Raw genomic sequence first — 54,463 nt, 5'->3', positions numbered from 1 at the left:
TCCACACCCCATCTACTTTTCTCTTCTTTGTCTCCCCCCCCCCCCCCCCCCCCCCCCCCCCCCCCCCCCCCCCCCCCCCCCCCCCCCCCCCCCCCCCCCCCCCCCCCCCCTCGCCCCTTGCCTGTGGTCATGCACGCCCCGGTGGGGGAGGCGCCGGCCAGTCCGCAGACGTCGCTCCCCGCCCCGCTGACCAGCACCAACACCCACCGGTCGGTTCACGAATCTGCAACGGCTGTGACCGACTCGCACACCTGACACCCGTTCGGACCTTGGACAATGTGAGTTCCTCACCTTCGAATTAGCGTGGAAGTAAGGCACCGCCGGCCTGACCACGAAAGAGGAACCGTCATGAAGGTGTCATCTGCTACGCCGCTTTGTGCTCTGACCCTGCTCACGCTCATGGCCGGCGTGCCAGTTGCCCACGGGGACACGGCGGCGGCGCGCGACCAGGACCGAGACAACCGGCCGAAGGCGGAGACTATTACGGTGAGCTCCCGGCCGGCCGGCACATCAATTCCCCCTGGTCACAGTGCAGACCTGTTCGATGAGAAGGGTAATCGGGTGGGGTTCTCCGCGACCATCTGCAGTCCCGTCTCATCGAACCCCACTACGATCCTGTGCCACGGGTCCTATGTGCTGGAAGGCAAAGGCGAGATCACATGGGAGAATGCCAACCGCGGCCAAGCGACTCCGTACTTCACCGCAATCACCGGGGGGACCGGAAGGTTCTGCGAGGCTCGCGGGCAGATCCGAGTGATTCGTACCCAATCGGAGCCTGGAGGCGGCCTCTCCCAACTGCAGGTGATCACCGGACGCAGGTGCCCTGTTTCTGCTTGATTGCAGACACCATGTCGGGGCCGGTGAGAGCGGCCCACGAACAAGAGACCGCGTCCTGCGCCGGGTCGACTCCGGCGGACGCGAGTGGGAGATCCCGGTGAGCAGGTTGCACGGGATGGCGGAGGAAGAGCGATGACGACAAGCACCCAAGAGGAGAGCGCGGAGCGCATGGCCCCTCACCTGGAGGCGATGCGGGCCGGAGACGCCGCTGCCGCAGGACTGTGCGCCAGGTAGAGCTGCTGCCCACGTAGCCCTCCATCCACGACTTCTCCGGCCTGGTCGCCGCGATCGGCCGGCACCGCGTCAACCCCCCCGCAGATCGGCGCAGTCGTCGACAACGCCTGGCGGGTGGCCGGCCTGATGCGTACCGTCGTCCGCCTGCGGCCGCTGCCCGCCCGCAGCGCCCTGTTCGGCGCGGGCCTGGCCGTCGCCTACAGGGCGGCGGCAGGCGAAGGCATCGACGCCCCCTACGGGGCGCTGGTAGACCTCGCCCGCGATTTCGACACCGGCCGGTGCGACGCGTATGGCGCAGTCGGCCGCATCAGCTCCTGGCGCATCTGAGCTCACCGCAAGACATGTCTCTCGCCGTGCGCCGCCGTACGCTGGCCGTCTCGGGGCTGTATCGGAGGTTTCGTCATGCCCCATCCCACGTGGTCCCGCGCTATCAGCTTCGGCCTGGTCACGATCCCGGTCAAGGTCGTCGACGCCACCGAGAACCACGACATCTTGTTCCGGCAAGTACACCCCGAGGACAAAGGCCGGATCCGCTACCGCAAGATCTGTGAGCTGAACGGGAAGCAGTTGTCCGACGAGGAGATCGTCAAGGGCTACGAAGTCGCGAAGGACACGCTGGTGGCGGTCAGGGACGAGGACCTGGGGACATGCCGCTGCCGACGGCGAAGGCGATCGAGATCGCCGTGTTCGTCCGCGTCGAGTCGATCGACCCCGTCCGGATCGGGGACTCCTGCTACCTCGAGGCAGGCGGCCAGGTCGCTGCCAAGCCCGACAAACTCCTGTGCCAGGGGTAGTTGATGGACAGCGCGCTGGCCGATGTGGTGCGGGAGAGCGACGCCTTCGGGGCGCTGTTCTACGTGCTGTCCCCAGGGGGAGATGCGTTGTGGCTGACCGTGATGACGGGGGCCCCGCACGAGATTGCCGCCCCGTGGACGCGGGTGGGCCTGAATGATCCGATGCCGGTGGCCGACGCCGTGCGCGAGCGGTGCCTGGTGTGGATCGGCGGTCAGGAGGAGATGGCGCGCCGGTACCCGCGTCCGGCGCTCGTGCTGCCGTACGATTTCGCGCTGGCAGCCGCCCCGCTCGTCTCAGGTACCACGGTGTGGGGCGGTCTGGTGCTTCTGTGGCCGGGCACTCGTTCGCCGCGGCTCAGTCCTCATGAGCGCGATGTCATCGAGGCGGGCTGCCGCCGTTTGGGCCGTCTCATGCAGCAGGCGGCGGATGGTGGTGATCCGGTGCTGCCGGCTGAGAGGGTGCGGACGTTGCCTCCGCCGGCCGCCCCTGCCCTGTCACCCGGGGAGGCAGCGGCGGTCGCGGCATTCCTCGAGCGCCTGCCCGGAGGGGTGTGTGCGCTGGACCTGAACGGCCGCATCACCTTCATCAGCCCGGCGGCGGCCGACCTGGTCGGTGCCGACCGAGCCGACCTGCTGGGTGCTCTGCCTTGGGAGGCGTTGCCGTGGATGGACGTTCCCCAGGTCGAGGACCGCTACCGGGCCGCACTGGTCAGCCGCCGGCCCCAGGCCTTCACCGTCCTGCGCCCTCCGGACGTGTGGTTGTCCTTCGAGCTGTACCCGGACTCCTCCGGCATCAGCGTCCGCATCACGCCCAGCGACCCGTCCGAGGGTGCTCAGGCATCGATGCCGGTGACTGCCGCGGGCCCCGGCCGCGCCACCGTGCTCTATCACCTGATGCATCTGGCGGCCACGCTCACCGAGGCTGTCGGCGTCAAGGACGTGGTCGAGCAGACCGCCGACCAGCTCCTGCCGGCCCTCGGCGCCAAGGCCATGGCGCTGATGGTCGCCGAGGACGGCCGTCTGAAGATCCGCGGCTACCGCGGCTACAGCGCCGACCTCATGGATCGCTTCGACGCCATCCCCCTGGACACGGACACCCCCGACGGCAAGGTATTCGCCACTGGTACCCCGAGCTTCTACGCCACCTTCGCCGACCTCCAGCGCGACTACCCTCACGCCGTTCACCAGGACCAGATGGCCGCATGGGCCTTTCTGCCGCTGATCGCCTCCGGCCGCCCCATCGGCACTCTCGTCCTCGCCTACAACCGGCCCCGCACCTTCCCCCCAAGCGAACGCGCAGTCCTCACCTCACTGGCCGGCCTGGTCGGCCAAGCCCTCGAACGCGCTCGTCTCTACGACACAAAGCACGACCTCGCCCACCGTCTGCAGGCCAGTCTGCTGCCCCACACTCTCCCCGACTTCCCCGGCCTGCAGATTGCTGCCCGCTATCTGCCGGCCGCCCAGGGCCTGGGCATCGGCGGCGACTTCTACGACCTCATCCGCCTCGACGAGCACACCGCAGCCGCAACCATCGGCGACGTGCAAGGCCACAACGTGGACGCCGCCGCCCTCATGGGACAGGTCCGCGCCGCCGTCCACGCCCACGCCACTGTGGGCGCACCCCCGGACCACGTCCTGGCCGCCACCAACCGCCTCCTCACCGACCTCGACCCGGGCCTGTTCACCAGCTGCGTCTACACCCACCTTGACCTCGCCCGCAGGCGCGCCTGCCTCGCCACCGCCGGCCACCCCCCACCACTGCTACGCCACGCGGACGGACACATCGAAGTCCTGCACGTGTCACCCGGCCTCCTGCTCGGCATCGACCCGGACGCCCGCTACCCGACGCTCGAATTCGCGCTTCCGCCCGGCTGCGTGCTCGCCCTCTACACCGACGGGCTCGTCGAAGCCCCCGGAGTCGACCCCGACGATGCCACCGCCGCCCTCGCCGGACTCCTCGAACACGCCGACCCCACCGACCTCGACGCCATGGCCGACACCCTCATCCGACACGCCCCCACCGCCGGCGACGACATCGCCCTTCTCCTCCTCAGCCCCCAGCAGGCAAGCGATTGATGAGCACGCTGGCCGGGACAGTCGTCACGGAACTGACGGATGCTGTCACCGGAGCGGGCCGCATTCCTCGTACGGTCGCGACAGGTGGGGGGACGACAGCGACATCGCCATGTCGAGGTAGTGCACCCCGGCCGCATCGGGGGATGATGGCCCCATGACGAATGCGGCACCGGCCATCATCCTCGTCCGCGGCGACATCACCGAGCAGCAGGTCGACGCCATCGTCAACGCGGCGAACTCCTCGCTGCTGGGTGGCGGGGGCGTCGACGGCGCCATCCACCGCAAGGGCGGCCCCGAGATCCTCGCCGAGTGCCGGGCGCTGCGCGCTTCCCAATACGGGAAGGGCCTGCCCACCGGGCAGGCCGTCGCCACGACGGCCGGCCGCCTGGACGCCGCCCACGTCGTTCACACCGTCGGCCCGGTGCACTCCAGGTCGGAGGACCGCTCGGCGCTCCTCGCCTCCTGCTACCGCGAGTCGCTGCGCACGGCCGCCGAGTTGGGGGCGCGCACCGTGGCGTTCCCCGCCATCTCGACCGGCGTCTACGGCTGGCCGATCGACGACGGCGCCCGCATCGCGATCCGCACGGTCCGCGAGACGGCCCCCGAGCCGGTCGCCGAGGTGCGCTTCGTACTCTTCGACGAGCCGGCGTACCGGGCCTTCGAGTCCGCCCTTGCGGCGATGCCCTGAGCGGGCCGGTCCGAGGGCAGATACCGCACGGTGCCAACCAGACGGGTCTCGCCCATGGAGCGCCCGGCCACCCGCACGTCGAGGACGGCGTCGCTCATGGTGTGCGCCGGCACGGCCGGCCCGTTACCGGCGCGGGCGTATGCGACCCACACCACGGCATTGGGTTCGGCGTCCAGGTCGCCCGCGATCACGGCGTTCGCTTCGGCCGTCATCACGGCCCGGCCGTGCTCGTAGTCGTAGCGATCCGGAATCGTCCCGGCGGGGCCCACGCCCACGCCCCTACGGCGTCCCGTTGCTCACCTTCGGTGCATGCGCTGCGCATGCTGCCGCAGCAGTGGGGTTCTCGGACGAGTGGGTCGCCGAGCTCACCGCCAAGTACCCGGCTCAAGCTCATCGGCGAATAACTCCGCCGGGTCCGACGCGCCTCGCGACCGTCTGCCGCGCAAAACGGCACCGGAGCCGGTGCGTCGCGAGTTGGGTGGGGCTGGACGGTCGGAGTGCTGTAGGCGCCGCCGCTCCCGAACACCACGATCGACGACAGGTGCCGGCTGGGCCGAGACAGTTGCCTGAGCGCTCGAGCGTTTGTCCGGGCCATGTAACGCACTGCGAGCGCCAGTTGGCGAAGCGGGGTCAGTCGAGCCGCTCAGTCATACGGTGGTGACGGGCACTCGGCGCTCGTTGCCCCTTCCTTCAGTGTGCGGTTCCGCGATGCAGGGCCGGCTCCCTGCGCGTTGTCGTTGCGTACACAACGCAGGGCTCTGACGCGCGCCGCTGCGGCGGCGAGACGCAGGTCACATCCGTCCATGTCACACGGGGGCGGGCTGCTCCGTCTCAGGGGGTGTAGCCACTGTCGAACACGGAGGAGCGCATCATGGACGCGCGACTGAACTACTTCACCGACCCGACTGCCGGCAAGGCCTTCAAGCACATCATGTCGGTGGGTGAGGTGATCAAGGAATCTCCGCTGCCGGCCGCGACGCAGGAGCTGGTGGCGCTGCGCGTGAGCCAGATCAACGGCTGCGCCGTCTGTATCGACATGCACACCAAGGAGGCCGCCGCTGCAGGCGAGACCTCGGTGCGGCTGAACCTCGTGGCGGCGTGGCGGGAGGCCATGGTCTTCACCGATGCCGAGCGTGCCGCCTTGGAGCTGGCGGAGCAGGGCACCCGGATCGCGGATGCTGCCGGTGGGGTCACGGACGAGGTGTGGGTGAATGCCGCCAAGCACTACGACGAGGGGGAGCTCACCGCCCTGGTGCTCCTGGTCTCCGTCATGAACACGGCGAACCGGCTGAACGTCATCGCCCAGCAGCCGGCCGGCAACTACGAAGCCGGGCAGTTCCACTGAATGCCGCCCGGCAGATCACAACAAGCCGCCTGCGCCGACGAGCTCAGCCGGGTGGGAGTACTTCAGGGGAGGGGCGTCGGCGTGAGCAAGGTCGAGGACTTCGAGGAGCTGAGGCCGCTGCTGTTTTCGATTGCCTACCGGATTCTGAGCAGCGTGACTGAGGCCGAGGATGCGGTGCAGGAGACGTGGCTGCGCTTTGACGGCTCGGCGACCCGGCCCACTTCGGCCAAGGCTTTTCTGTCGGCCACGGTGACACGGATCTCGATCGATGTGCTGCGGTCTGCGCGGGTGCGGCGGGAGCAGTATGTCGGGCCGTGGTTTCCCGAACCGCTGCTGAGCGATCCGTATCAGGATCCGGAGCGGTCGGTGGAGCTGGCCGACTCGGTGTCGATGGCGGCGCTGCTGCTGCTGGAGGTGTTCGCCTTCGGGTTCGACGAAGTCGCCGCGGCGGTGGGGCGTTCGGAGGCGGCATGCCGGCAGCTGCTGGTGCGGGCACGGCGGCATATGGAGGCCGGGCGGCCACGGTTCGCAGCGGACCGTCAGGAGCGGCAGGAGCTGGCGGCGCGGTTCTTCGAGGCGCTGAAGAACGGCGATGTGGGCGGGCTGCAGGATCTGCTGGCCGCCGACGTGCAGCTGGTCGGGGACGGCGGAGGCAAGGCGCCGCAGCTGGCCAAGGCCGTCATGGGTGCGGAGAACGTGGGCCGGTTGCTGGGCGCGTTCTTCCCCCGGCTGATCCGGATCGGCGTGACGTGCGAGCCCCTCGAGGTCAACGGCCAGCCCGGCGCGATCTTCCGCGACCGGGACGGCAAGATCCTGAACACGCTGATCCTCGAGGTGCTCGACGGGCAGATTCAGACCGTCCGAGGGGTGAACAACCCCGACAAGCTGGGCCACCTCGGGCCGGTCGCCGACGCCTGGGCCATCGACCGCGAGGTGAAGGAGGCCCGGCGGATGAACGGACCTCGACCGCGATGGAGCGCACACGTGACGAAGGGCCCGCCTCTTGCGGCGACGGGGGACCTGGTCACAGGTGGATGATGACCAGGGCGGTGTCGTCGGTGTTGCCGGCCGGGGGGATCAGCTCGGCCAGCAGGGTGTCGGCGAGGGTGTCGGCGTCGGCTGTCCCATGGCGGGCCAGGCAGTCGGCGAGCCGCTGCAGACCGGTGTCGATGTCTTCGCGGCGGCGTTCGATCAGTCCGTCGGTGTAGAGGACGAGGACGGCGCCGTCGGTGAAGGCGCTCTGTGCTTCGGGCCTTGGGGCGTGCTCGGGGCGGGTGCCCAGCGGGGGGTCGGTGGCCTGGTCGAGGAACTCGACAGTGCCGTCGGCGTGGAGCAGCGCGGGCGGGGGATGGCCGGCGCTGCTGTAGGTGAGGGTTCGGTCGGTGCAGTCGATGACAACCTGTACCGCGGTGGTGGACTCGGCGCCGTCGACGGAGCGGGCGTACAGGCCCAGTGTGTCGAGGGCCGCTGCGGGGCCGTCGGCCACGCGTACGGCGGCACTCAGTGCGCTGCGGAGCTGACCCATGACGCAGGCCGCGGGCAGGCCATGGCCGACGACGTCGCCGACGGCCACCGCGATGCGGTCTTCGGGCAGTTCGGCCAGGTCGTACCAGTCGCCGCACACGTTCAGGGCGCCGACGGCGGGCCGGTAGCGCACGGCTGCCCGGCGGAGGCCGACCGGACCGGGGGCGGGCAGCATCGCCGCCTGCAAGGTCAGTGCGACTTCACGTTCGCGGGCGTGGGCCTGGCGCAGCCGCTCGTTGACCTCCTGCAGTTCGCGGGCGCGGGTGTACAACTCGGCTTCCAGCACCCTGGCCTGGTCCCCGCCGTCCCGGCCGCCGCGGGCGCGGATCAGCTCGGTGACCTCCTCCACCCGGAGCAACAACAGCACCACACGCCCGTCCGGGCCGAAGACGGGGGTGTTGACCGGACTCCAGTACCGTTCCTCCCACTCGCCGGGCCGCTCGGGGTCCTCGATGTCGTAGCGCTGAAGCGCCATGGCATCGCGCTCCCCGGTGGTTGTCACCCTCCGCAGCGACACCTCCAGGTTGCGCATGCCGGTCGCGCCTGGGTCGTTGGGATTGTCGGGGAAGACATCGAATAGGTACCGGCCGACCACCTGGTCGCGTGTTCGGCCCGACATCTGCAGAATCGCATCGTTCGCATCCACGTACACGAGGTCGGTGGTGAGCAGTGCCACCCCTCCCGGCAGAGCCCGGAACACTGCCGCGTAGTCGACCCCGGAATGCGTCACGTCAGGTCCCAGACGCGGCTGACGCCTGCTCGGCGGGCAGAGCGAGCGGCCCCGGCGGCGAGCGCGGCCCCGGTTACCAGAGGGGTCGAGGACATGGTTCTCCGAAACGTCGGCACAGATCATCGGTACGGACAACGATCGATCTTGCAGCTGTGGCTGGTGAGGTGACGGGGCGAAACGCCGCTCATGTCATTCGGATGAAGGAACCACCGCACCGGAGATCCACAGCCGCAGGCCGGCCTCGGCGTCCCGTTCCGTGGCGGCGGTCGCGATCTCCCGCGCCGGCGGTGCTTCGTGGTGCACGGTCACGTAGGTGCGCAGCCGGCGCGTGGATTGCGCAGCTGCCGATCGGCGGAATCAGCCACGATGCCCTGAGCTGCTCGCGTTCTACGATTACCCCGCCGAGCACTGGATCCACCTGCGGACCACGAACCCCATCGAGTCGAGGTTCTCGGCCGTCAAGCTCCGCACCAAGGTCACCCGCGGCGCCGGCAGCCCGGCCGCGGCCCTCGCCATGGTCGTGGACCACGGCGGTCACCTCAGGATCACTCTCAATGCTGCACCGACGTTCTCCCGCTCTTGTCAGGGACGCCGCTGTCGGCCGATCGGGGTTTACCATGTGAAAAGTTCTTCAATTTCGCAGGTGATGGAGCGTGGCGGTGGGCGGTTTCGCTGAGGCGGCGCGGGAGCGGGTTCGTCAGGCTCGGGCTCGGCTGCAGGCTGCTTCCGAGGCGGATGACGTCTACGAGGTGTCGCTTGCGGCTGACGAGCTGGAGGACGCGTTGCGGGTGGCTCGCAAGCACAGGGTGGCACTGGAGGATGGGGTGAGTGAGGGATGACTGCGGCTCCGGTTCCGCTGTATCAGGCGAAGGCCGAGTTCTTCCGGATGCTGGGGCACCCGGTGCGCATTCGGGTTCTCGAGTTGTTGCAGGACGGGCCGCTGCCGGTACGGGACCTGCTGACCGCGATCGACATCGAGCCCTCGAGCCTTTCACAGCAGTTGGCAGTGCTGCGCCGCTCGGGCATCGTCCGGGCGACCCGGGAGAGTTCGACGGTGGTCTACGAACTGGCCGGCGGGGATGTTGCCGAGCTGCTCGCAGCCGCCCGCCGCATCCTGTCCGTGCTGCTGACCGGCCAACAGGAACTTCTGGCCGAGCTGCGTCTGGCGGAGAAGGAAGCCTCCTGATGAAGGCCGGCCGGCATGTGCCGGCGGGAGCAGGGGCACAGGCCGGCGAGGCCATGCGCTGCTGCTCGTGATGCTCTGGCTTCGTGTTCTTCAGAAGCCGCTGACTGGGACGACTGTGAGGGATGACGTGGCGCGCAGAGCAAAGCGCGAAGAGCAGGACCTGGAGAAGTGGAAGGAGCGCGGTGTGATGCTGCGCGTCTTCGTGTACGTCTTCGCCACCCACTTGTTCGCCGGTTTCGTCTGGCTCCTGTTCTACGTGGGAGAGCACGCGCAGAAGTGACACATCGGCCGGCTACTGCCCCGAGGGCCGGGCAGCCGGCCCGGTCCGTCCGTCAGGCACGTCGCCGGTCACGGCAATGCAGCCGTTGTCGCCTTTCGGATGTGACGATCGGCAGCGGTAGTCCGACCCTGCGAGTGCGCCTGGCGTCCGGTCTCGCGAGGGTGCGTGCTGATCAGCAGAATTGACAGGCTACCGGCTTCCCGCGGCGGGAGTGGCGATGAGGGAAGGCGAGCAGGGGAGCGAAGGTGACGCTGCGGGCCCCGTGGGCGGTGAAGCGCGTGCGGCGCAGTTGGCGGCCGAGCGCCGGCTGGTGGAGCGGTTCGGTGACGTGATCCCTGACCGGGTCGAGGACGGTTTTCCGGGCGGGACAGCGGACCTGGTGACCGCCGTCGTCGCGGCAAGTGCCGGAGCGCCGGAGCAGCTGAGCGATCAGGACGTGCTGGATGTCTTGATGCTGCACGGCCGCCTGCTGCAGCGGTTGGACGACGGGGCCGACAGGGTGCTGGGCGGGGCGGCAGAGCGGGGGCTGCCCCTGAAGGAGAACCCCGCGCGCTTGATGCACGAGCGTTTGACGCAGCGCTTGGACGAGCGGACCCGGCAGCTCTTGCAGCTGGCGGGTGGGTGGTGCATCCCACCCGAGCGCAGTGCCGCGGCTCTGGGCCGACGGATGCGCCCGGACCTGCGTCTGCTCGGCGACTGAACGCCGCAGCCGGCCGGCGGGTGCTTCCGCCGCCCGGCGGGAGCACCGGTCGCGAGGTCAGGCCTTCTTGAGGAACTGGGTCTTGAGTACAAGGCCCTTGACCTTCTTAGTGTTGCACTCGACCTCTTCGGCGTTGCTGGTGAGCCGGATGTTCTTCACCAGCGTTCCGCGCTTGAGGGTTTCCGATGTGCCCTTGACCTTGAGGTCCTTGGTCAGGGTGACGGAGTCGCCGTCCTGCAGCGGGGTTCCGTTGCTGTCCTTCACCACGATGTCGCTCATTGCTTGTCCTTGCCTGTCTGTCTGTGTGCGGGTGTTGCTGTTCAGATGCGGCCGGGAACGGCGGTGTTGTGCGGGCCGGGCCAGTCGTCGCTGCACCATTCCCTGACCTGTTCCCCTGCATGCCGGTGGGCGGCGAGGGCGGTGGGCAGGTCGGTGTGGACGTGGATCGGCGGATGGGTGGTGTCGGGGACGAGGGAGCCGTCGGCGGGGATCGCGGCGAGTTCCAGGCTCCGGCCTTCGGCGGTGAGCTCGCGAGATGCCTGGGCGACGGCGAGCTGGCCGCCGGCGGACCATCCGCGCAGTTCGGTGAGGTCGAGGATGACCGGGCCGGTGCCTCGCGCCAGGACCCAGTGGATGGCGCCGGAGAAGCGGTGCACGGCGTCGGCGCCGAGGAACCCGGCGAGGGAGAGGACGCCGAGGTTCTGGTGGGTGGTGTAGCGCCACTCGATGGTCATCGCTGCTCTTTCGCTCGTACCAGAGGGAGATTGATCCACACGCTCTTGCCGCCGCCGTCGGCGTCCTGCCGCAGGACACAGGTGCCGCCGGTGTCGGCCGTGAACTCGGCGATGGTGGCCAGCCCGCCGCTGCCGCCGGTGGCGGTGACGATGCCGGGGTGGTAGGGGTGGCGGTCGTGCACGGCGAAGGCCAGCGTGTCGTCGCCGGCGGCGAACGTGACGGTCAGACTCGGGGAGAGGGCGGCGGCGTGCCGGACGCTGTTGGTGACCAGCTCACTGAGGATCAGCAGCGCGGGCCCCATGGTGGGGTGGGCGGCGTGGATGCCCCATGAGGCGAACGCCATCTCGGCGGTCTGGCGGGCCAGGCGCACGGAGGCCGGCACGGTGGGTGCGGTCAGCACGTGACGGAGCGGCAGGTCGGAAGGCTGCATCACGCCTTGCCCTGCCTCTGCCGAGTGTGCCGGGGAGCCTGGGCGGCGGTGCTGTGGGTGAGACGGAAGCCGGTCACTGTCTGGGGGTGGATGCGTATGAGGCTGTCGTGCGGGCCGTGGACCCAGCCGTTAAGGGTGCGGCGGTAGTGGGCGGCCTCGTCGGGGTCGGTGATGTGCTCGGCCAGGCCGGTGGCCGTCACCATCCAGCCGGTGCCGCTCGGGGTGCGGATCTCGTCCGTCTCGTATGTGAGAGCGATTCGGCCCTCAAGTGCGGTGGCCTGGACGGGCGCGCGGACGATGAGGCGGCCGTACTCGAAGACGTGGACGGCCGGGCGCACCAGGGTGCCGCCGCGCTGGACGTGGATGAGCCGACCTTGTTGCGTGCCTTCCAGCAGCCACAGGGCTTCGGTGCCGGCGACCTCGATCATCTGGCGGTGGGAGGTTGGGGCGGTCATTTCGCAACCTCCTGGACCGCGGAACGATGTGGCTGGGACGGGACAGCGGGGATGACTCCGCTGCCCTGAAGGTGGACGCGGGCTGCGGCGATCGCCTCCGGGGTGGTGGCGTACTCGCGGCCCTGGCGGCGTAGCGGCTCCAGGAGGCCGACGGAGGTGAGGGCCTGGCGCTGGGCGGGCCGTATGCCGGACATCATCACCGCGATCCCGCGCCGGCCGAGCTTGTCGATCGCGTCCTTGAGGACGAGCGCGCCGGTGGCATCCACGGTGGTGATGCGGGACATGCGCAGGATCACCACGCGGACGTCCGCGACGTCGGACAGTTCGAGCAGGAAGCGGTGCGCGGCGGCGAAGAACAGCGGGCCGTCGATGCGGTAGGCGACGATGTGCTCGGCCAGCAGGGCGTGTTCCTCGTCGCTGTGCTCGCCGGGCAGGTCGGCGCGGAAGTCGACCTGGTCCATGCGGGCCTGCTGCGCCACTGCGCGCAGGGCCAGGGCGCCGGCCACCACCAGGCCGATGATGACCGCGTAGACGAGGTCGAGGACGAGTGTGGCCACGGCGGTGAGCACGAGGACGAGCGCATCCGAGCGGGTGGCCCTGGCCATCGCGCGCAGGGCTCCGACCTCGACCATGCGGATCGCGGTGGCCAGCAGGACACCGGCGAGCGCGGCGAGCGGAATCTTCGACACGAGCGGGGCAGCGGCAAAGACGATGACGGCCAGGACCACGGCGTGGGTCAGGGACGCCAGGCGCGAAGAGGCGCCGGTGCGGACGTTGACCGCGGTCCGGGCGATGGCCGCCGTCGCCGGGACACCGCCGAACAGAGGCGCGGCCAGGTTCGCGATCCCCTGCCCCAACAGCTCCTTGTCCGGATCGTGCTGCTGGCCGACCGTCATGCCGTCCGCGACCGTGGCCGACAACAGCGACTCCAGCGCCGCCAGCGCCGCGACCGCGACGGCCGGGGCGAGCAGCGAGGACAGTTCGGACAGATCCAGGAAGGCGAGCGAGGGGGCGGGCAGCCCCGACGGCAGATCCCCGATCGGAGCCGCGTCGTCGAAGGCGAACAGCTGGGCGGCGAGCGTGGCGGCGATCACCGCGACGATCGAGAACGGGACCGTGGGACGCCATCGCGCACCGGCCAGCATGATTGCGGCAACAGCGGCCGCCAACGCGACAGCGGTCCAGTTTGGCGACTTCGCAAATTCCTCGATCGCCCGCCAGGTCACCACCAGCACCCGCTCGCCCTCGGGCTTGGCGACGCCGAGCGCGTTGGGGACCTGCTGCAGGGCGATCACGCAGGCGATGCCCAGGGTGAAGCCCTCCACCACCGGGGCCGGGATGTAGCGCATGTACCGACCGGCCCGCAGCAGCGCGAGGCCGATCAGGACGAGCCCGGCCAGCAGCCCGACCGTCAGCACCCCACCCGGGCCGTACTGGGCGACGATCGGAACCAGCACCACGGTCATGGCGCCGGTGGGGCCGGAGACCTGCAGGTTCGAGCCACCGAACAGAGCGGCCAGTGCCCCGGCGACCACCGCGGTCGCCAACCCCGCCTCCGCGCCGAGCCCGGAGGACACCCCGAAACCGAGCGCGAGCGGCAGCGCCACGATCGCCACAGTCAGGCCGGCCAGCAGGTTGCGGCGCGGCTGATGCCCCATCGCGGCGAGGTCGGCGCGGGCGGGCAGCAGGGAACGCACCCGGCCGATAACCGGGGAAACGATGCTGCTCAACGGGCTGTGACCTCGGCATCCCGCAGCTCGGCCAGCAGCTCGTTCTGCCCGGACAGCATCTCGGTCAGGATCCGCCGCGCGGCCCGCATCAGATCCGCCACGTCCCCGCCCGCCAGGGCGTAGACCACGGTCGAGCCCTCCCGTGTGGAGGTCACGATCCCGGAGCGGCGCAGGACCGCCAGCTGCTGCGACAGCGCCGACGGTTCGATCTCGATCGCCGTCAGCAGGTCGCGTACCGGCATCGGTCCGTTCTGCAGCAGCTCCAGGACGCGTATGCGGACCGGGTGCCCGAGCATCCGGAAGAACTCGGCCTTGGCCTGATACAGCGGAACCGGCACGGACTCACAGACCCCTATTCGCCCCACGGGCGGGGCATCGGCTGGTGCTGTACCCGCGGCTACCTGCGAACACAGCAAGCACAGCATGTATTGAATTGCAGAATTTTGCAATTCATGGATCGATTCGTGGGCTGGCTGTGCGGGGTGTAAGAGCGCCACCGTCTTGCAGCGGCGGCACCGGCAGGCCCGTGGCCAGGAGTGGGTACAGGTGGAGGTGCAGGTGTGGGCGGCCGCGCCACCGGGGGCAGGGGTGCGCAGGACGAGGACGGCCATGTCGTCGTGTCCGTCGCTGGGGAGGTGGTCGGCACGTGCTGCACAGTGCGTCGACCGGTTCGCCGACGTGGCGGTAGGCGGTCACCGCGAGTGAGTCCAGGCCGCGGTCCAGCGGCTCGTCGTGGCGTTCCACGAGTCCGTCGGTGTACATGATCACGGTGCTGTCCGGTGGCAGGGAGTAGGTATGGTCGGGCCGCGGAACCTCCGGGTCGACCCCGAGCGGCAGTCCGGGCTCGGCGTCCCTCCTCGCTGGGACGGGCCTGGCCGGACATCAGCCGATCCTGCGAGGGGCGATACTGAGAGTGTCAGCGAGTTGCAGGCGTCACCGGATCAGGCGGGCGGGCATCGTGAGCGCATGCATCACGTACTCCAACGGCCCACGCCGGTAGAACCGGGTCCAGATGAGCGCGAAGAGCATGGCTGCCACGGCGTAACAGAGGAAGACCGGCAGGGCGGCGGAGTCGGGCAGTTCGTCGGTGCCCAGCACCTTGATGGCGACTATGTGGCCGACGTACGCCGTCAGTGCGATCGACCCGACCGCTGTGACAGGCGTGGCGAGCCACCGCACACGCGCCCAGGTGCCGGTGCCGATGAGGCAGGCGGCCAGCACCGCCAGCGCGACGCCGGTGTGGCCCATGATGGACAGCGTCGTCTGGCTGTGCGGGGAGGCCACCAGGAGCCAGGCCGGAATGCCGGAGGTGGGGTCCTCGCCCACGGCGTCGGACCACCACCCCGACGACGCGGTCCCGGTGTCAGAGGCTTCCCGCACCCCCTCCAGTGCCCCGGGGACAAGGTGCAGGGCCAGCCACGATGTGCCGTATCCGATGAAAGCCAGCGCTCCACCGAGCAGTCCCACCCTGCCCACGACGCCCGGCCGGCGGAGGTCGAGTTTGGCCACCGCCATCCCGGTGATGATCAACGGCAGCCAGGTCAGAACCGGGTAGGCGCCGGTGACGAACAGTTCGACGATCCCGTCGGAGCCGGTGAGGGCGGCCACCGGATCGTGGGCGATGAACACGTCCGACCAGCTTCCGTTGTCGACCCCTTCTCGCAGCAGGTACAGCACGTGGGGCATGACGAGTGCCGACGCGGCGGCGATGGCGCCCAGGGTGATGGCCCGCAGCCGGTACAGCGGAAGAGCGAGGACAAAAAGGACACCGTAGTAGGAGAGGATCACGTCGACGTCGGTGTCGAGGGCGGTGAGGACATATCCCAGGGCGATCAGGAAGAAGGCGCGGATCAGTACCCTGCCCATCGCCTGACGCCCCGCCCGGCCGGTTCTCGGCTGCGGTCGGCCGGTGAGGATGACCAGCGAGAAGCCGGCCAGCACCGCGAAGAGGGTCGCCGAGCGGCCGCGGGCCGCCTCCATCGCCCAGCCCACAGCACCGCCCACCGACGGATCAGGGCCGACGTGCGCGGTGAACATGCCCAGAATCGCCAGCCCCCGGGCCAGATCCAGGCCCACCAGCCGTCCTGTCGACGACGTATCGGAGGGCCCGCCCGGTTCGGCTGATGCCGGCGCTTCCGGGGCTGTTCCCGGCGTTGCATCGCGCCTCATACTTCCACGGTCAGGTTGATTGCGGGATTCAACCACCCAACACGTGTCCGGACCTACCCCGCCGGTCGGCTGGTACGGGCCCGCTGCCCGCCCCCGGAATCGGCGACGGGAACGCGCGGGCGCCCGCGGCAGAGCCGGGGCGCCGCTTTCCGCAATGCGAGCGGGCAGGTCGTGGTGGTGCCCGCCCTGACAGCCGCTCTCCCGGTGGGGCCGTTGCCGGGCGTCAGTAGTCGACGCTCGGGTACCAGTCGTCGCGGCCCTGCGGGATCAGGTCGAGGAGGTGCCACACCGGGGCGAGGAGGTCGATGCCGCGCTCGTCGATGTCGTCGGCCAGGCGTGGGTGGGCGGAGTAGAAATGGCGGACCGTGCCGTCGCCGTCGCGGGTGAAGACGGAGACGGTGGAGTCCTGTTCACCGTCCTTGTCCTCGCTGCCCAGGTCGTACTTGAACGTGCTGTCGCCGCAGCTCAGGAGCCGTAGCCGGTGCCAGCCGCGGTTGCGGGCGTGCTGCCGCAGGGTGGGCGGGTCGGCGGCCGCGGCGATGACGAAGTCGACGTTGCGGGCGATGTGGTGGGCGATGCCGCTGAAGCCGTCGATCCACATGGTGCACATCGGGCAGGGGTTGGTCTGCAGCTTGCCGTACATCAAGTGGTAGACGACAAGCGGGCGGCCCGGCGCGGTGAACAGTCCGCCCAGAGTGACCTCGCGGACCGGTGTGTCGCCGGCGTCGAGGTCGCCGGGGCCCTCGAGGAAGACGTAGTCGTCGACGGGCGTCCCCTGCGGGAGTGCCCGTCGCTGGGCCGCGACCTTCTCGCGGTGGCGCATCAGCTCGATCTCGGCCAGCCGCAGCTCTTCGCGGGCGGCGACATAGGCGTCTGATTCCCCGGCCAGTCTGGTGTGCCGCAACATCGAGTCCTCCTGGGATGGCCATCCCCCGGCCTCCGGTCCGGATCCCGAGCCCCGAGTCCTGCGCCCCCGAACCGGTCCTCCGAGTCTATGGCGGCGCCGAGGTTCGCCGATAGTTGAGCGGAACTCCGGCTGGTGTGCTGATCCGGTGGGTCAGTCCGTGACGAACGGGTCGTAGCCGATCGGGACCTCGCTCACCTGGAGGTCGGAGAGGATCAGCCTGAACCGGTGAGCGTTGGTTGCGATGTGCACTTCGTGGGAGTCGATCCCGATTGCCTGCGACCAGCGGCGGGTCGCGAGACAGACCCTTGGTCCACGCGTCGAGCGGGGCCTGTCCCTGCCCTTCGGGCCGCGAGGAAGGGCCGGTTAGGCCCGAGTGCCGTTGGTTACACATGCGGGTGTCTCGCGGCCGCTGGTGGTCGCAATGCCGGACCAGGAGAGGACCAACGGACATGGCGCACGGCGGCAACGTGATCGAGGAGCTGACAGAGGACCACCGCGAGGTGGAGTCGCTGTTCGAGCAGATCCAGGACACGGCCATGGACGCCGGGCGGCGTCGCGAGCTGGCGGACCGGATGACGATCGAGCTGGTGCGGCACGCGGTGGCCGAGGAGGAGTATCTGTACCCGGCGGTGCGTACGCATGTCGAAGGCGGCGGCCGGCTCGCGGACAAGGAGCTCGAGAACCACGCGCTCGTCGAGGGGCTGCTCAGGGACCTGGAGGACACCGAGCCGGGGCAGCAGGAGTTCGAGCAGACCATGGCACGGCTGGTGGAGTCGGTCACCGAGCACGTCCAGGACGAGGAAGGCCGTCTGTTCCCCCTCCTGCAGGCCGCCTGCTCGACCCAGCAGCTGAACGAGCTGGGGGACGAGGTGCGGGCGGCCAAGGCCAAGGCGCCCACCCGCCCGCACCCGGCCGCCCCCGACAAGCCTCCGGCCGACAAGCTCCTCGGGCCCGGCGCCGGCTTGGTGGACCGCGCCCGGGACATGCTCAGCGGCCGCGGCCGCTGAGCAAACGCAGGTCACGCGGATCGGCGCTGTCCGTGCGGGGGACCGCTCGCTCCGGACTCCGCCGTGATCGGTCGCCGCCGGTGGCCGCCGGTCGCCTCTGCCCAGCCCGGCGGTGGAATCCGGTGAGGTCGGGGGCGGGCGGGGAACACGGCAGTCGTGAGGATGGAGTGCACCATCCGCATATGACCACGGTGCCCTGCCGCGTCAGTGACGCCATGGGTGCGGTGAGGTCAGGAAGGCGCTGGGAACGGGCGAGAAGGCTTGCGGAAGCCCGCGGTGTGTGGCCGGAGGGTGCCGTGCGGCAGGCTGGAGGGTGCGGGGTACGGAGGAGGGCGCGCCATGGGTGGTGTCGTTTCCGCCGGAGTGGACGATTCCGCGGAGAGCAGGGCGGCGGCGGCATGGGCCGCCCGGGAAGCGGTCCTGCGGGAAGCCGGGCTGCGCCTCGTGCACGTCGAGGAGTGGCCGCTGCCGCTGGCCGTAGCGGTGCCGACGATCGACCGGGCGGACCACCGCCGCTGGGCGGACAACCTCCTCGACGGTGTCCGCGACGCGGTGCTGCGGGAGCATCCCGGACTCGCGGTGGACACGCGCCGGCTCTCCGGCAGACCCGCCGCCGCGCTGGCCATGGAAGCGTCGCGGGAGGACGTGGAGCTGTTGGTGCTGGGATCGCGCGGGCTCGGCACGGTATCGGGGGTCCTGTTGGGGTCCGTGGGCATGGCGGCCGTCGGGGCGACCCGGACGCCCGTCGTTCTCGTGCAGGAGCACGGGACCCCGCCCGGCGGTGCTGTCGTGGTCGGCACCGGGGTCGGCGGTTCGCACGGCGCCGTGCTCGGCTTCGCCTTTACGGCGGCCGAGAGGCGGGGCCTCCCGCTGCGTGCCGTGCACGGCTGGACGCTTCCCGTGGCGCTGAAGTCCGAGGTGGCGCGCAACGTCGCCGAGGAACTGCACGCCGAACTGCTGCCGTGGCGCCGCGCCCATCCGTCGGTGATCGTCTTGGAGCGCCCCGTCATGGGCTCGGCGGCCACGGTGCTCGTCGACGAGGCTGCCGGCGCCGAGCTGGTCGTGGTCGGCCGGCGCGAGCGGCGCACCCCGCTGGCCCCGCACATCGGCCATGTTGCCCACGCGGTGATCCACCACTGCGCCTCACCGGTCGCCGTGATCGCCCACCCGTGAAGCCGGAAACCGGCGCCGATCCGCGCCGATCCGCCGATCCGTGCCGGGTCGGCGACCTTCACGATGATGTCCGTGATCTGCTCGTCGCCGTCGCCGCCCCCGGCAAGACCTGCTGAGCGCCGCGCCCGGGCCCGCCGACGCATCAGCCCGCCGCAACGGACTTTTCAGTCCCGTTGCGCCGCGCGTAGCGCCGGGCGATCGGCTCGGCGCTCAGCCCGTGGAGCACGATGCTGACGAGGACGGTCATCACCATCACGCGGGCGATGAAGTCGGCGTTCTGCTCCGGCAGGTCGATGACCGCAAGTGACCCGAACACAATCGATGTCATGCCCCTCGGGCCCATCCAGCCGACAAACAACTTGTCCGCGGGTTTCATCCCCGTTCCCGTCAGCAGAATCAGCACGGGGACGATGCGCACCAGAGTCACGGCGAAGAGCGCGTAAAGGAACGCCGAGGTCTGAAAGTCGTCCGCGAAGACGCTGTTGACGATCTGGCCGAAGAGGAACCACAGCGCGAGCGACATCAGGGTCACCAGATCCTCCGTCATCTCCACCGCGGTCCCCGGGAGACGCTTCATCGCCGGGGCGAAGCAGACGCCGGCGACGAACGAGGCCACGAAGCCGTTGCCGCCCAGGGCCCCGGAGAGGGCGTACGCGGCGATCGGTACGGCAAGGACGCCGAGCCTCACCGCGGTCGGCCGGGTCCACCCGTGTGCCCACGAACGCCTCAGCAGCCAACCGCTCGTCCAGCCGACCGCGATACCGGTGGCGACGGCCCAGGCGGAGGCCACCACCGCCGACAGCAGCGCATCGACGAAGTCGGCGTGCGCGCCGTGCGATTCGACGCCGACGGCGACGCAGAGGAGGAAGACCGGCGAGATGATGCCGTCGTTGAGCCCTCCTTCGACGTTCAGGACCTCCCGCAGCCGGGCCGGGATTCTGCGGTCACGGACGACGGCTGCCGTGGGCGCGAGGTCCAACGGGACGACGACCGTGGCCAGGAGGGCGAGCAGCCACAACGGCTGACTGGGGAACATGAGGTACCCGGCCAGGAAGGCGGCGAACAGCGTGAGCGGCAACCCGCCGGCCAGCAGCCGCGCGACCAGACCCTTCTCCCGCCGGATGACCGAGCCGGGAACTTCGACGGCGTCCACGAAGAGCAGCAGGGCGAGGATGACTTCGACCGCGTGCTCGAAAACATTCGTGTCGAGATCGAAACGCAGAGGGGGATTCGCCCCCGCGGTCAAGGCGACACCCGCCGCAATCATGGCGAGGGGCGCGGTGATACTCCACCGGGAGAGTCTGTGTGCGAGAAGCGACCAGACGAAAAGGATTCCCGCGATGACCGCTACGGCGAGCATGCCGGCCGCCTTCCCACACTGCGCCCTGGTCGGCACAGGGTCCGCCCCGAGCTTATGGCAGGTGATCCACGGGACGGTGGTTCATTCGGCAGTGGAGAAGGAAGTGGCCACCCGCTGCCGCACGACACACCGCCTCAATGATCGTCAGAATCGCACGAATGGGCGACTTCGCAGGGTTCTTGGGGCCGGCCGCTCAAGTGGAGCACTGGTTCGGTGCGATGGTGGAAGAGCCCGGGTTCCACAACGCGGTCCGCGAACATCTGCGCAGCTCGACCGCCCTGGTGGCCGGTCACCTTCGGGCCGACCACGCCGGCGCGCGCGTCCGAGCGGCGCCCGCGCGTTCTACGAGCGGCTGGGCTTCCGGGCCGGCGAGGCCGCCGGGCCCGGGCCCGAGGGGGGCTCGCGTCAGGTGTACCGGCTCGCGATTCCCGCGCCGACAACCCGTCACCGGCAACGGTCCGTCCTGCGGCGAACCACCAGAGGCGGAACACTGCCTTGGCCGGCAGCCGGGTGGAGCGCTTCGCGCGCGGACTTTCGCGGCGCAACCTACGATGAGCCGTGGATCACTCGGGGCCGAGAGACGGGCCGGTCCAGGGCCGGCAGGAAGCAGGCTCACATGGCTGAGCGGCTCAAAAGGTCGGGGTTGGTCGGCGAGCTGTCGGCCGAATTCCTCGGCACGATGGTGCTCATCCTCTTCGGGTGCGGCGTGGTCGCACAGGTGGTCGCGGGTGGAGCCCTCACGGACCCCGCGGGCGGCCTCGGAGACCATGACAGCATCGCCTGGGCTTGGGGCTTCGGCGTCACCCTCGGCGTCTATGTGGCAGCACGGCTGAGCGGAGCTCACATCAATCCCGCGGTGACGCTGGCCCTGGCCGCGTTCAAGGGTTTCCCGTGGAGCAAGGTGGCGCCCTACGCGGTGGCCCAGACCGCGGGTGCCTTCGTGGCGGCCCTTCTGGTGCGGTGGAACTACACCGAGGCACTGGCGAAGGCGGACCCCGGCCATACCGTCAAGACGCAGATCGTCTTCTCGACGCTGCCCGCCAACGGCAACACCAATCTGCCGGTCTACGAGTGGGGTGCGTTCCGGGACCAGGTCATCGGCACCGCGATCCTGCTGCTGCTGATCATGGCGCTCACCGACCTGCTGAACACACCCCCGGGCGCCAATCTCGCGCCGTTCATCATCGGTCTGGTGGTGGTGGCGATCGGTATGGCCTTCGGCACCAACGCCGGCTACGCGATCAACCCCGCGCGTGACTTCGGCCCGAGGCTGGCGAGCTTCATCACCGGCTACGGCGGAGCGTGGCGAGATCAGTACGGGAACCTCTACTTCTGGGTGCCGATCCTCGGACCGCTGATCGGCGGTCTCTGCGGAGCCTTCGTGTACAAGCTCCTCATCGGCCGGTTCCTGCCGACCGCTGAGCCCGAGCCGCCCGGACGCGTTCCCGCGCCCGAGAGCTGACCGGCCTCGATCGAGGCAATCGGCCCAGTCCTTCCCACAGAAGAGGCGGAATGCCATGGCGGACTTCGTCGGCGCGGTGGACCAAGGAACCACCAGCACCCGATTCATGATCTTCGACCACGCCGGCAACGAGGTGGCGAGGCACCAACTGGAGCACGCCCAGATCCTTCCGCGGTCCGGTTGGGTCGAACACGACCCGGTGGAGATCTGGGAGCGCACCAACTCGGTGATCCAGAACGCCCTCCGGCACGGCAATCTGTCGCCGGACGACCTGTCGGCGATCGGCATCACCAACCAGCGTGAGACGACGGTCGTCTGGGACCCGCGCAGCGGCCGTCCCTACTACAACGCCATCGTCTGGCAGGACACCCGCACCGACTCGATCGCGGCCGCGCTGGAGCGTTCCGGCCAGGGCGACGTGATCCGCCGCAAGGCGGGACTGCCCCCGGCGACGTACTTCTCGGGCGGCAAGATCCAGTGGATCCTGGAGAACGTCGACGGCGTCCGCGAGGCGGCCGAGCAGGGCCACGCCCTGTTCGGCAACACCGACGCGTGGGTTCTGTGGAACCTCACGGGCGGGCCCGACGGCGGCATCCACGCCACCGACGTGACCAACGCCAGCCGCACCATGCTGATGAACCTCGAGACCCTCGACTGGGACGACGAGTTGCTCGGGTTTTTCAACATCCCGCGGTCGATGCTGCCCACCATCAACCCGTCCTCCCACCGGGAGGCGTACGGGGTGACCCGCACCTCGCGGCCACTGCGGGCCGCCATCCCCATCACCGGGGTCCTCGGAGACCAGCAGGCGGCAACCGTCGGGCAGGTCTGCTACGCGCCCGGCGAGGCCAAGAACACCTACGGCACCGGCAACTTCCTGGTGCTGAACACCGGCACCGAACTGGTCCGCTCCGAACACGGCCTGCTCACCACCGTGGCCTACCAGTTCGGCGACAACCCCGCGATCTACGCCCTGGAAGGCTCCATCGCGGTCACCGGGTCGGCGGTGCAGTGGCTGCGCGACCAGATGAAGATCATCAAGACCGCGGCGGAGAGCGAGACGCTGGCCCGCACGGTCGAAGACAACGGCGGAATGTACTTCGTCCCGGCTTTCTCGGGCCTGTTCGCCCCCTACTGGCGTTCCGACGCCCGCGGCGCGATCGTCGGCCTCGCCCGGTACAACGACAACGGCCACCTGGCGCGGGCCACTTTGGAAGCCATCTGTTACCAGAGCCGCGACGTGGTGGAGGCCATGGAGCAGGACTCCGGCGTCCACCTGGACGTGCTCAAGGTCGACGGTGGTGTGACGGCCAACGACCTGTGCATGCAGATCCAGGCCGATGTCCTCGGCGTACCGGTCAGCCGGCCCGTCGTCGCCGAGACCACCGCGCTGGGTGCCGCCTACGCGGCCGGTCTGGCCACCGGCTTCTGGCGTGACACCGACGAACTGCGCACCCACTGGCAGGAGTCGAAGCGCTGGGAGCCCCAATGGTCCGAGGACCGTCGGGAGCAGGGCTATGCGGACTGGAAGCGGGCGGTGGAGCGCACGCTCGACTGGGCCAAGGTCGAATAGCCAGGGTCGAATGGGCTGTCGCCGGTCAATCGGTCCGCGGCCTTGAGGTTGCGTGCATTCCCTGAGGTTGCATGCCGTTCAGGCCGGCCGGACGGTGACCGAGCCGTCCGGTCCGGCATGCATACGGACACCCAGGCCGTGGCTGATCCGGCTCAGCACCTCGTGCACGGTGCGGCAGTCGGCGGGGGACGCACGCCCCAGCCGCATCCGCCGCGCCTGCAGGGGCGTGATCCGCACCTCGTGGAGAGCGCCAGTGGCCGTATCGATCGAGGCGACATGGAGAAGGCGCAGGTCGTCCCGGTACCGCTGGTAGCCGCCGATACCCTCGTAGTCGTCGATCAGGTCCCCGCAGCCGTAGAGCACGAGCTTGCCGCGGTACACCTCCACCGGCCGGGGATGGTGCGAGGAGTGTGCGTGCACGATGTCCGCACCGCCGTCGACGAGCGCGTGGGCGAAACGGACCTGATCGCGCGGAATGCCGTAGCCCCAGTTGGAGCCCATGTGCAGGGACACGACCGTCACGTCGCCCGGGCGTTTTGCCTCGCGCAGTGGAGCCGTCACCTCCGCCGCCACTGCGGGCGACGGCTCGGCCGCGAAGTGGACCCCGCTGCGCCGCGGCGCGGCGGCCCAGTCGGGCGGGACACCGCTGGACTCCATGCCGAGGGAGACGACGAGCACCCGCCGACCGCCGGGAAGGGGGATGCCCGTGCATCGCCGGGCGTCGTCCAGGTCTCGTCCTGCACCCGCCGTGCGCAGGCCGGCAGCTGCCAGTGCCGCGAGAGTCTCCTCCAGCCCTCGCCTGCCGTAGTCCAGGACGTGGTTGTTGGCGAGGGCACAGACATCGGGGCGGGCCACCGCCAGGCAGGGCAGATTGGCCGGATGCATCCGGTACAGGACCTCCTTGCCGGGCGCCGCGTCGTCGCTGCGGGTGACCGAGGTCTCGAGGTTCAGCAGTCGCACGTCGGGCGCGGCGGCGTCGAGCACCGGCAGCGCTTCGCCCCACGGCCAGGAGAACGGGACGGGACGGGGGATCGTCCCGTTCAGCGCCTCCGCCATCTCGACGTAGGCGCTCGCGTCCCGGACGTACGGCTCGGACAGCGCCGGATCGCCGGGGTGCGGAAGGATCTGGTCGACACCGCGGCCGAGCATCACGTCACCGCTGAGGAACAGGGTGACGAGGTCACCACCCATACCTCCACCGTAGGGGAACGCGCCGGGGACCAGCGGTGCCGCGGCCGGATCGCGAGGACGTCCGGGCCGGCCGGCCGATGAGCGGCCGGCCGACCCGGACCCGGGCACCGGGCCTCCGGCAGAAACTCAGGCGAGGTCGAACCGGTCGAGGTTCATCACCTTGTCCCACGCGGCCACGAAGTCACGCACGAACTTCCCTCCGGCATCCTCGCAGCCGTAGACCTCCGAGACGGCCCGGAGCTGGGAGTTGGAGCCGAGGACGAGGTCGACGGCTGTGGCGGTCCACTTGGCCTCGCCCGTGGCGCGATTCCGGCCTTCGAATACGTTCTCGACCGAAGTGGACGGCTTCCACTCCGTGCCCATGTCGAGCAGGTTGACGAAGAAGTCGTTCGTCAGTGCCTCGGGCCGGTCGGTGAAGACGCCATGTGCGGACTGCCCGAAGTTGGTGTTCAGGGCCCGCATGCCGCCGATCAGAACCGTCATCTCGGGGGCGGTCAGCGTCAGCAGGTTGGCGCGGTCGAGCAGGAGAGTTTCCGGAGACAACTTCTCTCCCGCGCGGAGGTAGTTGCGGAACCCGTCTGCCTTCGGTTCGAGCACGGCGAACGACTCCACGTCGGTCTGCTCCTGCGTGGCGTCCGTGCGCCCCGGTGCGAACGGGACCGTGACGTCGTGCCCGGCGTTCTTCGCCGCCCGCTCGACGGCCGCGCATCCGCCGAGGACGATCAGGTCGGCGAGCGAGACCTTCTTTCCGCCGGACTGCGAGCGGTCGAAGTCCTGCCGGATCTGCTCGAGGGTCTGCAACGTCTCGGCAACCTCGGGCAGGTTGTTGGCCTCCCAGTCCTTCTGCGGCGCGAGTCGAATCCGTGCCCCGTTCGCCCCGCCGCGCTTGTCGGTGCCGCGGAAACTCGCCGCCGACGCCCAAGCGGTGGTGACCAGCTGGGGGATGGACAGTCCCGAGGCGAGGATCGTGCTCTTGAGGGCGGCGATGTCCTCGTCCGCGATCAGTTCGTGATCGACCGCGGGGACGGGGTCCTGCCACAGCTGCGGTTCGGGAATCCACGGGCCGAGGTAGCGAGAGACGGGTCCCATGTCGCGGTGCAACAGCTTGTACCACGCCCTGGCGAAAGCATCCGCGAGTTTGTCCGGGTTCTCGTGGAAGCTCTTCAGGATCGGCCCGTAGACGGGATCCAGCTTCAGCGCGAGGTCCGTCGTCAGCATCATGGGAGCGTGCCGCTTCGACGGATCATGAGCGTCGGGCACCGTGCCCTGGGCCGCGGCATCCTTGGGTGTCCACTGCTTGGCGCCTGCGGGGCTCGTCGTCAGCTCCCAGTCGTAGGTGAACAGGTTGTCCAGGTATCCGTTGTCCCACTTCGTCGGCTCGTTGGTCCATGCGCCTTCGAGCCCACTGGTGAGCGCGTTGGCGCCCGTGCCGCTGCCGCAGGTGTTCCGCCAGCCGATGCCCTGCTGCTCGACGGGGCCGGCCTCCGGTTCCGGACCGATGCACGAAGGGTCGACCGCACCATGGCACTTGCCGAAGGTGTGGCCGCCGACGATGAGCGCAGCCGTCTCCTCGTCGTTCATCGCCATGCGCCCGAACGTCTCGCGGATGTCCCTGGCTGCAGCCATCGGATCCGGGTTGCCGTTGGGCCCCTCCGGATTGACGTAGATCAGTCCCATCTGCACGGCGCCGAAAGGGCCTGTGAGTTCCCGGTCGCCGCTGTAGCGCTCATCTCCGAGCCAGGTGTCCTCGGGTCCCCAGAAGATTTCCTCCGGCTCCCAGATGTCCTCTCGCCCGAAGCCGAACCCGAACGTCTTGAAACCCATCGATTCCATGGCGCAGTTGCCGGCGAAGACCAGAAGGTCGGCCCAGGAGATCTTCTGGCCGTACTTCTGCTTGACCGGCCAGAGCAACCGGCGCGCCTTGTCGAGGCTCGCGTTGTCCGGCCAGCTGTTGAGGGGAGCGAAGCGCTGAGCGCCGCTGCCGCCGCCACCCCGGCCGTCGGCGATGCGGTACGTCCCTGCGGCGTGCCAACTCATCCGGATGAAGAGCGGCCCGTAGTGGCCGTAGTCGGCAGGCCACCACTCCTGCGACGCCGTCATCACCTCGAAGAGATCCCGCTTCAGCGCTTCGACGTCGAGGGTCGCGAACTCTTCTGCGTAGTTGAAGTCCTCGCCCATCGGGTTGGACCGGGGCGAGTGCTGGTGGAGAACCTGCAGGTCCAGCTGGTTCGGCCACCAGTCCCTGTTCGTCCTGGGCCGAGTGGGCGCAGGCTCCGGGGAGGGGATTACTGGGTTCTCGCTTTCGCTGCCGGACACGTCCGTCCTTCTTCCTGTCTCGGTGTTTCCTTCTGCTGGCTGCTTGCTCTTCGGCGTCCGTATGGTCGCGCACCGCCGACCGCACTGCTACGAGAACACGCAGACAATGCCGTGTAACCAGTACGCAGGGTCCGTAGTCGTTTGCGGGATCCGAAATCCGCCCGATGTCCGACGACTCTGCCGACCTCTGAGGCATCTCAGGCATACAGGCATAAGGGAAAGGGTGACCTGTCTCTGATCATCGCGCCGTGTCTGATCATCGTGATCACTCCGCTGACATGGGAAGCGGAAACGGACAATTATATGTTGGCCCGGCTGGTCGGCGCGTCCGGTGACGGCGACCGTGGCGCCGAGCTCGCGTACGCGGCGGCCACGGAATCGTCGGCGCGGGACTGCTTCCTCGCGCCGGCGTGTCGTCCGGGCGGACTCATCGGTGCTCGGAGTGTCGACGTTGAGGCCCATTTGCACGACGTATGGGGAGATGGTGAATCGCTTCGCACCGATATGATGCTTTTTGTGATCAAGCACGGGCGGCTGCGGCGCCGTCGTCATTTCCATGGCGACCGGTGGGAAGCTGCCCTGCTGTCACCGGTGGTCCTGACCGTCCTTGTGACCGGCCTGGCGTTCTCCACGCCGAGGGAGATCGCCTTCAGCCGTCTCCTGCCTGCCGCACCCGCCCTCGCCGCCGCGATGTGGCCTGTGCTTCCCACGATCCTGCTGGGCGCGTTCTGCCTGGTGGTCATGATCAGCCTCAGCTTCTTCTACGCGGATCTGGGGACGCAGTACACGGCGGCCGCGATCATCGCGGTCACCCTGGCAGCCGCGTATGCGAGCCATGTCCGGCTCCAGCGGGAGGAGACGCTTTTCCACGTACGGCTCGTCGCCGACGCGGCGCAGCAGGTGCTGCTGCGTCCCCTGCCGCGCCGCATCGCGGACGTCGAGATCGAGTCGCTGTATCTGGCGGCCCAGGAGCAGGCCCGTATCGGCGGGGACTTCTACGAGGCGGTCGACACACCTCACGGGGTCCGGCTGCTCATCGGCGACGTACGCGGAAAGGGCCTGCCCGCAGTGGGGTCGGCCGCGGCGGTGATCAGCTGCTTCCGGGAGGCCGCGTACGACGAACCGGACCTGAGGGGCATCATCCATCGGCTGGAGACCAGTATCATCCGCCACAGCGCCGCGTACCCCGCCCAGGACCTGCCGGAGCGCTTCGCCACCGCCGTCGTCGCCGAGATCCCGCCCGGCGGTGGTCACGTCAGACTCCTCAACTGCGGGCACCCCCCGCCACTGCTTGTGCACCGAGGGGAGATCCGTGTCCTGGAGCCGGCCGCCGCGTCGGCACCGCTCCACCTCGCGGCGCTCATCGGAGAGCTCTACTGGGTCGACACCGTCGCCGTCGATCCGGGCGACCAACTGCTCTTCTACACCGACGGTGTGTCCGAGGCCCGGGACCGGAACGGCGAGTTCTTTCCGCTGTCGGACTGGATGCGGAAGCAAGGGCCGACGCCGCCCCGCGAGCTGCTCGACCAGCTGCACCGGGACCTGCTCCACTACAGCGGCGGAAGGCTCGACGACGACGTCGCGGCCCTCGCCGTACGGTGCCAGACCCCCGACGACCGGCCCCCCGGGTAGGAGGCGTGGTCAGTGGCCCCTGCGGATCCGGGCGGCTTTGCGGGCCTCCGCGGTTTTGCGGGCTTCGGCGGCCTTGCGGGATTCCTTCGGGGAGCGGCCCGGTCGCGTGCCCATGCCGCGGAAGGGCGCGTTGCCGCCAGTGGCCTTGTCTCCGGCGGGCGGTCGCTTCGCCCCCGTGATGCTGGTCAGCTTCTCCTCGCCTGAGCGCACCTGTGTGACGGTCGGACGGATCCCGGCACCGGACATCATCCGGTTCACGTCGCGGCGCTGGTTCGGGACGACGAGGGTGACGACGCTGCCCGACTCGCCGGCGCGTGCCGTGCGGCCGCCCCGGTGCAGGTAGTCCTTCGGGTCGGCGGGCGGATCGACGTTCACGACGAGGTCGAGCGCGTCGACGTGGATGCCTCGTGCGGCGACATTGGTGGCCACCAACACGGTGATGTCACCGTTCTTGAACTGCGCGAGCGTGTGCGTGCGCTGTGGCTGCGACTTCCCGCTGTGCAGGGCGGAGGCCCGGATACCGCTGCTGCGCAGATGACGGGTGAACTGGTCGACGCCGAGCTTCGTGTCCAGGAACATCAGCACCCGGCCGTCCCGGGCGGCGATCTCCGTGGCCGTCGCGTACTTGTCCGCCGGGTGGATGTGCAGCACATGGTGCTCCATCGTGGTGACCGCGCCCGCCGCCCGGTCGACCGTGGCGAGCACCGGATCGTGGAGGTGTCGCCGGACCAGTTGGTCGATGTTGCGGTCGAGTGTGGCCGAGAACAGCATCCGCTGGCCCTCGGGGCGCACCTGGTCCAAGAGCTCCGACACCTGCGGCAGGAACCCCATGTCGCACATCTGGTCCGCCTCGTCCAGGACCGTGATCCGCACCTGGTCCATGTGGCAGTCCCGGCGCGCGACCAGGTCGGTCAGCCGCCCCGGAGTCGCGACGACCACGTCGCTGCCGGCCCGCAGCGAGCTCGCCTGCCGCCCGATCGACAGTCCGCCGACCACCGTCGCCAGCCGCAGCCCCAGCGCCGTCGCGTACGGTGCCAGCACGTCGCTCACCTGCTGCGCGAGCTCCCGGGTCGGCACCAGGACCAGCGCGATCGGCCGCTTCGGATCGGCGCGCCGGCCTGCCGTACGGACGAGCAGGGCCAGCCCGAAGGCGAGGGTCTTGCCCGAGCCGGTCCGCGCGCGGCCGAGGATGTCCCGGCCGGCCAGCGCGTCGGGCAGGGTGGCCGCCTGGATCGGGAACGGCTCCGTCACCTCGTTGCGGGTCATCACCTGGACCACTTCCGGCGGCAGGCCCAGTTCGGCGAAGGTCTCGGCGGGCGGCGAACCGGGGGTCAGCGTCTGCGCCGAGAGTTCGCCCTGGGGTGCCGTTGCCGGCCCGATCCGGCCGGCGTCGGAGCGCCCGGTGGCTGTCGGCTGCGCGTTCATGGGGCCCTTCGTCGGTCTGGCGCCCGGAAAGTGCGGGGGCCCGCACCCCTCGGTGCGGGCCCCGGCAACGTCGAAGCGTTCCGCCATTTTACCAGCGCTTCAGCGGCCTGCTTCGGCCGATCCGCACCGGGACATCCGCACGGGGACATCGGCACCGTTCTCCTGCGGCCGCCTCCCGTGCCGACCGGTCGGCGATCAGCCGTGGCGGGCTCCCGCTTGCAGCAGGAGCAGCGCGATGTCGTCCGTGCGCTGCCCGGAGGGGCGGACCTGTTCCAGCACGGTGTCGATGAGCAGGTCCAGGTCCCGGTCGTCGGTCCGGGCCAGACAATGAGCGAGTTGTGCGACACCGTCGTCGAAGTCCGCACCTGGTGACTCCACGAGGCCGTCGGTGTAGAGAGCGAGCGTCAGACCCGTGGTGAGCGGGATCTCGGTGACGGCATAGGTGGCGTCGGGGTCGACGCCGAGAAGCGGGCCGGGGGAGATGTCGAGGGGGGTGGTGTGAGCGTCCGGCCGGCGCAGCAGCGGCGGGGGATGACCGGCGCTGGCGACACACACGCGTCCCCGGGCAAGATCCAGGTGGGCGTAGAGGCAGCTGGTGAACAGGCCGGGATCGAGGTCGATGAGGAGCCGGTTGGTCCGCGAGAGCACCTGGTCGGGAGGAGTGCCGAGGGTGGCGTGGGCATGGACACCGGTGCGAACCTGTCCCATCAGCGCGGCGGCAGCCACGTTGTGGCCCTGGACATCGCCGATCACGGCCGCCGCGGCCGTGTCGCCGAGTCGGATCAGGTCGTAGAAATCGCCGCCGATGTCCATGCCGCGGGTGGCGGGCAGGTAGCGGGCGGCGACTCGCAGACCGTCCACCTCGGGCAGGGTGTGCGGCAGCAGAGCCTGCTGGAGACCGTGGGCGAGCTGCTGCTTGGTGTCGTACAGGCGGGCGCGGTCGAGGGCCTGGGCGACGAGCCCGGCGAGCGAGGTCAGGACGGCCCGCTCCTCGGCCGTGAACGTGTGGGGACGTTCGTAGGACAGGACGCAGCAGCCGACGGGCCGGCCGGAAATGATCAGCGGCAGGAAGGCCCAGGCCTGCTTGCCGCTGACCGTCGGAGCCTCGGGGTAGATCCGCCGCAGCTCCTCCGGGTCGGAGAAGAACGACGGGATGCCGGTGGCGAGGGCGCGTCCTGCGGGAGTGAAGGTGGTGTCCAGGGGAAGGCCGTCGAGGCGTTCGATGACCTGGGACGGATAGCCGCGATGCCCGGTTATCCGCAGGCGCCCGGCATCGGCTGCCGACAGGACCAGGCCGTCGGCGCCGAAGGCGGGCATGATCTGGTCGGCGATGAGGTCGACGACGTCCTGGACGCCGACGACCTCTGTCAGGGCGGCGGCCAGATGCATCAGCTGGTACACCCGCCCGGCAGGGGCCGGTGAGGCGGTGTGCCGGGAGTGCCGCAGCGCCGGGGAGGCCGGGGGCTGCGCCCCGGTGGGCACGATACGGACGCTGATGCCGCTCGCATCGGGATAGAGGTGGAAGTCCAGCCACCCGTCCGGCGGGCGGCACGCGGTGAAGGCAACGGGCTCGCGGGTGATCACTGCGGCGCGGTAGCGGTCCTCGTACGTGGGGTCGTCGAGCCAGGCCAGCGACTGCCACGGCCGCGTACCGAGCAGCTGACCGGCGTCGCGGCCCAACAGTTCGGCGGCCCCCTCGGTCAGGAAGGTGATGCGCCCTTCCAGGTCCAGGGCGCAGGAACCGCCGGGCAGACGCTCGGCGAAGTCTGTGGCGGCCGGCGCCGGGGTTTCGGCGGACCGGCCGGCTGTGACAGGCAGTACGCGGGGTCGGCCGCCGTGGACCTGGGTTCCGGCATCTGCGGCTTCCTCGAGCAGCCGGGCCAGATTCCCACAGCACGAAGCGATATGGCCCTGTTCCCGCCGGGACATCCGCGCCGGGCGGCCGGTCGGCCACATCAGCAGGAGCGAGCCCCACCGCCGGACGCCGGTGATGGGCGCGGCGGCCAGTGCGATCGGGTAGGGGAGCGCGACCGCCGTACGGGGATAGGAGCGGGCCATCTCCTCCTGGCTGCCCACCCAGATCAAGTGGCCCTGGCGGACCGCGTCCGCCACCGGGGCCGGAGCGGCCACCGGCACCCTCGCCCACGGGGAGGCGAGCTCGGCCGGCGCACCGCACAACGCCTGGAGATGCAGCACCTGTTCGTCAGGGGCGAGTACGTAGAGGGCGCCGATGGCGGCACCCGTGCGCCGTACCGTCTCCGCCAGCGCGGCGTCGATCGCGCCGACATCGACGACCGGGCCACCCGTGCTGGTCACGACGCACCTCCAGCATTGCTTGTACGGGAGGTTACGCCGACCTGGAGGGGGCGGCACACGCGCCGGAGTACGGGGCCGGAGCAGGGTGCGGTCGCCGCCTGGGGGGAGGCCGCGGTGTTCACCGAGGCCGAGCGCGCTGCGCTCGAGGTGACCGAGCAGGGTACCCGCATCGCGGATGCGGCCGGTGGGGTCACGGATGAGGCCTGGGCGAATGCCGCCAAGCACTACGACGAGGAGCAGCTCGCCGGCCTGGTGTGCGCCATCGCCCAACACCTTCAACCGGCTGAACGTCATCGTCCAGCAGCCCGCCGGCGAGTACCAGCCCGGCCGGTTCGGATAGCCGGGAAGGGGTGAACCGGGGTGCCGGGGCCGATCCGCAGTGGCGGCGGCCCCGGGACACCGGGCCCCCGGGGAACCGGGCCGGGGGCCATTCGCCGGGCCCGGGCGCCGATCGCCGGGCCCCGGGCACCGTTCGCCCGCCGGCGTTCAAACAGTCTGCGAGGCGAGACGGACGGCAGATGGCAGCGGCAGTTCACCGACATGCCAGAAAGCTCTCGGCGGTGCGGACAGAGCATGGACCAGCAGGGCCCGGATGACGGCCGACGGCGCGATGGCCAGTGCGGGGCCGGTGTCGGGCGGCAGGCTGCGCAGCCAGCGTGCGGCGCGGCGGCAGAGGTGGCCGACGGACTCGCCGTCGTGCGGCGCGGCTTCCGGGTCCGTGAGCCAGGCCGAGAGCCCGTAGGGGTCGTCGGCCGCTATCTCGTCGAGGGTCCGCCCACGCCACGAGCCGTAGTCGACGTCGCGCAGCAAGGGCTCGGTGGTGGTGTCGAGGCCGAGTGTGTCGGCTGCCTGGGCGCAGCGGGCAGAGGGCCCGCGTACCGCCAGCGCGTAGGGGGGCAGTGGTTCTCCGGCGACCGTTGCGTCTCTCTCGGGCTCCAGCGTGAGAGTGACACCTGCCATCGCCCCATTGGTCACCTGGACGGTGGTGGCACACAGAAGGGTCAGATGGATGGTCATCTCGATCTCCTCCCAGCTTCGGCTGTCGCCGACCGTGAAGGACTAGGCTGGACCCGGTAAGGGGCGCGAGCGGCACGGACGACCGGCCACGTGTGACCGCCACCAGCCGACCCTGCCGGGCCGCCCACCGCGGGATGCAGGACCGAGGCAGACCCTGCCGGACATCGCCCGCGCGGGCCAGGTCCATGCCGGTCAACCGTCCTGTTGACGGCTGACGCGCCGGGGAGCCGCCTTCTGCGGTGGCCGGTGTCGCCCGGTGCGGCACGACCGCCGACATACGGCGCCTCATACAGTCAGGGTCGGGGACAGGGTCCCGGTCCGACCATCCGGCAGGTGGCTGAAACCGAACCCGCCGACCGGCTGGGCGGCAGCCGACCTCCGGCCGGATTCGGTGCAGGTCACCCGCACGGCGCTCCTCGACGTGGTACGAATCGGACAGTGGTCCCACGGCGAGTGGAGCACGCGTGATCCGGGTGATGGTGGTCGACGACGAGGCCCTGATTCGAACGGGCTTTCAACGCATCCTCGAGGCGGCCGACGACATCGAGGTCGTCGCAGCGGTACCCGGCGGCCAGGCCGTGGCGGCGGCCGAGGAGTTCAGCCCGGACGTCGTGCTCCTGGACATCCGGATGCCGGACGTCGACGGCCTCACCGTGCTGGCCGCCCTCCGCCGGCTGTCGCCACCGCCGGTCGTGGCCATGCTCACGACGTTCGACATGGACGAATACGTGGAGACGGCGCTGCGCTCCGGTGCCGCGGGCTTCCTGCTCAAGGACACGGACCCGGAGGGGCTGCCGTTCCTCGTCCGGACCCTGGCCGAAGGAGGCACGGTGCTGTCCTCCAAGGTCACCAGGACGGTCGTGGACGGCTATCTGGATGCCGGCACCCGCGCCTCTGACGTCGAACGCCTCGAGCGCCTGACCGAGCGCGAGCGGGCCGTACTCACCCTCGTCGGCGAGGGGCTGTCCAACGCGGACGTCGGCACCCGGATGCATCTGAGCACCGGCACCGTCAAGGACCACGTGAGCTCCATCCTCGCGAAGCTGGAGGTGGGCGGACGGGTGCAGGCCGCCCTGCTCGCCGAGCGGGCCGGCCTGCTGGAGCGGCCGCGGGACCCGGAGGACGGATGATGCGGCACAGCCTGCCGGCCCTGCTGCTGGACGCCGCCGTTGTCGGAGTCTCGCTGGTCGACGTCTGGGTCCATATCGACAGCGACGAGCCGATCCGTCTGGGGCTCGCCCTGGGGGCCGCCTTCGTACTTCTCCTGCGCCGTCGTATGCCGCTGATGACCTTCCTGCTCACCCTGCCGGCGGTTCTGGTTTCCTCCGCAGTCTTCGCCTCGCTGGCCGCGCTGTACACGCTCGCCACGTTCACTCGACGCCGGGTCGTCCTGGTCCTGTGTGTGGCCACATTCACGATCTGTGACATGACGACGTGGCCGACGGGCCTCGATCCGCCGTCGGCGAGCCTCGAACTTTCCTACCCCTCGACCTTGATCACTGTGGGCTACACCGGGGCGGCGGCCGCAGCCGCGGTCTTCCTCGGCCAGCTCGTGCAGACCCGGCGGGCACTGTCGCTGAGGCTCGCCGAGATCTCCGCCGCACGTGAGAACGAGCGCACGCTGACGGCCGAGAAGGTACTGGCCAAGGAACGCGCACAGCTCGCACGGGAGATGCACGACGTGGTCTCCCACCAGGTGAGTCTGATCGCGGTGCGGGCAGGAGCGCTGCAGGTCAGCAGCCAGGACGCCGTGGTGAAGGAAGCAGCCGCCACGATCCGGCGGCTGAGCGTGCAGACACTCGACGAACTGCGGCACATGGTCAGCGTTCTGCGAGCTTCCGGGGGCCGCCCGGCGGAACTGACACCGCAACCGGCGCTCGACGACCTCCAGCGGCTGGTCGACACCAGCGGCATCGACACCCAGCTGCAGACAGACGCGCCCGACGGCCTGCCACCGGCCGTGCAACGCACCGTGTACCGCACGGTCCAGGAGGCGTTGACCAACGTACGCAAGCATGCCCCCGGCGCCACCGCGACCGTGCGCGTCTGCCGTGAGGACGGCGTCATCCTCGCCACGGTGACCAACACCCCGCCCACTCAGCCGGCCCTGGCGCTGCCCGGCGCACACCACGGCCTGGTCGGCCTGCACCAGCGCGCCGCACTGCTGGGTGGCACGGTGACCTCCGGCCCGACGACCGACGGCGGCTACGAACTTCGCCTCGAACTTCCGGCGACGAGCACCCAAGGGGCGGACGACGCGGGACAGTGAGCCCGCAGCCTGCCATGTGTGTGCGTGTACCCGTGTCAGTGGTCGCCGGTGGTGCCGGGGGAGCTCGCGGAATCGCGGGAGGTCCGGTGCGACGACGTGCTGAAGAACGAGACGGGACGCTCGCGGCGTTCTCCGTCGACGAGGATGTCGACGAACTCGTTGTAGAAGGCCACACGGTCCTTGATGATCCCCACGGCGGCCAGCGGATCGGGGTAGCTCCAGGCGATGTCCAGCAGGACGTCGCCGCCGGCCCAGGACCAGTAGTCCGTAGCCACGCCCTTGTACGGGCAGCGGGTTCGCGAGCCGGTCGGGGTGAAGAGATCGAGGCGGACGTCCTGGCGCGGGATGTAGTAGCGGACCGGCAGACCCGTCTCGAACAGCAGTACAGGCGTACGCGTGTCCGCCACGACCGTGCCCTCGATCTCCACCGCGACGTGCCGGGTGCTGGGAAGCACGTCCACCCGACGGTACGGATCACGCGGGTGCACGAAGATCTCCTCGTCCTCTTCGTACCAGTGGTCGAGCACATCCCGTCCGAACCACTCGAAACTGATGTAGTCCGCCAGTGCCTCACCGGGATAGGTCCAGGCCGCTGCCGGGACGGTCCCGTCGGCGAGCACGAGGTCGTAGAAGCGGGTCGCGCCGGCATGACGCCGGGGGTTGGCGGGCCGTTCGGTCACTCGCAGCAGATCCGTACGCACGTCGTCGGCCGGAAAGGCGTACAGGGGGACGGGACGCCCCGGCTCCCACACAAGAACCGGACGGCGGCTGTCCACGACCGTGACGTTCCCTTTTGTGGCACGCACCCATCGTTCACTCGGCTCCCAGACCACGCTGTCGAACGTGGCGCTCCGACGGCGTACGACCGGCACGGATTCCGCGCCCTCAGCCGCTGTAGTCATCCGTCTCTCCCTCCTCGCCCCGGCAGCGGGCTGTCGAGGTCAGCACTCCCGACGCCGTGGCGCCGCGCTGTCACCCAGGTCCACGCTGCTCCGGATCACAGCAGCCCGCAAACCTCCTCTCCAGCCTTGCCGCGTCCGCGCTTTGTCCCAGGTCAGGGCTCTCGGGGTGCCGATTCGGGAGATCGGGGGCTCCATGGAGGGGGTGGGACTCGGCGAGGTCGCGGGCGTGCAGCGCCCTTGGCTCGCCCTGGGCACGAGGACGCGCTGCGGCGGGCGCCCGCCGAGCCTCGGGCCCGTGACGATCCGCCGCGCGAACGCCGTCCACCCGATCACGGCCGTCCAGACCGAGTACTCGCTGTGGACCCGCGACCCGGAGGCCAAAGTGCTTCCCGCCTGCCGTGAGCTGGGGATCGGATTCGTCCCCTACTCGCCGCTGGGCCGCGGTTTTCTGGCGGGCCGGTTCTCCTCGCCGGACGAACTCGACGAGAAGGACTTCAGGCGCACCGGCCCCGCTTCACCGGCGAGAACCTCGAGGCGAACCTCAGGCTGGCCGAGAAGGTGAAGGAGATCGCCGCGGAGAAGGGTGTCACCGCGGCACAGCTCGCGATCGCCTGGGTGCTGGCACAGGGCGACGACCTGGTCCCCATCCCGGGCACCAGGCGCCGCACCTACCTGGAGCAGAACGCCGCCGCGGTCGACGTGGAACTGACCGAGGACGATCTCGCGCGCATCGCCGCCGAGCTCCCTGAGCCGGCGGGGGACCGCTACGACGAGGCCGGGATGGCGGCCGTGGGCATCCAGGTTCGGGCTCCTTGGTCGTCCCGACCTTTGGACGGCGGCCCGCGCGCGTGCGGCGTCAGCGTACGGCGGCCGGACGGGACGGACTTCGAGATCCTCGCACCGCTCTTCGTCACGGCCGGGGCGCTGCACTCTCCGCCGCTGCCGCGGCGCTCCGGCCTCGGCCGCCACCCCCGACTCGGCGGACTGCGGGATGACAGCGCGAATGCCACGCCGGCCGAGGATGCACGTGGATCGCACGGGACGACCACGCGTGACCGCTTGAGCCGGCGACTCGCGGTCGGGCGCCGGGGCGTCGGGTGCTATTCGCGCAGCAGCATGACGACCACGGCCACCACCACGGCAAGCGCCACGGCGGCGAGGCCGTGGACCAGGCGGTGCCGGCACAGGACCGGCAGGAAGTGGTCGGCGGCCAGACGGCCGGGACCGGTCAGGGCGAGGCTCGCCGCGACCGCGGCGATCAACAGTTCGAACTCGATGCCTTCGAGGCCGAAGAAGCCGCCACCCCACTTGAAGGCGACTGCGTTGATCATGACGCCGAGCACCGCGGCTGCGGCCAGTGGGGTGAGCAGTCCTACGGCGAGTCCCAGGCCACCCAGCGTCTCGCTGAGGGCGGCCACCACGGCCATCGTCTCGCCGGCCGGGTATCCGCTCGCGCTGAAGTACTCACCGGTACCGGCGAGGCCGGGTCCGCCGAACCAGCCGAACAGCTTCTGGGCGCCGTGGGCGGCCATGGCCAGTCCGAAGACGACGCGCAGCAGGAGCAGGCCGGCGTCATAGGCGGCCGACGTCGAGGCATAGCCGGTGGTGGAGGGGTGCATATTCGCTCTGGGGGAGGACATGAGGGGCCTTTGCTTCTTGTCGGGGGGCGGACGGAGGGAGCCAAGCACCGGGTGCGGTGCTTGCGGGAGCTCGGTCGGACGAACTGGAACCGTCGTTTGCCATACCCGCCCGGAAGCCGTCGATCACGCTCTGCGACCGGGCGCTCGAGTCGGATTCCCGGTGTCCCGCGGTGACGCCGCCAGGTCGCCGCTCTTCCCCTGCCTTGCCTGAACCGGCAAAGCGGTGAATGACACTGCCCGTGCCGCGCTCGCCGATCCGGGTCCAGCAGGCGGTAGCCGTCCACCACGTGTGGGTACCCTCCAGGCCGCCGCCAACCCCGTCCGCAGCACATCCGCGGTATCCACATCGAGCTACGGAAGGCCTACCACCCGTGACATCGCCCAGGCGCCGGGCGCGTGAACCCGCCCCGGGTTGACGCACGGGCGCGTGACGCGGGCCGGGTCGGGCACACGCATCGTCATGGGAACGCTGATCCGATGGGAACGAGCCGTGGAGCGCTGGCAGGATGCGCTGCTCGCCAAACTCTTGCGCAGCGAACCGGTCGAGTTGCTCGATGCGCTGCGGCGCGAATGCGACGACAACGCCGTTGTGTGCAGCCACAGTCGTGTAGTGGTGCCCAACGCCTACGAAGTGGCACTCGACGTCGATGTGTACAGGGAGCTGACGCGTCGCGGCGGCCGGGCAGGACAAGCCGGCCGGGCAGGGCAGGCGTTGACCGATGCGCTGGTCCGCCACGGGGAGGAGAACCACTATGAATGGGCGGGTCCGCTGACGGTGCGGGTCACCCCCTCGGCGGACCTCCCCAATGGTCGCTACCACGTCGCCAGCAGCGTCATGCCGCACGTCCGTGTCGACGGATTTCCGTGAGCCGGTGCAACGGCACGACGTCACACCCCCGGGCCGTCCAGCCCCTGGCGGGCGCGAAACGGGGCCCACAGGCCGCCTCTGTCGCGAACGCGCCGAGCAGCAGCCCTACCTGTTCTGAATCGCTTTCACCAGGCCGGCGACGAGGTTCGCCCGCTCGGCCATGGCCGCGATCACCAGATACTCGTGGTCGGCGTGGGCGCCGCCCCCGACTGCGCCGAGGCCATCGAGGGTCGGCACCCCCAGTGCGGCCGTGAAGTTGCCGTCGCTTCCGCCGCCGACCGCTTGGCCTTGGACGCCGGGAAGCAGCTGCCTTGCCACGGCAAAAAGCTCGGCCGAAGCCGCTTCGGGCATCGGGGGCCGACTGATGGCCCCCTCGACGGCGATCTCCGCCTCGTCGAGATGTGGAGTCAGCGCCGCGAACGCAGCCTCGATTCGTTCCTTCTCGTCGGCCGTCTCGACCCGGACGTCGACGACGACCGTTGCCCCTGCGGGAACGACATTGTCCAGGGTTCCCGCGGACGCGACGGTCGGGGTGACCGTCGTACCGATGCCGGGTCGGCCAAGCGCTGCGATGTCCAGTACCTGTTGCGCTGCCTCGACCAGGGCGTTGACCCCGGCTGCGGGCTCAAGGCCGGCGTGCGACGCCCGGCCTGCGACAGAGACCTGGAACGTGCCACAGCCCTTACGCCCGGTCTTCAGGGCTCCGCCGTCAGCGGCGCCCTCGAGCACAAGGACGGCGCCGCAGGCAAGGGCTCGTTCTTCGATGAGAGCGCGAGAGGAGCGGGAGCCGACCTCTTCGTCGGCGGTCACCAGAATCTCGACGCCTGAGCGGTCGTCGAGCGTCGCGAGGCCATGAACGCCCTGCACCAGACCGCCGAGCATGTCGAAGACCCCGGGGCCGGTCGCATGCCCGTTGTCGAGCACGAACGGGCGGCGTTCGAGCGTGCCGAGCGGGAACACCGTGTCATGGTGACCAAGGATCAGTACCTTGGAATCGCCGCCGGCTGCCCAGTGCACATGCGGCCCGGCTTCGCTCTCGACGAGGACGGCCTGCCCGCCAAGGCGGCTCTCGATGACAGCGGCGACAGCTTTGGCCGATGCCGTCAAGGCGTCGCGATCGCGCGACGGGGACTCGACTTCGACGAGCGTCCTGAGGTCCTCGATCATCGCGTCAACACTCACACTGACGGTTTCGTGCGTCGTCACGTCGCCTTCTTCCCCGAGGTGCCTGGAGCTGCGTTGCCATCTTCTGCGATCGATGCCGTCCGGGACCACCTGGCCGCAGGCCCCGCAGGGCGCGGATCACGCCTGCGGGGGAGGGCGTGGCGCGCGGCTGACGCCATGCGGCGTCGCAGGTGCATTCGGAGTCGAAACCGCGCCGCTTCGCGTGGCACGTGCCGCATGACGTGCAGATCGTGGGACCCTCGCTGCCGTCGGCACGGGCAGCCGTGCGGAGGCGGCAGTCTGCGGAATGAGGCGTAGCGGGGGCACGGCGAGGCTTTCCGGCCGAGTAGCGGCCCGGCGCTGTTCCCCCGCATGTGTTGGCACGGCACCTGCTTTCCGGTGGGGCAGGTTATGAGGGAAGGTAGCCACAGATGTGTCGATGGCTTGCGTATGCGGGTTCGCCCGTGCTGATGGACCGACTGCTGTATCAGCCCCAGCATTCTCTGATCGATCAGAGCCTGCACTCGCGGATGGGCGTCGAGACGACGAACGGCGACGGCTTCGGCATCGGCTGGTACAGCGACGGCACGGACGCCCCAGCGGTCTTCCGAGACACCGGTCCGGCCTGGAACAACCGCAACCTTCGCGACCTGTCGCAGCACATCACGTCGCGGCTGTTCTTCGCCCACATCCGGGCATCGACCGGGACCGCGGTGCAACAGACCAACAGCCACCCTTTCCGGCACGGCCGTTGGCTGTGGATGCACAACGGGTCGATCGCCGAGTTCCATCGCCTGCGGCGTGACCTGTGCCTGCTCGTCGATCCGGTCCTCTTTCCGAGCATCGAAGGCTCCACCGACTCCGAGGTCATGTTCTTCCTCGCGCTCACCATGGGCCTTGACCAGGACCCGCCAGGCGCCGTGGCGCGGATGGCCGGTCATGTCGAAAGCCTGGCCCAACTGCACGGCGTCCAGTCGCCGCTGCAGATGACGGTCGCCACGACCGATGGAGAGCACCTGTGGGCCTTTCGCTACTCCAGCGCTCGCCAATCACGGTCCCTGTTCCACAGCAACCGTGTTGAAACCCTGCGTCGGCTGCACCCGGATCTGGCCTTCCTGCGCGATGTGTCGGACGATGCGACGCTGATCGTGTCGGAGCCGCTGGGGGACCTGCCCGGCGCCTGGACCGAAGTCCCGGAGAGCAGCTACGGCCGCGTCGGGCGGGGGTTGCACGAGTGGCAGCCCTTCGTACCTCAGCCGGCGTAGGCCCGAGCCGGCGGGCGGGGGAGGGGCGGCAGCGGGTGGCCGCCCGGCGGGGCGCGTGCGTACTCCTCAGTGGGAGTCGTAGGTGCCCTGGAAGTGACCAAGTCGCCGCCAGGACGTCGTTGCGCCGTTGACCGGTGGGCGGACGAGGCACGGCTCGTACTCAACGCCGAGGACCGGCACACCGGTTGCGTCGGCGTGCGGCTCGGGGGCCGACACCGGCTGGTCCTGGACCTGGTCGCGGACAGGGACGGCGCCGCTACGCCCACGGTGACGATCGCAGCGGTGTCCGACACCGGCGGCGACTCCTCGATGCCCGTCCTGCCGGACGCGGCGACCTGGGTGCTGCCCGATCTGGAACTGATCCGCACTGGTTTGCTCGACGTCGATCGTCTGCACCCGCTGGTCGCCTCAGCACTGGTTCCGGATTGTCCGCCGGACTGTCCGCCGGGCGAGCCCATCACCGAAACCGCGGTCCGCGAACTCCACGAGGAGACCGGTCTGATCGTCAAGGCCGACGACCTGCGCCTCGCCCAGGTCGTCCACGGCGCCTGGGGTGCCGAAGCGCCCAACGGTTTCCTCACCGTCGTCTTCGCAGCTCACCGATGGGCCGGGCAAGCCGAGAACCGCGAACCCGCCAGGCATGCCCAGGTCCGCTGGGCCGACACCGGCGACCTCCCCCAGGAATGCGCGCGCACCCATCTCGGCCACGGCCCTGCGCCACTGCCTTTCCGGCGGTCCACATTCTCTCTGCGCGGCTGGCCGCCGTGAGCCGACACAAACGACCACCGGCGAGTGTGACGTGTCACAGACATCCTCGCGGCATTGTGGGAGCTTCAACTTCGTTACTTCTCAGTGGAGTTCGGGCGTCGAAAGGATCGAATGAGCACTCTGGAAGCCGTCACGCTCGACCAGGTGGTCGACACGGCCCACTACCCCCTGTCGGAACTCGAAAGTGCCGAGGGGCAGGCCGTCGTCTCCCGTGCCCGGTGCGAACTGTCGACCGTCGGCTGCACCGTACTGCCGGACTTCATCCGCCCCTCACTGCGCGATGTCCTACGGCAGGAGTGCTCCGCCATCGCACCGCGCGCGCACTTCGACACCGAAACCGTCAACGTCTACAACATCCCCGTGGACTCGGCCCTGCCGGAGGACCACCCGGGCCGGCGGACCTTCCAGCGGGGCAACGCGTTCGTCGCGCGGGACCGTATCCCCGCGGGCTCCCTCATCAGCCGGCTCTACTCCCACACCGCGTTCCAGAGCTTCGTCGCCCGCTGCTTCGGCCTGCCGCAGCTTCACGAGCTGGCCGACCCGCTCTCCGGGCTGGTTCTCAACGTCGTCGAACCGGGCATGGAACATCCCTGGCACTTCGACACCAACGAGTTCACCGTCAGCATGCTCACCCAGGAGGCGCAGGCCGGCGGCGTCTTCGAGTACTGCCCGAACATCAGGTCCGCGCAGGACGAGCGCTTCGACGACGTCCGTGACGTCCTGGACGGCCGGGGCGAGCGGCTGACCCGGAGCCTGTCCCTGCAACCCGGTGACCTGCAGCTGTTCAAAGGCCGCTACTCGCTGCACCGGGTCAGCCCCGTGCGGGGCGACGTCGCGCGCCACTCCGCGATATTCGCCTACAGCGAGCGCCCCGGCGTCATCGGGAGCGTGGCACGGACCGGGCAGCTCTTCGGCCGCGTCATGCCCGAGCACGTGGCGGCCGAGGGCCGTGCCGTCCGCGGCGACCGTCTGCTGGACTGACGGTCGGCGCGGCCCAGTCCCCCCACTCTGCGATCCACGCGATCCATGGAGGAGTAAGCCCTGTGCGTTTCGACGCGACCGGAAAAGTCTCGCTCGACCACATCTACACCCAGCCCGATCCGCGCGCCTATTTCAGCGTGCTGCGCCCCCTCGGCTACTGCGTTCCACAACTGGCCAAGCCCTACTTCGCGAAGCTCATCAAGGATTACCGGGACTCCCAGCACGTCGCCGTGCCGAAGGTGCTGGACATCGGCTGTTCGTACGGAATCAATGCCGCCCTGCTGAAGTACGACGCGACCATGGACGAGCTCTACGCACGCTACGGCGAGGAGCAGCGCGCAGGGGAGAGCCGCGAGGCCTTGCTCGCCCGGGACCGGGAGCTGGCCCGCTCGTGGCAGCCCGCGCAGCCCGTACGCTTCGTCGGCCTCGACACCTCCTCCGGCGCGCTGTCGTACGCACTCGAGGCCGGGTTCCTCGACGACGCCGTGCACGCCGACCTGGAGGCGCACGAGCCGACACCGCGGCAGCGCGCCCAGTTCGCCGGGACGGACCTGGTGATCTCGACGGGCTGCCTCGGCTACGTCACCGAGCGGACGCTCAAGCGCGTCGTCGAGGCGCAGGGCACCCACCGGCCCTGGATGGCGCACTTCGTGCTGCGGATGTTCCCGTTCGACCCCGTCGAGCACGCGCTCGCCGAACTCGGGTACCGGACCGTCCATGTCGAAGGCGTCTTCAAACAGCGGAGGTTCGCCTCCCAGGAGGAACAGACGCTCGTCCTGGACACGATGTCGTCCAACGGGGTGGATGCGCGGGGCCTGGAGGCGGAAGGCTGGCTGTACGCACAGCTCCACCTTTCCCGGCCGCACCGCCCGTCCGAGCCCAACGATTCGAATCGAGAGCAGAGTTGAAGATCAGTCAGGATGTACCAGGCAACGCGACCTTCGCCCAGGAGGACAGCCTTCCACGTGTGCCGCTGCCGACGCCGGAGGCGAGCTGTGAGCGGTTTCTCGCCTGGTGCGCGCCGCTGCTGACCGCCGACGAGCTGGCGGCGACGGAGGCGGAGGTGGCAGCCTTCCTCCGGCCCGAGGGCCCCGGCCGGGTGCTGCACGCGGCGCTTGAGGAGTACGACGCCACGGAGGGCGTGCACAGCTGGCTCGACACCTTCTGGCCGTACCGCTACCTGGGCCGCCGGGACCGGATCGCGCTCAACGCCAACTTCTTCTTCCTGTTCCAGGACACCGGCCAGGCGCAGCTGGAACGGGCGGCCGGGCTCGTCGCCGGGGCCCTCAACTACAAGCGGCAGCTCGACCGGGGGCTCATCGCGCCGGTGGTCCAGCGCGGCGTGCCCCAGTCGATGGTGCAGAACAAGTTCCTGTTCTCCACCACCCGGATCCCCGGCGCCGAGCTGGACACCGTCCGCGCCCCCTACACCGAGGCGTGGCCGGGCCCGTCCGACGCACGGCACATCGTGGTGTTCTTCCGGGGCGGCATGTTCCGCCTGGACGTGCTCGGCCCGGACGGTGTGCCGCACAGCCTGGAGGACATCGAGGCGGGCCTGAGCGCCGTGATGAAAGCCGGCGCCGAGCCGGCGGACGTGTCGGTGGGCCATCTCACCACCATGGCCCGCGCGGAGTGGGCGGCCGCCCGGCAGTCCCTCATCGCCTGCCACCCCCGCAACGCCGGCGCACTCGAGGACGTGGAGACCGCGCTGTTCTGTGTCTGCCTGGAGGACTTCGCACCTGCGGACACCCAGGAGGCCTGCGACGAGCTGCTGTACGGCGACCGCGGCAATCGCTGGTTCGACAAGGCCGTGTCGTTCGTCGTCTTCGCCGACGGCCGGGCGGGCATCAACGTCGAGCACTGCGAGCTGGACGGGACGACCATCCTCAGCTTCACCGACGCCCTGCTCAGCACCCCGCCCGAGGAACACTCCCGGCAGTCCGGGGCACGCTCGCAGGGGCTGCCCGCGCTGGAACCGGTCACGTTCGAACTGGACGACGCCCTGCGGACCCAAGCGCGTTCGGCCGCCGACGCGTTCGCCGCGTACGGACAGGCCACCGCGACGGCCACGGTGGCGTTCGACGACTTCGGCGCCACCACGGCCAAGGCGCTGGGGGTCTCGCCCGATGCGTTCGTCCAGGTCGCCTACCAGCTGGCCCACCAGCGCGCGAAGGGGCACCTGGGCGCCACGTACGAGTCGATCGCCACCCGCCAGTACCGGTACGGGCGGACCGAGGCGATGCGGGTCGTCACCCCGGAGATGGTCGCCTTCGTCGCGACGATGGAGGACCCGTCGGCGGCCCCGGCCACCCGCCGCGCGGCGTTCCGGGCCGCCGCCCAGGGCCATGTGACCCGCGCGAAGGAATGCCAGGCCGTGCAGGTGCCCGAACAGCACCTGTGGGAACTGGAACTGATCCAGCGCCGCCGCGGCACGGAGCTCGGCGTGACCCAACAGCCCGCGCTGTACCGGACACCGGGCTGGCTGACGATGCGCGACGACTACCTGAGCACAAGCTCGGCGCCGTCCCACAACATCCAGTACTTCGGCTTCGGCTCGACGAGCAGCCGCTGTATCGGGGTGGCCTATGTACTGCTGCCGGAGCGTTTCAACGTCTACCTGAGCACGCCGCAGACGGTGGCCGACCAGATGTTCACGTTCGCGGACCGGCTGCGGGAGGCGGTGGCCGAACTGCGGGAACTGCTGGGTTCCGAGGACTGAACCGACGGCAGGCTCGGGTCGGGCGTGCGTTTCGGCACCATTCGACGTTTTGGCACCATTCGACGCTTCGGCGCTCTCGACATGAGTGGAGGGCCGAGTTGGCGGATCCAGCCGACGCCCCGCCCGAGCTCGCCGCCCGGCCCCACACGCGAGCCGGGGGCAGGAAAAGCCCTGTCCAGGCCGACCGGCCGATGTGATCATCACCGTATGCGATTCCGTGCTGCCACAGCAGGCCCCGCCGACCTCGACCGCGCCGCCGCCTACCCCGCCGACGGCCCCGTCCCCGCCCTCACCCCCGAGAGGATCCGGGAGGAGCTCGCGCGCAACCAGTTCCGCCCCGAGTGGATCTGGTTCGCCGAGGACGAGGACGGCGAGATCCTGGCCCGCGCCCTGTGGTGGGGCCGTGCCGACAGCGAGCGGCCCATCGCGCTCGACTGCCTCCAGGTCCGCTCCACCGTGGCCGCCCCGGCCGCCGTCGCCGCCGGGCTGCTGGCCGCCGGCCATGCCGCCTTCGCGGCTCTTCCGGGCTACAACATCTCGCTGCCCCGCGACTGGCGGAGCGACCCGGCGCTGGCCGAGGCAGTGGCCTGGCGCCGGGAAGCGGGGTACAAGTCCGGTTTGAGCAGCGAGATCGAGCGTCTGCGCTACGAGTGGACACCGGTCGCGAAGGATCCCGAGCCCGCGGCGAAGCTGGTCTTCCGGGAGGGAACGGACGAGGAGTTCCTCCATGCGTTCATGCGGCTGTCCGCGGGGAGCCTGGATCTGCACACGCGCAACGAGCTCCGCTCGATGGACGCCGAGCAGCTGGCCCGCGAGGACATCGCGTTCTACCGCGACTGCCCCGGTGAGCGTTCCTGGTGGCGCCTCGCCGACCTTCGGGACGGCACGTTGGCCGGCGTGGCCATCCCTTCCGCGACCCCCTACCACCGCAACGTCGGCTACCTGGGCGTCGTCCCCGAGCGGCGCGGCCAGGGCCTGATCGACGAAATCCTCGCCGAGATCACCCGGTTCCACGCGAGCGAGGGCGCCGACCGCATCACGGCCACCACGGACACCGTCAATGTTCCGATGGCCGCCGCGTTCGACCGCGCGGGCTACCAGGTGACGGAGATCCGCCTCGTTCTGGAGAGCCCCCCGCAGTGAGTGCCGACCCCCCAGGGCCTCCCCGGTACGTGCCGCTCACCTGCCCGGCGCATCCCGCTCAGGGGTACCGCTTGAGAGATCGAACTGGTGGCGGGTTAGCATATGAGCGCCGCCTAGCTCGAAAGATAATCCTGTGACTGTCAATGACGACTCGTTCACCAATTGGAAGAACCGCGAGGAGATCGCGGAGTCGATGATCCCCATCATCGGGAAGCTGCACCGCGAGCGGGACGTGACCGTCCTGCTGCACAGCCGCTCGTTGGTGAACAAGTCGGTGGTGAGCATCCTCAAGACCCACCGATTCGCCCGGCAGATCGCCGGTGAGGAACTCTCGGTCACCGAGACCCTGCCCTTCCTCCAGGCCCTCACCACCCTCGATCTCGGACCGTCCCAGATCGACATCGGCATGCTCGCCGCGACGTACAAGGCCGACGACCGCGGACTGTCGGTGGAGGCATTCACCGCCCAGTCCGTCGCCGGCGCCACGGGCGAGGGCAAGATCGAGCGCCGCGAGCCGCGCGACGTCGTCCTCTACGGCTTCGGCCGCATCGGCCGGCTCGTCGCCCGCCTGCTCATCGAGAAGGCCGGCTCCGGCAACGGTCTGCGCCTGCGCGCCATCGTCGTCCGCCAGGGAGGTGACCAGGACATCGTCAAGCGCGCCTCCCTGCTGCGCCGCGACTCCATCCACGGCCAGTTCCAGGGCACGATCACCGTCGACGAGGCGACCAGCACGATCGTCGCCAACGGCAACACCATCAAGGTGATCTACGCGAACGACCCGTCCGAGGTCGACTACACGGCGTACGGCATCAAGGACGCCATCCTCATCGACAACACGGGCAAGTGGCGCGACCGCGAGGGCCTCTCCAAGCACCTGCGTCCCGGCATCGAGAAGGTCGTCCTGACGGCTCCGGGCAAGGGCGACGTCCCGAACATCGTCCACGGCGTCAACCACGACACGATCAAGCCGGACGAGCAGATCCTGTCCTGCGCGTCCTGCACCACCAACGCGATCGTCCCGCCGCTGAAGGCGATGGACGACGAGTACGGCGTCCTGCGCGGCCATGTGGAGACCGTCCACTCGTTCACCAACGACCAGAACCTGCTGGACAATTACCACAAGGCCGACCGCCGCGGCCGCTCGGCGCCGCTCAACATGGTCATCACCGAGACCGGTGCCGCCTCCGCCGTCGCCAAGGCGCTGCCCGACCTCAAGGCGCCGATCACCGGCAGCTCGATCCGTGTCCCCGTCCCGGACGTCTCGATCGCCATCCTCAGTCTGCGCCTGGGCCGCGAGACCAGCCGTGACGAGGTCCTCGAGTACCTGCGCGACGTCTCGCTGCACTCGCCGCTGAAGCGCCAGATCGACTTCACCACCGCCCCCGACGCCGTTTCCATGGACTTCGTCGGCTCGCGTCACGCCTCGATCGTCGACGCCGGCGCCACCAAGGTCGACGGCGACAACGCGATCCTCTACCTGTGGTACGACAACGAGTTCGGTTACTCCTGCCAGGTCATCCGCGTCGTCCAGCACGTCTCCGGTGTCGAGTACCCGACGTACCCGGCTCCGGTGATCTGATTCGGCGGATTGCCGCCCGAGTGTTCGAAGGCCCCTGTGCTTGGGCGACGTTTACGCGTCGTCATCGCACGGGGGTCTTCGTCATGCCAGGTCCGGGGGAGAACTCCGGGTGAGCCGCGTCTCACCGGGCCGCCGCCACTTGTCTATGCAACGAGTTGCATAGAACGATGAGGGTATGGCGCTCGAACACGCGATCCTCGTCTCCCTGCTGGAGCAGCCGGGCTCCGGATACGAGCTGGCCCGGAGGTTCGACCGGTCCATCGGATACTTCTGGACCGCCACCCACCAGCAGATCTATCGCGTGCTCAAGCGCATGGAGAGCGACGGCCTGCTCGATCTCCGCGAGGTGCCGCAGCAGGGCCGGCCGGACAAGAAGGAGTACTCCGTCGCCGGGCCCGGCCGCGCCGCCCTCGCCGAGTGGCTGCACGAGCCGATCGAACCCGAGAGCCTCCGCCACGACCTCGCCGTGAAGATCCGCGGCGCGGCCTTCGACGAACCGGCCGCGCTGCTCCGTGAGGTCGAGCGGCATCGTCAGGTGCACAGCGACCGGCTCGCGCACTACCTGTCCGGTGAAGTACGCGACTTCACCGGGCCCGACGCCCCGGCACAGCCCCACGCGGGGCAGGAGCTGCAGCATGTCGTGCTCCGCGGCGGCATCGCGTACGAGCGGATGACCATCGCCTGGCTCGACGACGTACTCGCCACCCTCCGCCGGCTCGGCGCGTCCCACCCGCCCGCCTGAACCGCCACGCCCTCTGCACCCGTAATCCGTAATCCGTAATCCGTAATCCGTAATCCGTAATCCGTAACGCACGATCCGCGATCTCCACCCTCAACTCCTCGGAAGGCGAACACCCATGGCCGACCCGCTGCTGTTCAATCCGCGCACCTACGACCCGGCGCACTTCGACCCCGAGACCCGCAGGCTCCTGCGCGCCACCGTCGACTGGTTCGAGGACCGCGGCAAGCGCCGGCTGATCGAGGACTACCGCACTCGTTCCTGGCTGGCGGACTTCCTCGCGTTCGCCGCCAAGGAAGGGCTGTTCTCCACCTTCCTCACCCCGTCCTCCGCCGCCGGACCGCAGGACCCGGACCGGCGCTGGGACACCGCCCGGATCGCCGCGCTCAACGAGATCTTCGGGTTCTACGGCCTGGACTACTGGTACGCGTGGCAGGTGACCGTCCTCGGCCTCGGCCCGGTCTGGCAGAGCGACAACGCCGCTGCTCGTACCCGCGCGGCGGAACTCCTCTCGCAGGGCGAGGTGTTCGCCTTCGGCCTGTCCGAGAAGACCCATGGCGCCGACATCTACTCCACCGACATGCTGCTGGAGCCCGACGGCAACGGCGGCTTCCTGGCCAGTGGTTCCAAGTACTACATCGGCAACGGCAACGCTGCCGGTCTTGTCTCCGTCTTCGGCCGTCGCACCGACATCGAGGGCCCGGACGGTTACGTCTTCTTCGCCGCCGACAGCCGCCACCCGGCATACCACCTCGTGAAGAACGTCGTCGACTCCTCCAAGTACGTCAGCGAGTTCCGTCTCGCGCAGTACCCCGTCGGCCCCGACGACGTCCTGCACACCGGCCGCGCCGCCTTCGACGCCGCCCTCAACACCGTCAACGTGGGCAAGTTCAATCTCTGCACCGCCTCGATCGGCATCTGCGAGCACGCGATGTACGAGGCCGTCACCCACGCGCACAACCGCATCCTGTACGGCCGCCCCGTCACCGCCTTCCCGCACGTGCGCCGCGAGCTGGCCGACGCCTACGTCCGACTCGTCGGGATGAAGCTGTTCAGCGACCGGGCCGTCGACTACTTCCGCTCCGCAGGCCCCGACGACCGCCGCTACCTGCTGTTCAATCCGATGACGAAGATGAAGGTGACCACGGAGGGCGAGAAGGTCATCGACCTCATGTGGGACGTCATCGCCGCCAAGGGCTTCGAGAAGGACAACTACTTCGCCCAGGCCGCCGTAGAGATCCGGGGCCTGCCCAAGCTCGAGGGCACGGTCCATGTGAACCTCGCGCTGATCCTCAAGTTCATGCGCAACCATCTGCTGCATCCGGCCGAGTACGCGCCGGTGCCGACCCGTCTCGACGCGGCCGACGACACGTTCCTCTTCCAGCAGGGACCGGCACGCGGCCTGGGCTCCGTGCGCTTCCACGACTGGCGCACCGCCTACGACGCGTACGCCGAGGTGCCCAACGTCGCCCGCTTCCGCGAACAGGCCGACGCCCTGTGCGATTTCGTCGCCACCGCCGCACCTGACGAGGAGCAGAGCCGCGACCTCGACTTCCTGCTCTCCGTCGGCCAGCTGTTCGCGCTGGTGGTGCACGGGCAGCTGATCCTGGAGCAGGCCCGCCTGACGGGCTTGGACGAGGACGTGCTCGACGAGCTCTTCTCCGTCCTCGTACGCGACTTCTCGGCGCACGCCGTCGAACTGCACGGCAAGGACTCCGCCACCGCGGAGCAGCAGCAGTGGGCACTCGGCGCGGTCCGGCGGCCCCTGGCCGACGCAGCGCGCTCGGCGCGCGTCTGGGAGCGGGTCGAGGCACTGTCCGGCGCGTACGAGATGGCGCCGTAACGACGCTGTCGGCGCGGCAGGGGAGCGCATCCCTCGGCCTGTGGCCCACCTGGCCCACCGTGCTCGTCGCGCGGTGGGCCATGCGTACTGCTCAAGCGCCCGCGGCAAATGGCAGCGGGCGGAAATGTCAACGCCCCGTACGCCGATGCCTTCCCCGCGCCGGCTCCGACTCGTCGATGTCGGCGGGACCGTCGGCGAACTCGTCGGTGTCCGTGGGGAAGTCGCCCTCGGCGTAAGCCGGTTCGAGGAACAGGCCGTGATACGCAGGCGAGGAGGGCGAAGCCGGAGGCTTCAAGGATGCGGTGGGCTGAGCAGCGGACACGGTGTTCCCCCGGAGGTTTCAAAGAGACGGCTGATGCGCACGGACATGCCCGGCCGGACCGCCCGCGTTGCTTCCCTGTGCCCGCACCGACCGAAGAGGTGGGGGCACGGCGCGGATTGTTGTGCCGCCGTCGGTATATGTGTGACGGAGACATGCTTGCACAGACATCGGATGAGCAGCCAACCGAATCCCGGTGCGGACGCTCTCGCCCCGAGTACCCTCGCCGGACCGCACGCCTGCCAGGAACGCTACGCCGCGGTCGTGACGTCGGCCGCCGGTAGGGCGGACCTTGCCTCGGCCTTCAGCGTCCCGCGGGCCTCCACCCGCTTCTCGGCCTCGACGGTGTCCCAGTAGGGGTGCGTGGCGATGCGGATCGAGAGGTCGGTGCATTCCATCCGCAGCCGCTTCACCAACCGCTTCTGCTCCTCGGTCCAGCCGGGGCTGTCCTCACGGCCACCGGTGACCTGACCGGTGTGCGGATGCTCGGTGCCCGGCCAGCCCGCCATGGGCTCCACGCTCCACGGCAGCGTGCGGCAGAGGGCGGCCAGCTCGGAGGTTGCCTGGTGAAGGCGCGTTTGCGCGGTACGCAGATCGTCGGGAAAGTCGGTTCCGGCCATGCACGAAACCATACTCCTGTTCGATTTTAAATGGCGAGTGCGACACGGCAGGAGTCCCGCTCCTTCGCGCAGGCAAGGTCTTCGGACCCACCTGCGAGTGGTGCGTGGGTCCCGGCGAGACATGGCCGGGGGTCGGCGAGCAAGATCCAGGCGCTCGGTACGCCGGCCGGACGTGCTGACCCACCTGGCGGACAGCGACGGCATCGTGTTAGTCAACGACGTTCCGTGGTGCTGGGTCGCAGAAGGCGCTGAGGCTCGAGTCCCGCGTCTCGACCGACGAGTTGTGGGAGCAACCGCCCGGTTCCTCAGGTCGCCTTCGCCGAAACCGCGCCGGTCAGGCTGCCGCTGTGAACGCCGTGGAGATCGCGGTGTCGGTGCGGGCATGGATGACGAGGCGGGTTCCGGTGGTGTCGGCGTTCGACTCGAGCAGACGCCGGGCCGGGGCGCTGTGCGTGGCGACGGACATCAGCACCCCGAGGTGGTTGCACATGCGGTGGGCTCTGAGCACGGCGCTGACCGCCGCACTGCCGGCGGCCGGTTCCTCGAGGACGATGACGACGGGGGCCGGCCGGTGGAGGTGGACGAGATCACTGATCTCCTTCGCGAGCGCTGCCCGCTGACCGATGCCGGGGTCGGTGTGCACAGTAATGACCAGGACGCCGTGTTCGATCAAGTGGGACAGCATCACTGCCTCCGATTCCTGCCCTCATGGGGGCGAGCTTGGCTGTAGTGAAACCGTCCCGTCCAGGGTTCGCAATGTGCCACGCGAGCGGTGAGAACCACGCCGCCCCATCCGGTAGCGGCCCGAAGGGCAGGAGCAGCGCGCATGCAGCCGCGCGGCGCTCCCGTGCCGCCTCTCGCGGTCACGCGCGCCACGCGTCCGTTCGGGTGAATCTCGACGCTTCGGGCCGCCCACCGGGGCACTCGCGGCCGTGCCGTACGGGGCACGCGTAAACGGCGGCACAGCGCAAACGGCACACCCGTGAACGGTGCACAGCGCACCGCGGTCAGCCGGAGGCGCGACCACCTCGTGGTGGCAGGCGGTGCAGCCGGACGCCGGTCAGCCGGCCTTCGGTGACGCGGGCCTTCATGAACGTGCAGTGCGGCTGCCGTCGACGGTCCGTGGGTGAGCCGGGGTTGAGCAGCCGCAGGCCACTCGGGGCCGTGGTGTCCCACGGAATGTGGCTGTGTCCGAAGACGAGTACATCGAGGTCGGGGAACCTGGCGGCGCATCTGTCCTCGCGCCCGGCGGCGGGACCCGTCTCGTGGACGACTCCGAACCGGAGTCCGCCGAGTTCGGCGCGGGCGACCTCGGGCAGCCGCGTCCGCAGTTCAGCTCCGTCGTTGTTGCCGTATACGGCCACGAGGCGCGCCGAACGGGCCTCGAACAGATCGAGTGTGGCTTCGTCGGCCCAGTCTCCCGCGTGGAACACCACATCGGCCTTGTCGAGCTCTGCGAGGAGCTCCGCGGGCAGGTGCCGCGCGCGCCTGGGGACATGGGTGTCCGAGATCAGCAGCAGTCGCATGCGCCTACCCTGCCGAACCGCTGGGGGCGGTGCAGCCGGTGTCCAGCACTCACGATGCCGACGTTCAGGGGGCGGCGGTGCGGCGCTGGTCGCCGCTGTTCTGCCGGAGTTGCTCCATCGTCCGCGTGATGTCCTCGACCCGGGCAGCGAGTTCGCGGTGGTGATCCTGCAGGTGCGGGCGGGTGTCGGCCAGGGGGGCGACGAGGTTGGCGGCGTCGTTGTCGGCGAGGGCGCGCGAGAGGTTGCGCAGGGGAGCGTCTGCTCGGGTGGGCAGGTCGGTGAGGGCCGTGATCTGGCCGGCGAGCCGGCGCAGGTCGGCTGCGTGGCCGCGGGCCCAGGCGGTGACGGTGCGGTCGGCGGCGCGCCGGTCGCGGGTGGCCTGGACGCGTTCTTCGCCGGTGGAGCCCTCGATGCCGGGGCGCAGTCGCAGGTAGCGGCGCTCGGCCGCCTGGCGGCTGGCGACGCCAAGGGGGTGGGCCAGGTCGGCCCAGCTGGCGCCGGCGTCACGGGCCGCCTCGATCAGGCCGGTCTCCCAGCCGGCGAGCTGGTGGCGCACCTCCCGCAGCAGGAGCAGGGCCGCGAGGGCCTGGTCGGGGCCTGCCGGGTCGGTGCCGCGGGCACGTCCGTCTCCGTGGTCGCTGTCGACGTCGGTGCGTGCTTCACGAACCGCTTCGTCGATGGCCCTCAGGGCGGTCATGGCGGCGAGGAACGAGGCGGGACGGCTTGGTGCCGTCGGCGGGTCGGCTGGTGGCATCTGGTTTCTCCGATCACGTCACCCTTTGGGTGACGTCGAGCTTGTCATCGTTTCGATGACATGTTACAACGG

47 protein-coding genes and 7 pseudogenes are annotated in these 54,463 nt (G+C 69.8%); 29 read left to right on the top strand and 25 right to left on the bottom strand.

From position 1 onward, the window contains the following. The first annotated feature begins 1,197 nt into the window (after positions 1-1,197). The 4 genes and pseudogenes from ACZ4SA_RS06100 to ACZ4SA_RS06085 all read left to right on the top strand — a co-directional run bounded on the left by ACZ4SA_RS06100 (position 1,198) and on the right by ACZ4SA_RS06085 (position 4,629). Positions 1,198-1,398, top strand: coding sequence for a hypothetical protein (locus ACZ4SA_RS06100; protein ID WP_468270311.1), 201 nt, complete (start codon positions 1,198-1,200; stop codon positions 1,396-1,398). Positions 1,399-1,473: 75 nt separating this feature from the next. Further along, a pseudogene (locus tag ACZ4SA_RS06095) lies at positions 1,474-1,853 on the top strand (Ku protein); the annotation flags it as partial. A 15-nt stretch (positions 1,854-1,868) separates the two neighbouring features. Continuing rightward, on the top strand, positions 1,869-3,941 hold the full coding sequence (locus tag ACZ4SA_RS06090) for a SpoIIE family protein phosphatase (RefSeq protein WP_468270309.1): 2,073 nt from the start codon (positions 1,869-1,871) through the stop codon (positions 3,939-3,941). Between the two features lie 154 nt (positions 3,942-4,095). Further along, entirely contained in the window at positions 4,096-4,629 is a 534-nt protein-coding gene (locus ACZ4SA_RS06085; protein ID WP_468270307.1) for an O-acetyl-ADP-ribose deacetylase, read from the top strand. Between the two features lie 38 nt (positions 4,630-4,667). On the opposite strand, the pseudogene ACZ4SA_RS06080 reads toward ACZ4SA_RS06085, so the two are convergent. Next, positions 4,668-4,904 (bottom strand): annotated as a pseudogene (locus tag ACZ4SA_RS06080) (M55 family metallopeptidase); the annotation flags it as partial. Between the two features lie 596 nt (positions 4,905-5,500). On the opposite strand from ACZ4SA_RS06080, the gene ACZ4SA_RS06075 reads away from it, so the two are divergent. Further along, positions 5,501-5,974: a carboxymuconolactone decarboxylase family protein gene (locus ACZ4SA_RS06075; RefSeq protein ID WP_468270305.1), complete on the top strand. Its 474-nt coding sequence runs from the start codon at positions 5,501-5,503 to the stop codon at positions 5,972-5,974. Positions 5,975-6,055: 81 nt separating this feature from the next. Then, positions 6,056-7,012, top strand: coding sequence for a sigma factor (locus tag ACZ4SA_RS06070; RefSeq protein WP_468270303.1), 957 nt, complete (start codon positions 6,056-6,058; stop codon positions 7,010-7,012). On the opposite strand, the gene ACZ4SA_RS06065 is transcribed toward ACZ4SA_RS06070, so the two are convergent. Beyond that, complete coding sequence (locus ACZ4SA_RS06065; protein ID WP_468270301.1) at positions 6,999-8,228, bottom strand: PP2C family protein-serine/threonine phosphatase; 1,230 nt, start codon at positions 8,226-8,228, stop codon at positions 6,999-7,001. The two genes, ACZ4SA_RS06070 and ACZ4SA_RS06065, sit on opposite strands and share 14 nt — an antisense overlap. 376 nt (positions 8,229-8,604) lie before the next feature. On the opposite strand from ACZ4SA_RS06065, the pseudogene ACZ4SA_RS06060 reads away from it, so the two are divergent. The 4 genes and pseudogenes from ACZ4SA_RS06060 to ACZ4SA_RS06045 form a co-directional block, all read left to right on the top strand. Then, positions 8,605-8,745 (top strand): annotated as a pseudogene (locus ACZ4SA_RS06060) (IS256 family transposase); the annotation flags it as partial. Between the two features lie 318 nt (positions 8,746-9,063). Next, positions 9,064-9,414: an ArsR/SmtB family transcription factor gene (locus tag ACZ4SA_RS06055; RefSeq protein ID WP_468270299.1), complete on the top strand. Its 351-nt coding sequence runs from the start codon at positions 9,064-9,066 to the stop codon at positions 9,412-9,414. Positions 9,415-9,541: 127 nt separating this feature from the next. After that, positions 9,542-9,694, top strand: coding sequence for a DUF6126 family protein (locus tag ACZ4SA_RS06050; protein ID WP_443062579.1), 153 nt, complete (start codon positions 9,542-9,544; stop codon positions 9,692-9,694). A 262-nt stretch (positions 9,695-9,956) separates the two neighbouring features. After that, entirely contained in the window at positions 9,957-10,394 is a 438-nt protein-coding gene (locus ACZ4SA_RS06045; RefSeq protein ID WP_468270297.1) for a hypothetical protein, read from the top strand. A gap of 57 nt (positions 10,395-10,451) precedes the next feature. Here ACZ4SA_RS06045 and ACZ4SA_RS06040 read toward each other — a convergent pair whose 3' ends face one another. The 10 genes and pseudogenes from ACZ4SA_RS06040 to ACZ4SA_RS05995 form a co-directional block, all read right to left on the bottom strand. Continuing rightward, complete coding sequence (locus tag ACZ4SA_RS06040; RefSeq protein WP_468270295.1) at positions 10,452-10,673, bottom strand: alkylphosphonate utilization protein; 222 nt, start codon at positions 10,671-10,673, stop codon at positions 10,452-10,454. Positions 10,674-10,714: 41 nt separating this feature from the next. Next, a complete protein-coding gene (locus ACZ4SA_RS06035; RefSeq protein ID WP_468270293.1) occupies positions 10,715-11,128 on the bottom strand; it encodes an STAS domain-containing protein in 414 nt (137 codons plus the stop codon). Further along, on the bottom strand, positions 11,125-11,559 hold the full coding sequence (locus ACZ4SA_RS06030) for an ATP-binding protein (RefSeq protein ID WP_468270341.1): 435 nt from the start codon (positions 11,557-11,559) through the stop codon (positions 11,125-11,127). Before ACZ4SA_RS06030 ends, ACZ4SA_RS06035 begins: the two co-directional genes overlap by 4 nt. Then, the gene (locus ACZ4SA_RS06025; protein WP_468270291.1) at positions 11,559-12,014 is read right to left on the bottom strand and encodes a pyridoxamine 5'-phosphate oxidase family protein; all 456 of its coding nucleotides are present in this window, start codon (positions 12,012-12,014) and stop codon (positions 11,559-11,561) included. The genes ACZ4SA_RS06030 and ACZ4SA_RS06025 overlap by 1 nt, the downstream gene beginning before the upstream one ends. Then, a complete protein-coding gene (locus ACZ4SA_RS06020; protein WP_468270339.1) occupies positions 12,011-13,672 on the bottom strand; it encodes a SulP family inorganic anion transporter in 1,662 nt (553 codons plus the stop codon). Before ACZ4SA_RS06020 ends, ACZ4SA_RS06025 begins: the two co-directional genes overlap by 4 nt. Positions 13,673-13,740: 68 nt before the next feature. Next, positions 13,741-14,082, bottom strand: a complete 342-nt coding sequence (locus ACZ4SA_RS06015; protein WP_468270289.1) for an ArsR/SmtB family transcription factor — start codon at positions 14,080-14,082, stop codon at positions 13,741-13,743. Positions 14,083-14,322: 240 nt separating this feature from the next. Further along, positions 14,323-14,596: pseudogene (locus ACZ4SA_RS06010) on the bottom strand (PP2C family protein-serine/threonine phosphatase); the annotation flags it as partial. Positions 14,597-14,677: 81 nt separating this feature from the next. Continuing rightward, positions 14,678-15,913, bottom strand: coding sequence for a DUF418 domain-containing protein (locus ACZ4SA_RS06005; RefSeq protein WP_468270287.1), 1,236 nt, complete (start codon positions 15,911-15,913; stop codon positions 14,678-14,680). Positions 15,914-16,136: 223 nt separating this feature from the next. Further along, positions 16,137-16,820 (bottom strand): DUF899 family protein, encoded by a 684-nt coding sequence (locus ACZ4SA_RS06000; protein WP_468270286.1) that lies wholly within the window; start codon positions 16,818-16,820, stop codon positions 16,137-16,139. 150 nt (positions 16,821-16,970) lie between these two features. Next, a pseudogene (locus ACZ4SA_RS05995) lies at positions 16,971-17,114 on the bottom strand (YxiG-like protein); the annotation flags it as partial. A gap of 155 nt (positions 17,115-17,269) precedes the next feature. On the opposite strand from ACZ4SA_RS05995, the gene ACZ4SA_RS05990 reads away from it, so the two are divergent. Together ACZ4SA_RS05990 and ACZ4SA_RS05985 are read left to right on the top strand one after the other, a co-directional pair. Further along, a complete protein-coding gene (locus tag ACZ4SA_RS05990; RefSeq protein WP_468270284.1) occupies positions 17,270-17,827 on the top strand; it encodes a hemerythrin domain-containing protein in 558 nt (185 codons plus the stop codon). Between the two features lie 339 nt (positions 17,828-18,166). Next, positions 18,167-19,000 carry a universal stress protein gene (locus ACZ4SA_RS05985; protein WP_468270282.1) on the top strand — a complete coding sequence of 278 codons (834 nt, stop codon included), beginning with the start codon at positions 18,167-18,169 and terminating at the stop codon, positions 18,998-19,000. Between the two features lie 142 nt (positions 19,001-19,142). Here ACZ4SA_RS05985 and ACZ4SA_RS05980 read toward each other — a convergent pair whose 3' ends face one another. After that, on the bottom strand, positions 19,143-20,360 hold the full coding sequence (locus tag ACZ4SA_RS05980; protein WP_468270279.1) for a cation:proton antiporter: 1,218 nt from the start codon (positions 20,358-20,360) through the stop codon (positions 19,143-19,145). Between the two features lie 616 nt (positions 20,361-20,976). Here ACZ4SA_RS05980 and ACZ4SA_RS05975 point away from each other — a divergent pair. Both ACZ4SA_RS05975 and glpK read left to right on the top strand, forming a co-directional pair. Further along, a complete protein-coding gene (locus tag ACZ4SA_RS05975) occupies positions 20,977-21,822 on the top strand; it encodes an MIP/aquaporin family protein (RefSeq protein ID WP_468270277.1) in 846 nt (281 codons plus the stop codon). A 55-nt stretch (positions 21,823-21,877) separates the two neighbouring features. Continuing rightward, positions 21,878-23,395 (top strand): glycerol kinase GlpK, encoded by a 1,518-nt coding sequence (glpK, locus tag ACZ4SA_RS05970; RefSeq protein WP_468270275.1) that lies wholly within the window; start codon positions 21,878-21,880, stop codon positions 23,393-23,395. Positions 23,396-23,473: 78 nt separating this feature from the next. Here glpK and ACZ4SA_RS05965 read toward each other — a convergent pair whose 3' ends face one another. Together ACZ4SA_RS05965 and katG are read right to left on the bottom strand one after the other, a co-directional pair. Then, positions 23,474-24,586 (bottom strand): CapA family protein, encoded by a 1,113-nt coding sequence (locus tag ACZ4SA_RS05965; RefSeq protein ID WP_468270273.1) that lies wholly within the window; start codon positions 24,584-24,586, stop codon positions 23,474-23,476. Positions 24,587-24,712: 126 nt separating this feature from the next. Next, positions 24,713-26,902, bottom strand: a complete 2,190-nt coding sequence (gene katG, locus ACZ4SA_RS05960; protein ID WP_468270271.1) for a catalase/peroxidase HPI — start codon at positions 26,900-26,902, stop codon at positions 24,713-24,715. A gap of 516 nt (positions 26,903-27,418) precedes the next feature. Between katG and ACZ4SA_RS05955 the strand changes: the two genes are divergently transcribed. After that, on the top strand, positions 27,419-28,534 hold the full coding sequence (locus ACZ4SA_RS05955; RefSeq protein ID WP_468270269.1) for a PP2C family protein-serine/threonine phosphatase: 1,116 nt from the start codon (positions 27,419-27,421) through the stop codon (positions 28,532-28,534). A 9-nt stretch (positions 28,535-28,543) separates the two neighbouring features. Here ACZ4SA_RS05955 and ACZ4SA_RS05950 read toward each other — a convergent pair whose 3' ends face one another. Together ACZ4SA_RS05950 and ACZ4SA_RS05945 are read right to left on the bottom strand one after the other, a co-directional pair. After that, positions 28,544-29,959 carry a DEAD/DEAH box helicase gene (locus ACZ4SA_RS05950; RefSeq protein ID WP_468270267.1) on the bottom strand — a complete coding sequence of 472 codons (1,416 nt, stop codon included), beginning with the start codon at positions 29,957-29,959 and terminating at the stop codon, positions 28,544-28,546. Positions 29,960-30,154: 195 nt separating this feature from the next. Then, positions 30,155-32,275, bottom strand: a complete 2,121-nt coding sequence (locus ACZ4SA_RS05945) for a SpoIIE family protein phosphatase (RefSeq protein WP_468270265.1) — start codon at positions 32,273-32,275, stop codon at positions 30,155-30,157. Between the two features lie 90 nt (positions 32,276-32,365). On the opposite strand from ACZ4SA_RS05945, the pseudogene ACZ4SA_RS05940 reads away from it, so the two are divergent. Then, positions 32,366-32,615: pseudogene (locus ACZ4SA_RS05940) on the top strand (carboxymuconolactone decarboxylase family protein); the annotation flags it as partial. A gap of 146 nt (positions 32,616-32,761) precedes the next feature. Here the strand turns inward: ACZ4SA_RS05940 and ACZ4SA_RS05935 are convergent. Next, positions 32,762-33,292: a histidine phosphatase family protein gene (locus tag ACZ4SA_RS05935; RefSeq protein WP_468270263.1), complete on the bottom strand. Its 531-nt coding sequence runs from the start codon at positions 33,290-33,292 to the stop codon at positions 32,762-32,764. Between the two features lie 464 nt (positions 33,293-33,756). Here ACZ4SA_RS05935 and ACZ4SA_RS05930 point away from each other — a divergent pair, with 464 nt between their 5' ends. Both ACZ4SA_RS05930 and ACZ4SA_RS05925 read left to right on the top strand, forming a co-directional pair. Further along, the gene (locus ACZ4SA_RS05930) at positions 33,757-34,422 is read left to right on the top strand and encodes a response regulator (RefSeq protein WP_468270261.1); all 666 of its coding nucleotides are present in this window, start codon (positions 33,757-33,759) and stop codon (positions 34,420-34,422) included. Further along, entirely contained in the window at positions 34,419-35,561 is a 1,143-nt protein-coding gene (locus tag ACZ4SA_RS05925) for a sensor histidine kinase (RefSeq protein WP_468270259.1), read from the top strand. Before ACZ4SA_RS05930 ends, ACZ4SA_RS05925 begins: the two co-directional genes overlap by 4 nt. 35 nt (positions 35,562-35,596) lie before the next feature. Here the strand turns inward: ACZ4SA_RS05925 and ACZ4SA_RS05920 are convergent, their stop codons facing one another. Then, positions 35,597-36,463, bottom strand: coding sequence for a DUF427 domain-containing protein (locus ACZ4SA_RS05920; protein ID WP_468270257.1), 867 nt, complete (start codon positions 36,461-36,463; stop codon positions 35,597-35,599). 298 nt (positions 36,464-36,761) lie between these two features. On the opposite strand from ACZ4SA_RS05920, the pseudogene ACZ4SA_RS05915 reads away from it, so the two are divergent. After that, positions 36,762-37,255: pseudogene (locus ACZ4SA_RS05915) on the top strand (aldo/keto reductase); the annotation flags it as partial. A 308-nt stretch (positions 37,256-37,563) separates the two neighbouring features. On the opposite strand, the gene ACZ4SA_RS05910 reads toward ACZ4SA_RS05915, so the two are convergent. After that, entirely contained in the window at positions 37,564-38,103 is a 540-nt protein-coding gene (locus ACZ4SA_RS05910) for a DoxX family protein (protein ID WP_468270255.1), read from the bottom strand. A gap of 460 nt (positions 38,104-38,563) precedes the next feature. Here ACZ4SA_RS05910 and ACZ4SA_RS05905 point away from each other — a divergent pair, with 460 nt between their 5' ends. Beyond that, positions 38,564-38,971 carry a DUF3662 domain-containing protein gene (locus ACZ4SA_RS05905; protein WP_468270253.1) on the top strand — a complete coding sequence of 136 codons (408 nt, stop codon included), beginning with the start codon at positions 38,564-38,566 and terminating at the stop codon, positions 38,969-38,971. A 105-nt stretch (positions 38,972-39,076) separates the two neighbouring features. Here ACZ4SA_RS05905 and ACZ4SA_RS05900 read toward each other — a convergent pair whose 3' ends face one another. Next, a complete protein-coding gene (locus ACZ4SA_RS05900; RefSeq protein ID WP_468270337.1) occupies positions 39,077-40,138 on the bottom strand; it encodes a M20/M25/M40 family metallo-hydrolase in 1,062 nt (353 codons plus the stop codon). Between the two features lie 428 nt (positions 40,139-40,566). Here ACZ4SA_RS05900 and ACZ4SA_RS05895 point away from each other — a divergent pair, with 428 nt between their 5' ends. The 9 genes from ACZ4SA_RS05895 to ACZ4SA_RS05855 all read left to right on the top strand — a co-directional run bounded on the left by ACZ4SA_RS05895 (position 40,567) and on the right by ACZ4SA_RS05855 (position 51,172). Further along, entirely contained in the window at positions 40,567-41,400 is an 834-nt protein-coding gene (locus tag ACZ4SA_RS05895; RefSeq protein ID WP_468270251.1) for a class II glutamine amidotransferase, read from the top strand. Between the two features lie 93 nt (positions 41,401-41,493). Continuing rightward, positions 41,494-42,168 carry an NUDIX domain-containing protein gene (locus tag ACZ4SA_RS05890; protein ID WP_468270249.1) on the top strand — a complete coding sequence of 225 codons (675 nt, stop codon included), beginning with the start codon at positions 41,494-41,496 and terminating at the stop codon, positions 42,166-42,168. A 111-nt stretch (positions 42,169-42,279) separates the two neighbouring features. Next, positions 42,280-43,149: a HalD/BesD family halogenase gene (locus ACZ4SA_RS05885; protein WP_468270247.1), complete on the top strand. Its 870-nt coding sequence runs from the start codon at positions 42,280-42,282 to the stop codon at positions 43,147-43,149. 62 nt (positions 43,150-43,211) lie between these two features. Continuing rightward, positions 43,212-44,057, top strand: coding sequence for a class I SAM-dependent methyltransferase (locus ACZ4SA_RS05880; RefSeq protein ID WP_468270245.1), 846 nt, complete (start codon positions 43,212-43,214; stop codon positions 44,055-44,057). Positions 44,058-44,116: 59 nt separating this feature from the next. Further along, on the top strand, positions 44,117-45,868 hold the full coding sequence (locus tag ACZ4SA_RS05875; RefSeq protein WP_468270243.1) for a choline/carnitine O-acyltransferase: 1,752 nt from the start codon (positions 44,117-44,119) through the stop codon (positions 45,866-45,868). Positions 45,869-46,075: 207 nt separating this feature from the next. Further along, the gene (locus ACZ4SA_RS05870; RefSeq protein ID WP_468270241.1) at positions 46,076-47,011 is read left to right on the top strand and encodes a GNAT family N-acetyltransferase; all 936 of its coding nucleotides are present in this window, start codon (positions 46,076-46,078) and stop codon (positions 47,009-47,011) included. A 133-nt stretch (positions 47,012-47,144) separates the two neighbouring features. Continuing rightward, positions 47,145-48,590 (top strand): glyceraldehyde-3-phosphate dehydrogenase, encoded by a 1,446-nt coding sequence (locus ACZ4SA_RS05865; RefSeq protein WP_468270240.1) that lies wholly within the window; start codon positions 47,145-47,147, stop codon positions 48,588-48,590. Between the two features lie 175 nt (positions 48,591-48,765). Next, complete coding sequence (locus tag ACZ4SA_RS05860; RefSeq protein WP_468270238.1) at positions 48,766-49,332, top strand: PadR family transcriptional regulator; 567 nt, start codon at positions 48,766-48,768, stop codon at positions 49,330-49,332. Between the two features lie 115 nt (positions 49,333-49,447). Continuing rightward, positions 49,448-51,172, top strand: a complete 1,725-nt coding sequence (locus tag ACZ4SA_RS05855) for an acyl-CoA dehydrogenase family protein (RefSeq protein ID WP_468270236.1) — start codon at positions 49,448-49,450, stop codon at positions 51,170-51,172. A 570-nt stretch (positions 51,173-51,742) separates the two neighbouring features. Here the strand turns inward: ACZ4SA_RS05855 and ACZ4SA_RS05850 are convergent. The 4 genes from ACZ4SA_RS05850 to ACZ4SA_RS05835 all read right to left on the bottom strand — a co-directional run bounded on the left by ACZ4SA_RS05850 (position 51,743) and on the right by ACZ4SA_RS05835 (position 54,334). Further along, positions 51,743-52,111, bottom strand: coding sequence for a hypothetical protein (locus ACZ4SA_RS05850; RefSeq protein WP_468270234.1), 369 nt, complete (start codon positions 52,109-52,111; stop codon positions 51,743-51,745). A gap of 334 nt (positions 52,112-52,445) precedes the next feature. Continuing rightward, positions 52,446-52,796 (bottom strand): hypothetical protein, encoded by a 351-nt coding sequence (locus ACZ4SA_RS05845; protein WP_468270232.1) that lies wholly within the window; start codon positions 52,794-52,796, stop codon positions 52,446-52,448. Between the two features lie 322 nt (positions 52,797-53,118). After that, positions 53,119-53,637, bottom strand: coding sequence for a metallophosphoesterase family protein (locus ACZ4SA_RS05840; RefSeq protein ID WP_468270230.1), 519 nt, complete (start codon positions 53,635-53,637; stop codon positions 53,119-53,121). 64 nt (positions 53,638-53,701) lie between these two features. Next, on the bottom strand, positions 53,702-54,334 hold the full coding sequence (locus ACZ4SA_RS05835; protein WP_468270229.1) for a type III effector protein: 633 nt from the start codon (positions 54,332-54,334) through the stop codon (positions 53,702-53,704). Positions 54,335-54,463: the final 129 nt, after the last annotated feature.

The sequence above is a fragment of the Streptomyces sp. NPDC027962 genome, from assembly GCF_055566095.1.
This window is presented reverse-complemented; position numbering and strand designations above follow the sequence as displayed.

What these genes read in the sequence shown, in the direction of transcription:
- ACZ4SA_RS06030 (WP_468270341.1), bottom strand. Translation starts at nt 11,559, where the DNA reads ATGCAGCCTTCCGACCTGCCGCTCCGTCACGTGCTGACCGCACCCACC.
- glpK (WP_468270275.1), top strand. Translation starts at nt 21,878, where the DNA reads ATGGCGGACTTCGTCGGCGCGGTGGACCAAGGAACCACCAGCACCCGA.
- ACZ4SA_RS06020 (WP_468270339.1), bottom strand. Translation starts at nt 13,672, where the DNA reads ATGGGGCATCAGCCGCGCCGCAACCTGCTGGCCGGCCTGACTGTGGCG.
- ACZ4SA_RS05855 (WP_468270236.1), top strand. Translation starts at nt 49,448, where the DNA reads ATGGCCGACCCGCTGCTGTTCAATCCGCGCACCTACGACCCGGCGCAC.
- ACZ4SA_RS05935 (WP_468270263.1), bottom strand. Translation starts at nt 33,292, where the DNA reads ATGACCATCCATCTGACCCTTCTGTGTGCCACCACCGTCCAGGTGACC.
- ACZ4SA_RS05900 (WP_468270337.1), bottom strand. Translation starts at nt 40,138, where the DNA reads ATGATCGAGGACCTCAGGACGCTCGTCGAAGTCGAGTCCCCGTCGCGC.
- ACZ4SA_RS05990 (WP_468270284.1), top strand. Translation starts at nt 17,270, where the DNA reads ATGGCGCACGGCGGCAACGTGATCGAGGAGCTGACAGAGGACCACCGC.
- ACZ4SA_RS05850 (WP_468270234.1), bottom strand. Translation starts at nt 52,111, where the DNA reads ATGGCCGGAACCGACTTTCCCGACGATCTGCGTACCGCGCAAACGCGC.
- ACZ4SA_RS06040 (WP_468270295.1), bottom strand. Translation starts at nt 10,673, where the DNA reads ATGAGCGACATCGTGGTGAAGGACAGCAACGGAACCCCGCTGCAGGAC.
- ACZ4SA_RS06075 (WP_468270305.1), top strand. Translation starts at nt 5,501, where the DNA reads ATGGACGCGCGACTGAACTACTTCACCGACCCGACTGCCGGCAAGGCC.
- ACZ4SA_RS06005 (WP_468270287.1), bottom strand. Translation starts at nt 15,913, where the DNA reads ATGAGGCGCGATGCAACGCCGGGAACAGCCCCGGAAGCGCCGGCATCA.
- ACZ4SA_RS05870 (WP_468270241.1), top strand. Translation starts at nt 46,076, where the DNA reads ATGCGATTCCGTGCTGCCACAGCAGGCCCCGCCGACCTCGACCGCGCC.
- ACZ4SA_RS05885 (WP_468270247.1), top strand. Translation starts at nt 42,280, where the DNA reads ATGAGCACTCTGGAAGCCGTCACGCTCGACCAGGTGGTCGACACGGCC.
- ACZ4SA_RS05975 (WP_468270277.1), top strand. Translation starts at nt 20,977, where the DNA reads ATGGCTGAGCGGCTCAAAAGGTCGGGGTTGGTCGGCGAGCTGTCGGCC.
- ACZ4SA_RS05980 (WP_468270279.1), bottom strand. Translation starts at nt 20,360, where the DNA reads ATGCTCGCCGTAGCGGTCATCGCGGGAATCCTTTTCGTCTGGTCGCTT.
- ACZ4SA_RS05985 (WP_468270282.1), top strand. Translation starts at nt 18,167, where the DNA reads ATGGGTGGTGTCGTTTCCGCCGGAGTGGACGATTCCGCGGAGAGCAGG.
- ACZ4SA_RS06100 (WP_468270311.1), top strand. Translation starts at nt 1,198, where the DNA reads ATGCGTACCGTCGTCCGCCTGCGGCCGCTGCCCGCCCGCAGCGCCCTG.
- ACZ4SA_RS05840 (WP_468270230.1), bottom strand. Translation starts at nt 53,637, where the DNA reads ATGCGACTGCTGCTGATCTCGGACACCCATGTCCCCAGGCGCGCGCGG.
- ACZ4SA_RS05845 (WP_468270232.1), bottom strand. Translation starts at nt 52,796, where the DNA reads ATGCTGTCCCACTTGATCGAACACGGCGTCCTGGTCATTACTGTGCAC.
- ACZ4SA_RS05925 (WP_468270259.1), top strand. Translation starts at nt 34,419, where the DNA reads ATGATGCGGCACAGCCTGCCGGCCCTGCTGCTGGACGCCGCCGTTGTC.
- ACZ4SA_RS05895 (WP_468270251.1), top strand. Translation starts at nt 40,567, where the DNA reads ATGTGTCGATGGCTTGCGTATGCGGGTTCGCCCGTGCTGATGGACCGA.
- ACZ4SA_RS06090 (WP_468270309.1), top strand. Translation starts at nt 1,869, where the DNA reads ATGGACAGCGCGCTGGCCGATGTGGTGCGGGAGAGCGACGCCTTCGGG.
- ACZ4SA_RS06035 (WP_468270293.1), bottom strand. Translation starts at nt 11,128, where the DNA reads ATGACCATCGAGTGGCGCTACACCACCCACCAGAACCTCGGCGTCCTC.
- ACZ4SA_RS06000 (WP_468270286.1), bottom strand. Translation starts at nt 16,820, where the DNA reads ATGTTGCGGCACACCAGACTGGCCGGGGAATCAGACGCCTATGTCGCC.
- ACZ4SA_RS06025 (WP_468270291.1), bottom strand. Translation starts at nt 12,014, where the DNA reads ATGACCGCCCCAACCTCCCACCGCCAGATGATCGAGGTCGCCGGCACC.
- ACZ4SA_RS05950 (WP_468270267.1), bottom strand. Translation starts at nt 29,959, where the DNA reads ATGAACGCGCAGCCGACAGCCACCGGGCGCTCCGACGCCGGCCGGATC.
- ACZ4SA_RS05860 (WP_468270238.1), top strand. Translation starts at nt 48,766, where the DNA reads ATGGCGCTCGAACACGCGATCCTCGTCTCCCTGCTGGAGCAGCCGGGC.
- ACZ4SA_RS05965 (WP_468270273.1), bottom strand. Translation starts at nt 24,586, where the DNA reads ATGGGTGGTGACCTCGTCACCCTGTTCCTCAGCGGTGACGTGATGCTC.
- ACZ4SA_RS05905 (WP_468270253.1), top strand. Translation starts at nt 38,564, where the DNA reads ATGGGAACGCTGATCCGATGGGAACGAGCCGTGGAGCGCTGGCAGGAT.
- ACZ4SA_RS05920 (WP_468270257.1), bottom strand. Translation starts at nt 36,463, where the DNA reads ATGACTACAGCGGCTGAGGGCGCGGAATCCGTGCCGGTCGTACGCCGT.
- ACZ4SA_RS05910 (WP_468270255.1), bottom strand. Translation starts at nt 38,103, where the DNA reads ATGTCCTCCCCCAGAGCGAATATGCACCCCTCCACCACCGGCTATGCC.
- ACZ4SA_RS06085 (WP_468270307.1), top strand. Translation starts at nt 4,096, where the DNA reads ATGACGAATGCGGCACCGGCCATCATCCTCGTCCGCGGCGACATCACC.
- ACZ4SA_RS05835 (WP_468270229.1), bottom strand. Translation starts at nt 54,334, where the DNA reads ATGACCGCCCTGAGGGCCATCGACGAAGCGGTTCGTGAAGCACGCACC.
- ACZ4SA_RS06055 (WP_468270299.1), top strand. Translation starts at nt 9,064, where the DNA reads ATGACTGCGGCTCCGGTTCCGCTGTATCAGGCGAAGGCCGAGTTCTTC.